53 protein-coding genes and 2 pseudogenes (2 of these 55 only partly in view) are annotated in these 56,409 nt (G+C 61.6%); 38 read left to right on the plus strand and 17 right to left on the minus strand.

Annotated features, from left to right (window positions below; translation table 11 throughout):
• The 3 genes from ASD63_RS26875 to hflX all read left to right on the plus strand — a co-directional run.
• On the plus strand, positions 1-758 hold the 3' portion of the coding sequence (locus tag ASD63_RS26875) for a D-amino-acid transaminase (RefSeq protein WP_034795762.1). It extends 106 nt beyond the left edge of the window; the window shows 758 of its 864 coding nt (coding positions 107-864); the start codon falls outside the window, past its left edge; it ends in the stop codon at positions 756-758.
• Between the two features lie 109 nt (positions 759-867).
• Complete coding sequence (gene hfq / locus ASD63_RS26880) at positions 868-1,110, plus strand: RNA chaperone Hfq (protein WP_003535434.1); 243 nt, start codon at positions 868-870, stop codon at positions 1,108-1,110.
• A 78-nt stretch (positions 1,111-1,188) separates the two neighbouring features.
• Positions 1,189-2,514: a GTPase HflX gene (hflX, locus tag ASD63_RS26885; protein WP_034796024.1), complete on the plus strand. Its 1,326-nt coding sequence runs from the start codon at positions 1,189-1,191 to the stop codon at positions 2,512-2,514.
• Between the two features lie 89 nt (positions 2,515-2,603).
• Here hflX and mazG read toward each other — a convergent pair whose 3' ends face one another.
• A complete protein-coding gene (gene mazG, locus ASD63_RS26890; protein ID WP_034795753.1) occupies positions 2,604-3,437 on the minus strand; it encodes a nucleoside triphosphate pyrophosphohydrolase in 834 nt (277 codons plus the stop codon).
• A gap of 5 nt (positions 3,438-3,442) precedes the next feature.
• Positions 3,443-4,030: a nucleoside deaminase gene (locus tag ASD63_RS26895; protein ID WP_034795738.1), complete on the minus strand. Its 588-nt coding sequence runs from the start codon at positions 4,028-4,030 to the stop codon at positions 3,443-3,445.
• Positions 4,031-4,260: 230 nt separating this feature from the next.
• Between ASD63_RS26895 and cysG the strand changes: the two genes are divergently transcribed.
• The 6 genes from cysG (at position 4,261) to ASD63_RS26925 (ending at position 10,988) form a co-directional block, all read left to right on the plus strand.
• Positions 4,261-5,721 carry a siroheme synthase CysG gene (gene cysG / locus ASD63_RS26900; RefSeq protein WP_034795735.1) on the plus strand — a complete coding sequence of 487 codons (1,461 nt, stop codon included), beginning with the start codon at positions 4,261-4,263 and terminating at the stop codon, positions 5,719-5,721.
• 10 nt (positions 5,722-5,731) lie between these two features.
• Positions 5,732-6,046 (plus strand): DUF2849 domain-containing protein, encoded by a 315-nt coding sequence (locus ASD63_RS26905; RefSeq protein ID WP_034795732.1) that lies wholly within the window; start codon positions 5,732-5,734, stop codon positions 6,044-6,046.
• Between the two features lie 14 nt (positions 6,047-6,060).
• Entirely contained in the window at positions 6,061-7,731 is a 1,671-nt protein-coding gene (locus tag ASD63_RS26910; RefSeq protein WP_034795728.1) for a nitrite/sulfite reductase, read from the plus strand.
• A gap of 17 nt (positions 7,732-7,748) precedes the next feature.
• A complete protein-coding gene (locus tag ASD63_RS26915) occupies positions 7,749-8,249 on the plus strand; it encodes a DUF934 domain-containing protein (RefSeq protein ID WP_034795725.1) in 501 nt (166 codons plus the stop codon).
• A gap of 147 nt (positions 8,250-8,396) precedes the next feature.
• On the plus strand, positions 8,397-9,209 hold the full coding sequence (locus ASD63_RS26920; protein ID WP_034795721.1) for a ferredoxin--NADP reductase: 813 nt from the start codon (positions 8,397-8,399) through the stop codon (positions 9,207-9,209).
• A gap of 258 nt (positions 9,210-9,467) precedes the next feature.
• On the plus strand, positions 9,468-10,988 hold the full coding sequence (locus tag ASD63_RS26925) for an acetyl-CoA hydrolase/transferase family protein (protein WP_034795713.1): 1,521 nt from the start codon (positions 9,468-9,470) through the stop codon (positions 10,986-10,988).
• 69 nt (positions 10,989-11,057) lie between these two features.
• Here the strand turns inward: ASD63_RS26925 and ASD63_RS26930 are convergent, their stop codons facing one another.
• Positions 11,058-11,675: a GntR family transcriptional regulator gene (locus tag ASD63_RS26930; protein ID WP_034795711.1), complete on the minus strand. Its 618-nt coding sequence runs from the start codon at positions 11,673-11,675 to the stop codon at positions 11,058-11,060.
• A 370-nt stretch (positions 11,676-12,045) separates the two neighbouring features.
• Here ASD63_RS26930 and ASD63_RS26935 point away from each other — a divergent pair, with 370 nt between their 5' ends.
• The 5 genes from ASD63_RS26935 to ASD63_RS26955 all read left to right on the plus strand — a co-directional run bounded on the left by ASD63_RS26935 (position 12,046) and on the right by ASD63_RS26955 (position 20,560).
• Positions 12,046-13,305 (plus strand): ferric reductase-like transmembrane domain-containing protein, encoded by a 1,260-nt coding sequence (locus ASD63_RS26935; RefSeq protein ID WP_034795708.1) that lies wholly within the window; start codon positions 12,046-12,048, stop codon positions 13,303-13,305.
• A gap of 47 nt (positions 13,306-13,352) precedes the next feature.
• Entirely contained in the window at positions 13,353-16,580 is a 3,228-nt protein-coding gene (locus tag ASD63_RS26940; RefSeq protein WP_060644189.1) for a c-type cytochrome, read from the plus strand.
• Positions 16,581-16,590: 10 nt separating this feature from the next.
• Positions 16,591-17,490 carry an OmpA family protein gene (locus tag ASD63_RS26945; protein WP_034795701.1) on the plus strand — a complete coding sequence of 300 codons (900 nt, stop codon included), beginning with the start codon at positions 16,591-16,593 and terminating at the stop codon, positions 17,488-17,490.
• On the plus strand, positions 17,487-19,040 hold the full coding sequence (locus tag ASD63_RS26950; protein WP_082572996.1) for a caspase family protein: 1,554 nt from the start codon (positions 17,487-17,489) through the stop codon (positions 19,038-19,040). The genes ASD63_RS26945 and ASD63_RS26950 overlap by 4 nt, the downstream gene beginning before the upstream one ends.
• An 89-nt stretch (positions 19,041-19,129) precedes the next feature.
• The gene (locus ASD63_RS26955; RefSeq protein WP_060530022.1) at positions 19,130-20,560 is read left to right on the plus strand and encodes a caspase family protein; all 1,431 of its coding nucleotides are present in this window, start codon (positions 19,130-19,132) and stop codon (positions 20,558-20,560) included.
• Positions 20,561-20,632: 72 nt separating this feature from the next.
• On the opposite strand, the gene ASD63_RS35325 is transcribed toward ASD63_RS26955, so the two are convergent.
• The 6 genes and pseudogenes from ASD63_RS35325 to ASD63_RS26975 all read right to left on the minus strand — a co-directional run.
• A partial coding sequence (locus tag ASD63_RS35325) for an ATP-binding cassette domain-containing protein (protein WP_156624156.1) occupies positions 20,633-20,938 on the minus strand: 306 nt, incomplete at its 5' end.
• A 1-nt stretch (position 20,939) separates the two neighbouring features.
• Positions 20,940-21,353: pseudogene (locus ASD63_RS36365) on the minus strand (ATP-binding cassette domain-containing protein); the annotation flags it as partial.
• 100 nt (positions 21,354-21,453) lie between these two features.
• A pseudogene (locus tag ASD63_RS36370) lies at positions 21,454-21,609 on the minus strand (amino acid ABC transporter ATP-binding protein); the annotation flags it as partial.
• 17 nt (positions 21,610-21,626) lie between these two features.
• Positions 21,627-22,784: an amino acid ABC transporter permease gene (locus ASD63_RS26965; protein WP_034796753.1), complete on the minus strand. Its 1,158-nt coding sequence runs from the start codon at positions 22,782-22,784 to the stop codon at positions 21,627-21,629.
• Between the two features lie 4 nt (positions 22,785-22,788).
• Positions 22,789-23,982 carry an amino acid ABC transporter permease gene (locus tag ASD63_RS26970; RefSeq protein WP_034796751.1) on the minus strand — a complete coding sequence of 398 codons (1,194 nt, stop codon included), beginning with the start codon at positions 23,980-23,982 and terminating at the stop codon, positions 22,789-22,791.
• Between the two features lie 93 nt (positions 23,983-24,075).
• The gene (locus ASD63_RS26975; RefSeq protein ID WP_034796750.1) at positions 24,076-25,101 is read right to left on the minus strand and encodes an amino acid ABC transporter substrate-binding protein; all 1,026 of its coding nucleotides are present in this window, start codon (positions 25,099-25,101) and stop codon (positions 24,076-24,078) included.
• A gap of 340 nt (positions 25,102-25,441) precedes the next feature.
• Here ASD63_RS26975 and ASD63_RS26980 point away from each other — a divergent pair, with 340 nt between their 5' ends.
• On the plus strand, positions 25,442-26,632 hold the full coding sequence (locus ASD63_RS26980) for a cystathionine beta-lyase (protein ID WP_034796748.1): 1,191 nt from the start codon (positions 25,442-25,444) through the stop codon (positions 26,630-26,632).
• Positions 26,633-26,742: 110 nt separating this feature from the next.
• Here ASD63_RS26980 and ASD63_RS26985 read toward each other — a convergent pair whose 3' ends face one another.
• Both ASD63_RS26985 and ASD63_RS26990 read right to left on the minus strand, forming a co-directional pair.
• Positions 26,743-27,909: an FAD-dependent monooxygenase gene (locus tag ASD63_RS26985; protein WP_034796747.1), complete on the minus strand. Its 1,167-nt coding sequence runs from the start codon at positions 27,907-27,909 to the stop codon at positions 26,743-26,745.
• Between the two features lie 9 nt (positions 27,910-27,918).
• Positions 27,919-28,164: a zinc-finger domain-containing protein gene (locus ASD63_RS26990; protein WP_034796744.1), complete on the minus strand. Its 246-nt coding sequence runs from the start codon at positions 28,162-28,164 to the stop codon at positions 27,919-27,921.
• A 174-nt stretch (positions 28,165-28,338) separates the two neighbouring features.
• Here ASD63_RS26990 and ASD63_RS26995 point away from each other — a divergent pair, with 174 nt between their 5' ends.
• From ASD63_RS26995 to ASD63_RS27030, 8 genes are all read left to right on the plus strand, one after another.
• Complete coding sequence (locus ASD63_RS26995; protein ID WP_034796743.1) at positions 28,339-29,124, plus strand: alpha/beta hydrolase; 786 nt, start codon at positions 28,339-28,341, stop codon at positions 29,122-29,124.
• An 88-nt stretch (positions 29,125-29,212) separates the two neighbouring features.
• The gene (gene cysE, locus ASD63_RS27000; protein ID WP_034796741.1) at positions 29,213-30,040 is read left to right on the plus strand and encodes a serine O-acetyltransferase; all 828 of its coding nucleotides are present in this window, start codon (positions 29,213-29,215) and stop codon (positions 30,038-30,040) included.
• A 99-nt stretch (positions 30,041-30,139) separates the two neighbouring features.
• Positions 30,140-30,343 (plus strand): DUF3126 family protein, encoded by a 204-nt coding sequence (locus ASD63_RS27005; RefSeq protein ID WP_034796738.1) that lies wholly within the window; start codon positions 30,140-30,142, stop codon positions 30,341-30,343.
• Positions 30,344-30,622: 279 nt separating this feature from the next.
• A complete protein-coding gene (locus tag ASD63_RS27010; RefSeq protein WP_034796735.1) occupies positions 30,623-30,979 on the plus strand; it encodes a phasin family protein in 357 nt (118 codons plus the stop codon).
• A gap of 240 nt (positions 30,980-31,219) precedes the next feature.
• Entirely contained in the window at positions 31,220-31,573 is a 354-nt protein-coding gene (gene clpS, locus ASD63_RS27015) for an ATP-dependent Clp protease adapter ClpS (protein WP_034796732.1), read from the plus strand.
• Between the two features lie 9 nt (positions 31,574-31,582).
• Positions 31,583-34,099, plus strand: a complete 2,517-nt coding sequence (clpA, locus tag ASD63_RS27020) for an ATP-dependent Clp protease ATP-binding subunit ClpA (protein ID WP_034796722.1) — start codon at positions 31,583-31,585, stop codon at positions 34,097-34,099.
• 195 nt (positions 34,100-34,294) lie between these two features.
• On the plus strand, positions 34,295-35,032 hold the full coding sequence (locus ASD63_RS27025) for an AzlC family ABC transporter permease (RefSeq protein ID WP_034796721.1): 738 nt from the start codon (positions 34,295-34,297) through the stop codon (positions 35,030-35,032).
• Complete coding sequence (locus ASD63_RS27030; protein WP_034796719.1) at positions 35,029-35,373, plus strand: AzlD domain-containing protein; 345 nt, start codon at positions 35,029-35,031, stop codon at positions 35,371-35,373. The genes ASD63_RS27025 and ASD63_RS27030 overlap by 4 nt, the downstream gene beginning before the upstream one ends.
• A gap of 88 nt (positions 35,374-35,461) precedes the next feature.
• Here ASD63_RS27030 and ASD63_RS27035 read toward each other — a convergent pair whose 3' ends face one another.
• From ASD63_RS27035 to ASD63_RS27050, 4 genes are read right to left on the minus strand one after another with little or no spacing between them, the layout of a single operon-like run.
• Complete coding sequence (locus ASD63_RS27035; RefSeq protein ID WP_034796718.1) at positions 35,462-35,878, minus strand: HIT family protein; 417 nt, start codon at positions 35,876-35,878, stop codon at positions 35,462-35,464.
• 43 nt (positions 35,879-35,921) lie between these two features.
• Positions 35,922-37,109 (minus strand): GNAT family N-acetyltransferase, encoded by a 1,188-nt coding sequence (locus ASD63_RS27040; RefSeq protein ID WP_034796717.1) that lies wholly within the window; start codon positions 37,107-37,109, stop codon positions 35,922-35,924.
• A 4-nt stretch (positions 37,110-37,113) separates the two neighbouring features.
• Positions 37,114-37,839, minus strand: a complete 726-nt coding sequence (locus ASD63_RS27045; protein WP_034796716.1) for a glycerophosphodiester phosphodiesterase — start codon at positions 37,837-37,839, stop codon at positions 37,114-37,116.
• Positions 37,840-37,852: 13 nt separating this feature from the next.
• Complete coding sequence (locus ASD63_RS27050; protein WP_034796713.1) at positions 37,853-38,320, minus strand: RidA family protein; 468 nt, start codon at positions 38,318-38,320, stop codon at positions 37,853-37,855.
• A gap of 145 nt (positions 38,321-38,465) precedes the next feature.
• On the opposite strand from ASD63_RS27050, the gene ASD63_RS27055 reads away from it, so the two are divergent.
• The 8 genes from ASD63_RS27055 to rseP all read left to right on the plus strand — a co-directional run bounded on the left by ASD63_RS27055 (position 38,466) and on the right by rseP (position 45,732).
• Positions 38,466-39,293: a cell envelope integrity EipB family protein gene (locus ASD63_RS27055; RefSeq protein WP_034796712.1), complete on the plus strand. Its 828-nt coding sequence runs from the start codon at positions 38,466-38,468 to the stop codon at positions 39,291-39,293.
• 182 nt (positions 39,294-39,475) lie between these two features.
• Positions 39,476-40,243: a 30S ribosomal protein S2 gene (gene rpsB, locus ASD63_RS27060; RefSeq protein WP_034796710.1), complete on the plus strand. Its 768-nt coding sequence runs from the start codon at positions 39,476-39,478 to the stop codon at positions 40,241-40,243.
• 252 nt (positions 40,244-40,495) lie between these two features.
• Entirely contained in the window at positions 40,496-41,419 is a 924-nt protein-coding gene (gene tsf / locus ASD63_RS27065; RefSeq protein WP_034796708.1) for a translation elongation factor Ts, read from the plus strand.
• A gap of 192 nt (positions 41,420-41,611) precedes the next feature.
• Positions 41,612-42,334, plus strand: coding sequence for a UMP kinase (gene pyrH / locus ASD63_RS27070; RefSeq protein ID WP_034796706.1), 723 nt, complete (start codon positions 41,612-41,614; stop codon positions 42,332-42,334).
• A gap of 53 nt (positions 42,335-42,387) precedes the next feature.
• Positions 42,388-42,948 carry a ribosome recycling factor gene (gene frr / locus ASD63_RS27075; protein WP_034796704.1) on the plus strand — a complete coding sequence of 187 codons (561 nt, stop codon included), beginning with the start codon at positions 42,388-42,390 and terminating at the stop codon, positions 42,946-42,948.
• Positions 42,949-42,990: 42 nt separating this feature from the next.
• Positions 42,991-43,734, plus strand: a complete 744-nt coding sequence (locus ASD63_RS27080) for an isoprenyl transferase (protein ID WP_034796702.1) — start codon at positions 42,991-42,993, stop codon at positions 43,732-43,734.
• Positions 43,734-44,567 carry a phosphatidate cytidylyltransferase gene (locus ASD63_RS27085; RefSeq protein ID WP_034796700.1) on the plus strand — a complete coding sequence of 278 codons (834 nt, stop codon included), beginning with the start codon at positions 43,734-43,736 and terminating at the stop codon, positions 44,565-44,567. Before ASD63_RS27080 ends, ASD63_RS27085 begins: the two co-directional genes overlap by 1 nt.
• A gap of 31 nt (positions 44,568-44,598) precedes the next feature.
• Positions 44,599-45,732 (plus strand): RIP metalloprotease RseP, encoded by a 1,134-nt coding sequence (rseP, locus tag ASD63_RS27090; protein WP_034796698.1) that lies wholly within the window; start codon positions 44,599-44,601, stop codon positions 45,730-45,732.
• An 84-nt stretch (positions 45,733-45,816) separates the two neighbouring features.
• Here rseP and ASD63_RS35525 read toward each other — a convergent pair whose 3' ends face one another.
• Positions 45,817-46,041: a hypothetical protein gene (locus tag ASD63_RS35525; RefSeq protein ID WP_162251000.1), complete on the minus strand. Its 225-nt coding sequence runs from the start codon at positions 46,039-46,041 to the stop codon at positions 45,817-45,819.
• On the opposite strand from ASD63_RS35525, the gene bamA reads away from it, so the two are divergent.
• Genes bamA through lpxB form a run of 6 tightly spaced genes read left to right on the plus strand, consistent with a single transcriptional unit; the run spans position 45,983 to position 52,764 of the window.
• Entirely contained in the window at positions 45,983-48,316 is a 2,334-nt protein-coding gene (gene bamA / locus ASD63_RS27095; protein ID WP_034796697.1) for an outer membrane protein assembly factor BamA, read from the plus strand. The genes ASD63_RS35525 and bamA overlap by 59 nt on opposite strands.
• A 46-nt stretch (positions 48,317-48,362) precedes the next feature.
• Entirely contained in the window at positions 48,363-49,430 is a 1,068-nt protein-coding gene (gene lpxD, locus ASD63_RS27100) for a UDP-3-O-(3-hydroxymyristoyl)glucosamine N-acyltransferase (RefSeq protein WP_034796696.1), read from the plus strand.
• Positions 49,423-49,887, plus strand: coding sequence for a 3-hydroxyacyl-ACP dehydratase FabZ (gene fabZ, locus ASD63_RS27105; RefSeq protein WP_034796695.1), 465 nt, complete (start codon positions 49,423-49,425; stop codon positions 49,885-49,887). The genes lpxD and fabZ overlap by 8 nt, the downstream gene beginning before the upstream one ends.
• Entirely contained in the window at positions 49,884-50,699 is an 816-nt protein-coding gene (lpxA, locus tag ASD63_RS27110; protein WP_034796694.1) for an acyl-ACP--UDP-N-acetylglucosamine O-acyltransferase, read from the plus strand. Before fabZ ends, lpxA begins: the two co-directional genes overlap by 4 nt.
• Positions 50,700-50,704: 5 nt before the next feature.
• Positions 50,705-51,592, plus strand: a complete 888-nt coding sequence (locus ASD63_RS27115) for an LpxI family protein (protein WP_034796693.1) — start codon at positions 50,705-50,707, stop codon at positions 51,590-51,592.
• Positions 51,589-52,764 (plus strand): lipid-A-disaccharide synthase, encoded by a 1,176-nt coding sequence (lpxB, locus tag ASD63_RS27120; RefSeq protein ID WP_060530023.1) that lies wholly within the window; start codon positions 51,589-51,591, stop codon positions 52,762-52,764. The genes ASD63_RS27115 and lpxB overlap by 4 nt, the downstream gene beginning before the upstream one ends.
• Positions 52,765-52,963: 199 nt before the next feature.
• On the opposite strand, the gene gltA is transcribed toward lpxB, so the two are convergent.
• On the minus strand, positions 52,964-54,253 hold the full coding sequence (gene gltA / locus ASD63_RS27125; protein WP_034796688.1) for a citrate synthase: 1,290 nt from the start codon (positions 54,251-54,253) through the stop codon (positions 52,964-52,966).
• 315 nt (positions 54,254-54,568) lie between these two features.
• Here gltA and ASD63_RS27130 point away from each other — a divergent pair, with 315 nt between their 5' ends.
• Positions 54,569-56,409: the 5' portion of a ComEC/Rec2 family competence protein gene (locus ASD63_RS27130; RefSeq protein ID WP_034796761.1), read on the plus strand. Its footprint extends 634 nt past the window's final position; 1,841 of the gene's 2,475 nt are visible here — the first part of the coding sequence; the start codon lies at positions 54,569-54,571; the stop codon falls past the right edge of the window.

The following is a 56,409-nucleotide window of genomic DNA, read 5'->3' on the forward strand; positions in this document are numbered from 1 at the left end:
GCGAGGTCCGTCACGGCTATATCGTCGATCTCACCCGTCATCTCGATCGCCTCGGCCGCTCGCTCAGCGGACTGCGCATCGACTGGCCGATGACAAGGGCCGCGCTCGTCCACGTGATCCGCGAAGTCATCCGGCGCAACCGGGTGAGAAACGGCCTGTTCTACATGCAGGTCACGCGCGGCGTGGCGCGCCGCGATCACGTCTTTCCCGTAGCGGAAACACGCCCGTCGATCGTGGTGACGGCGAAGCGCACCGACGCTGCAGCCATTGCCAGGAAGGCGACCCATGGCATTGCGGCGATCACGGTGCCGGAAAACCGTTGGGATCGTGTCGATATCAAGTCGGTCGGGCTTCTGCCCAACGTGCTGGCGCGCCAGAAAGCCAAGGAGGAAGGCGCACAGGAGGCGATCTTCGTCGATGCTGACGGCACGGTGAAGGAAGGCGCAGCGACCAATGTCTGGATTGTCGACCGCGACGGAAACCTGCGCACACGACCGGCAGAACACGGCATCCTCAAGGGAATCACCCGCACCACCTTGATGGATGTGGCGGTGCCGCTTGGGCTTAAAATCGAGGAGAGGGCGTTCTCGGTCGATGAGATGCTCGCGGCGCGCGAAGTCTTTATTACGGCCGCCACCAGCATCTGTTTTCCGGTCGTTTCGATCGACGGCAAGCCGATCGGCAACGGCCATCCAGGAAGCATAGCACAGAATATTCGCGAAGCCTTTTTCGGCGTTGCGGAAAAGACATTGATTTGATACCAACTCTGAAGAGGTGTCGGGGAAGGTACTTGTGGCGCCTCTGATTGCTGAATTTGACAAAAATGCACCGGCGCAAAACGCCGGCAAATAAGAAAGAAGCGGCGCGATGGCGGAACGTTCTCAAAACTTGCAGGATCTCTTTCTCAATACGGTCCGCAAGCAAAAGATTTCCTTGACAATTTTTCTCATCAACGGCGTCAAGCTTACCGGCGTTGTGACCTCGTTCGACAACTTCTGCGTCCTGCTGCGTCGCGACGGCCACTCGCAACTGGTCTACAAGCACGCGATCTCGACCATCATGCCCGGCCAGCCGCTGCAGATGTTCGAGAACGAAGAAGCCGCATCCTGACGGGACGTTAGGCACATTACCAAACGTGATTCAAAATTGTCGTCGATCATTCCGGAGCTCGAGAAGCTCCGCGACGACATGCGCGCGGTCGTCATCGTTCCAGTCTTGAAAAAGACCGGACGGCAGTCCGCAGATATGCTCTCGACCACCACGACGCGCTCGGACGAAAGTCGCCTCGAAGAGGCGACCGGTCTCGCCATGGCGATCGATCTTGAGGTCGTGCATGGCGCCATCGTTCCGGTGGCGCAGCCGAAGCCGGGCACCTTGCTTGGTACCGGCAAGATCGAAGAGATTGGCCACATCCTCGTCGAGCTCGATGCCGGTCTTGTCATCGTCGACCATCCGCTGACGCCGGTGCAACAGCGCAATCTCGAGAAGGAATGGAACGCCAAGGTCATTGACCGTACGGGCCTCATTCTCGAAATCTTCGGCCGCCGCGCCTCCACCAAGGAAGGCACGCTGCAGGTCGATCTCGCGCATCTCAACTATCAGAAGGGCCGCCTGGTCCGAAGCTGGACCCACCTTGAGCGCCAGCGCGGCGGTGGCGGCTTCATGGGCGGTCCGGGTGAAACCCAGATCGAAGCGGACCGGCGCTTGCTGCAGGATCGCATCGTCAAGCTCGAGCGCGAGTTGGAGCAGGTGCGCCGCACACGGCAGTTGCATCGCTCTAAGCGCAAGAAGGTACCGCACCCGATCGTCGCCCTCGTCGGCTACACCAATGCCGGCAAGTCGACGCTGTTCAACCGCATGACCGGGGCAGGCGTTCTGGCCGAGGATATGCTGTTTGCGACGCTCGACCCGACGCTTCGGCGGCTGAAGCTGCCGCATGGCCGGATGGTCATCCTCTCCGACACTGTCGGCTTCATTTCCGACCTGCCGACCCATCTCGTAGCCGCGTTTCGCGCGACGCTGGAAGAGGTGCTGGAGGCGGATCTGATCCTGCATGTCCGCGACCTCTCGGACCCGGACAACCAGGCACAAGCAAGCGACGTTCTCAGAATCCTGTCCGATCTCGGCATCGACGAGAAGGAAGCCTCCGAGCGCCTGATCGAGGTCTGGAACAAGATCGACCGGTTGGATGACGAATCACGCGAGGCATTGCGCGGCAAAGCGGCGACGTCCAACAACACGGTTGCCGTTTCCGCGATCACCGGTGACGGCGTCGACGAACTGCTCGGCGAAATCGGCCGTCGTCTTTCCGGCGTCCTGACGGAATGCACTGTCGTTCTCGGCATCGATCAGCTGCAGCTTCTGCCCTGGGTCTACCAGCACGCGATCGTCGACGGTCGCGAAGACCTGGAAGACGGGCGTGTGAGCCTTGATCTCAGGTTGACCGAGAACGAGGCCTCCGAGCTGGAGCGTCGCCTTGGAAACGGGCCGAAGCCCGTCGAGGAAGACTGGTAAGCCGTAGCTTTCCAGGGGTCGGCGGCTAGCGGGCTGTCGGCCTCAGCTTTGGGAAAGGGGACGTATGGCGGGCACGCGTCCCGCTCGTTCTAGCCCAGCTGTCGCTCGATCGCCTTGGCTGCCTGCCAGAGCTCTTCCATCCGCTCCAGCGTTGCCTCATCCAGCGTCTCGCCGGCCGCGCCGAGTTCCCGCTCGATATGGGCGAAGCGGCGGCGGAATTTGGTGTTGGTGCCGCGAAGCGCCATCTCCGGATCGGTGCCGACATGGCGCCCGATGTTCACCACGGCAAAGATCAGGTCGCCCAGTTCGTCGCTGACTTTGGCGCGGTCCTTTTCTCGCAGAGCCTGGCGCAACTCGCCGATTTCCTCCTCGATCTTGTCGAGGATCGGTTCCGGCTCCGACCAGTCGAAGCCGACTTTTGCGGCGCGCTCCTGCAGCTTCAGGGCTTCTACGAGCGCCGGAAATGAGCGCTGCACCGAGCCCAAATGGTTTGCGGCTGCATCAGGCGCGAGGCCGCGCTTGGCGCGCTTTTCTTGCCGCTCGGCCTTTTCGGCCTGCTTGATCTCATCCCATTGCAGCTTCACCGCCTCGGGCGTATCGGCGTCGGAGCGGGCAAAGACATGCGGGTGCCGGCGGATCATCTTGCGGGTCACCGCCTCAACGACGTCGCCGAAAGCGAAGTCGCCGGCCTCTTCGGCCATACGGGCGTGGAAGACCACCTGCAGCAGCAGGTCGCCGAGCTCGTCGCAGAGGTCGTGCATGTCACCGCGCTCAATGGCGTCGGCAACCTCATAGGCCTCTTCGATCGTATAGGGCTTGATGGTCTCGAAGGTCTGGACGATGTCCCAGGGGCAGCCGGTCTCGGGCTGGCGGAGCGCCGCCATGATGTCGAGCAGGCGCGTTATGTCGCGTGAAGGTTCCATGGATCTCAGTTCAGCGGAATGGCGTTGTCGTCCTTACCCGACTGGTAGCTGTCGGAAAGGCTCTGGTAGCGGGCGCGGATGCGGGCATCCTGGGCGGAAAGCCGATCGCGGGTTTCGGCATCGGCGTCTTTCGAGAGTGCAGCAATCGAGGCCGAGTGCCAGAAGGCGTTGTCTTGCGCGTAGCCACCCGGTTCCAGCCGGAAGACCTCCTTCAGAATTTTGAGGTCGTGCGGGATCGCGAACGCGTCGCGCGAATCCTCGTGGCTGAAGAAATAGTAGAAATTGTCGAAGCCGGCCCAGGTGATGGCAGAAAGGCACATGGAGCAGGGCTCGTGCGTCGAGAGGAAGATGAGGTCGCGCGTGTCCGGTTTCTCCGCCATCTCGTAGAAACGCTTCAGCGTGTGCACTTCGCCGTGCCAGAGCGGATTTTCCGTCTCGTTGTTGGTTTCGGCAAGCACCAGCGACAGATCGGACTTGCGCAGGATCGCTGCGCCGAAGACCTTGTTGCCGGCGGCAACACCCTTTTCGGTAAGCGGCAGGATATCCTGCTCGATGACGGTCAAAAGCCGTTCGGCGAGTTCGGGTTTTGTCATGTCTTGGGCCTCCGGCAGGTCGTTGACGGCATTTAACGGAGGTTACCCATGCGGCGCAATGGCCGCGCCAAGGTCGGCGATTGAACAGGCTCGGAGATATTTGCTCAAAATGGTGCACCGCCGAGCAAAACAATACGTGCCTGGAAAGGCATTGAAATTTCTGTTCCTTCAATTGTCGTGCGCCATAAGGGATATTCGCCGCAGCCTGTAGAAGGAACGACCGCCAGACCATGTCGCAGCAGCTCGCCGTTTTCCCCGCATTCTTTCGCGTCGCGCAAAAGCGCGTGGCGGTTTTCGGCAATGGCGACGAAGCCTTTGCCAAGGTGCGGCTGCTGCTGAACACCGAAGCGTCGATCGTCGTCTTCGCCGACGCGCCGGAAGCGGAGTTCGCACAATACCTTCGTGACCGTGGGATCGAACATGTCGCGGCCGCCTTCGCACCCGAGCAGCTCGACGGCGCTATTCTCGTTTTTGCCGCCACCGGCAATGCCGTCGAGGATCAGCGCATCGTCCTTGCAGCGCGTGAACGCAAGATCCCGGCAAATGCCGTCGACCAGCCCGACTTCTGCGACTTCTTCACGCCGGCGCTCGTGAACCGTGCCCCCGTTGCAGTCGCCATCGGGACCGAAGGGGCAGGACCCGTTCTGGCGCAGATGATCCGTGCGCAGATAGATCAGCTGCTGTCCCCCTCGCTCGGCGTCGTTGCTTCGCTTGCCGCGAGCTATCGCGAGGCCGTCGATCGCCTGGTGCCGCGCGGCGTTGCCCGCCGCATGTTCTGGCGCCGGTTTTTCCAGGGGCCGGTGGCAGACAAGGTCGCCGGCGGCGATCTGGCTGCTGCCCGCCGTGAGGCTTCGCGTCTGCTCGATGCGCCCGAGAAGGCGAGGGGCCATGTCTGGCTCGTCGGTGCCGGTCCAGGCGCTGAAGACCTGCTGACGCTCCGCGCCCAGCGCGTGATGATGGAAGCCGATGCGATCGTTTATGATGCGCTGGTGCCGCAGACGATCGTTGATATGGGTCGTCGTGACGCCGAGCGCCTGTCGGTCGGCAAGCGCAAGGGCTGCCACACCAAGTCCCAAGACGAGATCAACCAGCTGCTGGTGACGCTGGCTGCCGAAGGCAAGCGCGTCGTCCGTCTGAAGTCCGGAGATCCTTTGGTTTATGGCCGCGCCGGCGAAGAGATGGCGGCGATGCGCGAAGCCGGTATCAGCTATGAGATCGTCCCGGGTATCACTTCGGCCTTCGCCGCGGCGGCCGATTTTGAACTGCCGCTGACGCTTCGCGGTGTTGCCTCCTCGCTGGTCTTCACGACCGGCCACGATCTGACCGGCGAAGTCCTGCCCGATTGGGCGCGGCTTGCCGTCTCGGGCGCAACGATCGCCGTCTACATGGGGCGCACTGTTGCGGCGTCGGTCGCCGGTCGTCTGATGCAGGCAGGTCTTCCGCCGGAAACGACGGTTGCCGTCATCGAGAATGCCAGCCGCGCCGATCGCCGCCTGCTGCACGGCACGCTGAAGGACCTTCCGGATCTCGAAAACCGCAGCGAGCTTGCAGGTCCGGTCATGGTCATCATCGGCGATGCCGTCGCCGGCGCCAATTTCGAGCGGTCCGAACCGCTTGTCGCAGGCAAGGCACGTGGCGAGAAGAAAAACATTGAAGCCGCTTTCGGGCGCGACGAACAGATTTTGAACTGAGGAAGAGGTCATGGTGAGTAAGGTTTTGACGGCAAATCGACTTTCGGACGGCATTTCCGTCTGGCTGGATGCCGCGGGCAACTGGGTCGAGCAGCTTCAGGATGCCTTCATCGCTCGCCATGCCGAGGCCGTGACGGCGCTCGAAGCCACCGGTAAGCAGGCGTTCGATGACAACAAGGTCGTCGATGCCAACGTCGTCGACGTCGAAGAGATCAACGGCACACTTCGCCCGCTGCGCATGCGCGAGCGCATCCGCGCTGAAGGCCCCTCGATCCCCTACGCTGCCGGCTACAATGGCCTTTCCGGCCCGAAACACGCTGCCTGAGGAACCGATACCCGATGTACCGTTACGATGAATTCGACCACGCCTTCGTTTCCTCCCGCGTCGAACAGTTCCGCGATCAGGTCGAGCGGCGACTGAGTGGCGAGCTTGCCGAAGACGCCTTCAAGCCGCTGCGCCTGATGAACGGCGTCTACCTGCAGCTTCACGCCTATATGCTGCGCGTCGCCATTCCCTATGGCACGCTGTCGAGCCGCCAGATGCGCATGCTCGCCCATATCGCGCGCAAATATGACCGCGGCTACGGCCACTTCACCACGCGCCAGAACATCCAGTACAACTGGCCGCGTCTGTCCGACACGCCGGATATCTTGCAAGAGCTCGCAAGCGTCGAGATGCATGCGCTCCAGACCTCGGGCAACTGCATTCGCAATGTGACCGCCGATCACTTTGCCGGCGCGGCCGCCGATGAGGTCGCAGACCCAAGGCCTTACGCCGAGATCTTGAGACAGTGGTCGAGCGTACATCCGGAATTCTCGTTCCTGCCGCGCAAGTTCAAGATCGCCGTCACTGGCGCTGAGCGCGACCGCGCCGCAATCCAGGTCCATGATATCGGTCTGCACCTGAAGAAGGACGAAAACGGCCGCATCGGCTTTGCCGTCTATGTCGGCGGTGGTCAGGGCCGCACGCCGATGATCGCCAAGAAGATCCGCGACTTCCTGCCGGAGGAGGACCTGTTGTCCTACACGACGGCGATCATGCGCGTGTACAACCTGCACGGCCGCCGCGACAACAAGTACAAGGCCCGCATCAAGATCCTCGTACACGAGACCGGCGCCGAAGAATTGTCGCGTCAGGTCGAAGTCGAGTTCGCGGCCCTCAAGGACACCGAGCTGAAGCTGCCGGAGACCGACATCCAGGCGATCTCCACCTATTTCGCACCACCGGCCCTCGAAAACCGTGCTGAAGGCTGGGAGAGCCTCGCGCGCTGGAAGAAGACCGATCCCGAGTTTGCCCGTTGGGTGCAGCAGAATGTGCAGCCGCACAAGCACCCGGACTACGGCATGGTGACGATCTCGCTGAAGCCGATCGGCGGCATTCCGGGCGACGCCAGCGACGCGCAGATGGATGCCGTTGCCGATATCGCCGAGGAATACGCCTTCGACGAAATCCGAGTCAGCCACGAACAGAACCTGATCCTGCCGCATGTGGCGCTGGCCGATCTCGAGCCGGTCTACCGCGCGCTGGTCGCCTCAGGTCTTGCCACTGCCAATGCCGGCCTGATCACGGATATCATCGCCTGTCCTGGGCTGGACTACTGCGCGCTTGCCAATGCGCGCTCCATCCCCGTGGCGCAGGAAATTTCGACCCGCTTCGGTTCGCCCGAGCGTCAGGCCGAGATCGGTGAGTTGAAGATCAAGATCTCCGGCTGCATCAATGCCTGCGGTCATCACCATGTCGGCCATATCGGGCTGCTTGGCGTTGAAAAGAAGGGTGCGGAACTCTATCAGATTACGCTTGGTGGCTCCGGCGACGAAAACACCTCGATTGGCGAGATCATCGGCCGCGGCTTCGAACCGGAGAAGGTGACCGACGCCGTCGAGACCATCGTCGACACCTACTTGGGACTGCGCCGCGACGGTCAAGAGACCTTCCTCGAAGCCTATCGCCGCGTCGGCCCACAACCCTTCAAGGATGCGCTCTACGGCAGCGCGCAGGAAGCTGCCTGAGGCGCTGAGGAACGGAAATGACGAAAATCTGGAAGGAAACCGGTTTCGTGGGCGATGATCCCTGGGTCATCGAGACGGAGGAAACCAAGGCAGGCTCGAACGAGAAGGCGATCGTCGGTCTCGACGCATTCCTGGCCAAGGTTGCAGACAGCGACGAAACCGGTCTTGGCGTGGTCATCGCGCCGGCAGACGACGTGACGAAGCTCGCACCGCACCTTGATCGCCTTGCGCTGGTCGCCGTCGCGTTCCCGGCGTTCAATGACGGCCGCGCCTTCAGCCATGCGTCGCTGCTGCGCGCGCGCCTTGGCTTTACCGGCGAGGTGAGGGCGGTCGGCGACGTGCTGATCGACCAGATCCCGCTGATGCTGCGCTGTGGCGTCGAAAGCTTCGCTGTCAGCAATGCGACGGCGCTGAAGCGTTTGTCCGAAGGACGCCTGCCGGGCATTGCTGTGCACTACCAGCCGACCGCCAAGCCCTCGACCGATGCTAAATCCTATAGCTGGCGCCGGGTGTCATAGGGTAGGGTTGGCCGCGACAGTGTGAAGCACGCCGAAATCCCCAAAAGCGACTATATTTGGAAGAGATTTCCTTTCAACAAGGCGCAGCTTGGAATATCGGCTTATTGTTGATAGACAGGGTCATCATTTACAGGACTTGTAGCTAAGATGAATGCTCCGGCAAAAACGGAAGATTTCGCGATCCAGGCACCGGCAGGCGTCTACGTCGAGACGGTGACCAGCGTTGAACACTATACGGATCGGCTCTTCCGCTTCCGCATGACCCGCCCTGCCGAATTCCGCTTCCGCTCGGGCGAATTCGCGATGATCGGCCTAATGGTCGGCGACAAGCCGGTCTATCGCGCCTATTCGATCGCTAGCCCCGCCTGGGACGAAGAACTCGAGTTCTTCTCGATCAAGGTGCCGGATGGCCCGCTGACCTCGCACCTGCAGGGGATCAAGCCGGGCGACAAGGTGCTGATGCGCAAGAAGCCGACCGGTACGCTGGTGCTCGACGCGCTCGTTCCCGGGCGCCGTCTCTACATGTTCTCGACCGGCACCGGCATTGCGCCCTTTGCAAGCCTGATCCGCGATCCCGAGACCTATGAAAAATTCGAGGAAGTGATCCTCACCCATACCTGCCGCGATGTTGCCGAACTGAAATACGGCTTCGATCTGGTCGAGGAAATCCGGAACCATGAGTTCCTGAACGAGATTGTCGGCGACAAGCTGCGCCACTACGCGACGGTGACCCGCGAAGACTTCCCGTTCAAGGGCCGCATTACCGACCTGATGGTAAACGGCAAGTTCTTCTCCGATCTCGGTCTGCCGCCGCTCGATCCGGCTGTCGATCGCGGCATGATCTGCGGCTCGACCGCGATGCTGAAGGACACCAAGGAAATCCTCGAGGCCGCTGGTCTCACCGAAGGTGCCAACAACAAGCCGGCCGAATTCGTGATCGAACGCGCCTTCGTCGGCTGACCCTTTTTTGTGCAGTTTATCGTTAGAGGGGCGCGCCAAGGGTGCGCCCCGCGTCGTTTAAGGCGAAATGCCATCGAGCTATGCGTCGGCGGTAGTTCCGCCTTGCCCATTCTGCGTACCGCCCTGCGGTCCGAGCGGCTATCGTGCTCCTGCAAATCTTCATAGCGTGCGCACGCAGACATGCGAAAATAAGCGCACGACGAACCAAGCCCGCGCCGTCCTGATATGAGCCTCGTGGGCCATTTCTGGGAGTGCCCGATGAGTCATGTTCCGCCAACCGACCTGGAAGCCAGGATCCGCTGCAAATCGCTGCGTGATCGCATCGCTACGCCGGAAGAGGCGGCCGCGCTGATCAAGGACGGCATGACCATCGGCATGAGCGGCTTCACCAAGGCCGGTGACGCGAAGGCCGTGCCGCTTGCCATGGCCGAACGGGCCGCACGGGAGAAGTTTCGCATCACGCTGATGACGGGCGCCTCGCTCGGTCATGACATCGACAAGACGCTGACAGAGGCGGGTGTTCTTGCCCGGCGCCTGCCGTTCCAGTCGGACCCGGTTCTGCGAGCGGCGATCAACCGCGGCGAGGTGATGTTCATCGATCAGCATCTCTCGGAAACCGTCGAGCAGTTGCGGTCCGGCCAGATCAGCCCGATCGACTATGCAGTGGTCGAGGCGGTGGCGATCACCGAAGACGGCGGCATCGTTCCGTCGACATCGGTCGGCAATTCGGCAAGCTTCGCGATCCTGGCGAAGAAGGTGATCGTCGAGCTCAATCTCAGCCACAGTCCCGAACTCGAAGGCCTGCACGATATCTTCATTCCGGCGAAGCGACCGAGCCGCACGCCGATCCCGGTCGTTGCCTGCGATAGCCGTGCGGGCTCGCCCTACATTCCTGTCGATCCGGAAAAGATCGTCGCAATCGTCGTCACCGAGAAAGAGGACAGCGCCGCACGGATCTCTCCGCCGGATGCGGAGACGACGGCGATCGCCGGCCATCTGATCGCCTTCTTGCAGGAGGAGGTGCGCAAGGGCCGCCTCGACATGACGCTCAACCCGCTGCAGGCGGGCATCGGCGTCATCGCCAATTCGGTGCTGAGCGGCCTGGTCGACAGTCCGTTCCATGATCTGCGTATGTATAGCGAGGTGCTGCAAGACAGCACGTTCGAGCTTTTCGAGGCCGGCAAGCTGAGCTTCGCCTCGGCCTCGTCGATGACGCTTTCCAGCGCCTGGGCTGATCGCGTGTTCCGCAACATCCGCGCCTACAAGGACAAGCTGGTGCTGCGGCCGCAGGAGGTGAGCAATCATCCGGAGATCATTCGGCGCCTCGGTGTCATCGGCATCAACACGGCGCTCGAATTCGATATCTACGGCAACGTCAACTCGACCCATGTCGGCGGTACCGACATGATGAACGGTATCGGCGGCTCCGGCGATTTCGCCCGCAACGCCTTCCTGTCGATCTTCGTCGCCAAGTCGGTTGCCAAGGGCGGGGCGATATCGTCTGTCGTGCCGATGGTGTCCCATGTCGACCACACGGAGCACGACGTCGATATTCTGGTGACCGAGCATGGTCTTGCAGATCTGCGCGGCCTGGCGCCGCGGGAGCGCGCACCCGTCATCATCGAAAACTGCTGCCACCCGGCCTATCGGGAGCTTTTGTCGGATTACTTCAATCGTGCGGTCGCCACCCGTGGCGGACAGACCCCGCATATTCTGGAAGAGGCTTTCGACTGGCATGTGCGCCGGCTGAAGACCGGCAGCATGATGCCGACGGCCTGAAGTGTGTTGAAGAAACAACCGTGAAAGCAATCGCTTGCCGTTGTTTCTTCTCGTGCAGGCAAGGTTTCTTCAGGCGTCTGATAGATAGCTCATCAGGTCCGCCATCGCGGCCGACGCGCCTTCAGCGTCGGCCCGCTCGATCGCATCGATCACCGTGACATGGCGGCGGACCGATCCGGCCATCTTTTCAGGCGAGGACGAAGCAAACCAGATGCGGCGCGCATGTGTCTGCAGCGGGGCAAGTGCTGCGGTCAGGAACCGGTTGGGGCAGGCTTCTTCCATCAGTTCGTCGAACACCTTGTCGGCGACGAGAAAGCCCTCCATTTCGCCCGCATCAAGACAGGTGGCCATCTCCGCACCGCAAGCTTTCATCGCGCTTCGCTCCTCGGCGCTTGCGTGCGTTGCGACGAGGGCGGCGGCAAGCGGCTCCAGTTTCTGGCGCGTCTGCATGACATGCACCTGGTCGTCCGGCCGGATCGTGGTGATTTGCAAGCCGACACGGGGACGGATATCCATGAGACCCTGCCAGGCCAGCTTCTGGATCGCCTCGCGAACCGGTGTTCGCCCAAGCCCGGCAAGTTCGATCAACTGCCTCTCGGTGACCAGGGCGCCGGGCTCGAGCTTCAGAGTGACGATCAGGCGTTCGAGCGCGAGATAGGCGAGGTGAGCCTGAGATTGCGGTGACATGCCGTTCCTTTGGTTCTGATATATCAGTAGCTTGCACGATTTCATACAACCAGGCAAGCGCGCCGGTTGCCTGGCTTTGTGCAGGTCAAAGGGGGTGGTTTGCCTATGTGATCAATAAAATAAGCGAATGCTTAAAAAATACGAATTTCAAAGGCATGAATAAACGAACCTCATAGGACGTTTCCAATAGGAATCGTGTTGACGAACCGAGAGGTGCTTGCCACTCTCCCAACAAAGGCCCGGCGTGAAAGAGGCGCGTGGGTCGTTGCGGCAAGAAGCTGGTTGCATGTTTCCTTGGTCGCTAGGGATCGAAGGCAACAGGCACAAGGCAAGGCAACAACCGTCAGCCATCGGCGTTGAGGGGCGCAAGATGCAAGTGGGCGCGTTTCTGGTCTGGTCCTTGATGGCATTTGCGGCGCTGCTGGCCGTACCCGCAGTCAGTCACACCAATGCATTGACGACATTTTCGCTGATGGCGTCGTCGGCGGCCTTTGTCGGCATGGCCGTCGCGCAGTTCATGGCCGCGCGCCCGCCGTTCGTCGAGGCTCTCTTCGGGGGGCTCGACCGTGTCTATCATTTTCATCGCAGGATAGGCATCTCGGTGCTGTGCCTCATCCTCGTGCACTATTTCCTGAAACCAGACTTCAAGGGCCTGGCGCTGACGAGCGGTCTGAACCAGCTTGCTGCATCCGCCGGCAAATATGCCTTTTACGGTTTCGTCGTGCTGCTCGTTCTCAGTATCGTCAAGATCATACCGCGGACGAAGATCGAGATCCCCTACCATCTGTGGCGCTACACGCACCGCTTCATCGGCCTGCTCTTCGTGATGGTCGCCTTCCACCAGATGTTCATCAAGCGCCCCTATGACGGTACCGCGCTTCTGGCGGTCTACCTCAACGCCTTCGCAGCACTTGGCATCCTGAGCTACACCTATACCCAGCTGCTGCCCTGGCTCCGAACCCGCGGCTACGAAGTCTTCGATGTCGCCCGGGAGGACGGGGCGACGGTGATTGCGGCGCGGCCGCTGCGCCGTGCCTTGCGCGCCAAGCCCGGGCAATTCGGTTTTCTGCGGGTGCTGAAGCCTGGGCTGCGCGAGCCGCATCCGTTTACGATCGCTGGTATCGAGCCCGACGGGGTCGTGCGCTTCGCGATCAAGCCGCTTGGCGACTACACCCAGGCCCTGCGCGACGGAATCGCTGTCGGCGACCGGTTGAAGCTCGAGGGTGGCTATGGCCGCTTCAACCACCGCCGTGGCGGCAAGAAGCAGATCTGGCTCGCCGGCGGCATCGGCGTTACACCGTTCCTGGCGATGGCGCGGCATCTCAATGGCGACGAGGGGCAGGACATCCACATGGTCTATTGCGTGCGCGACCGGCGCGAGGCGATCGGGCTGGAGACCTTCGAGGGGCAGGCCGGAAAGCTCGGCAACTTCACTTTTGTCCTGCACGATTCCTCCGTGGACGGGCGCCTGGATGCGGCCAAGCTCGCGAACGGTAGCGCGATCGATCCGGCGGAAGCCGATCTGTGGTTTTGCGGCCCGCCACCTCTCAGGGAGGCGATCGTCAAAGGTCTGAAAGATCTCGGCAAGCGGCCGAAGCGGGTTGAATTCGAGCGATTTCAGTTTCGATAGTGCAGCGGATTTCAGTAGCGATTCTATTGTTTTAGGGAGTGGGTTTCATGCGCGGTCTGCAGAGAAAGCGAGAAGGCGCCTCGTCATTGTCCGGTCTTGGCCGCGGATATTGGGCCGTTTCATTTGCGGCGCTGGTCGCAGTCTCGCTCTGTCCCGCTGGTGCCTCGGCGCGCGATGCCTTCGCTGAGGATGCCTTCTCCACCTACAAGGCCAACGTCGACAACGGCAAATACATGTTCAACGCCGCAGGCTGCGGCGCCTGCCACGGCTCCGGCGACAACACCGAACTGCTCTCCGGCGGCATGGAGATGAAGACGGCGATCGGCACCTTCTATGCGCCGAACATTTCGCCGCACGCCAATGGCATCGGCGGCTGGACCAATGCGCAGTTTCTGAATGCGGTTCTGGTCGGTCTCGATCGCGAGGGCAACAACCTCTATCCGGTTATGCCCTACACCTCCTATGGCGGCATGAAGCCGGAGGATGCGCTCGACATCAAAGCCTATATCGAGACGTTACCCCAGGCGGATGCAGTGTCGAAAGAGGATGAGATTGCTTTTCCGTTCAGTCGTCAGACGACGATCACGCTCTGGAAGCGCAGCCACTTCACGGTGCCGGCCTACCAGCCGCGCGAGGAGACGCAAGCCGAGCGCGGCCGCTATCTGGTCGAGAATGTCGGCGGCTGCGGCGATTGCCACACACCGCGCACCACGACCTATGGGCTCGACCTGGAGCGCGCCTATGAGGGCGAAAAGGATTTGAGCGGCGCGGTCGCGCCCGACATCAGCAAGACGAAGATGGCCGGTCTTGCCTCGCCCGACGTTTTCACCAGGGGCCTGATCGAGGAAGGCAAGAAGCTCTCGGGCGCGCCGATCAGCGATCCGGTGATGCGGCGTATAGCCAAGGGGCTGAGCGTTCTTTCTGACGACGATCGCCGCGCGATCTATGCCTTCCTTGCCGATCGTGAAGTGAAGGCCCCCGCGCCGGTGGCGCAGTCGGTCACGGCCGTCTGCAAGGAGAATACGGCGACCGAAGCGCTGGGCGGCGGCAATGCGGCGCTGGCGCAGCAGGCCGATGCCTTCATCGGCAGATACTGCCGCAACTGTCACGGGCCGGGCGAAAGTTCGCAGGGGAGCTACCCGGCGGGCGAACTCGCCTCGATTGCCGCCGACGCAAACTTCGTGACCCCCGGAGATGCCTCGAAGTCACGGCTCTACGCGACTGTGGTCAGCGGCCGCATGCCGCTTGGCAAGCGCCCCTCTGCCGAAGAGATCAAGGTGCTGGAGGACTGGATCAACGCACTGAACGAAAAGAGCCTGCCGCAGACGGTGGCCGCAAAACCGGCGCGCGCCCGCCCGATGTTGGGTTATGGCCAGTTCGTCGATGCGGCGCTGAAGGACATCGAGACGGTCAGTGCCCTCGACCGCCCCTACATGCGCTACTTTTCCTATCGCGACCAGTACAACGGCATGATGGGCTGCGAGGACGACCAGACCTTCATGAAGCGCATGGACGTGCTTGCCGGCGGCTTTAAGAAGTTGCTGAATTCGCTGTCCTACGGGCCAAAGCTGGTGCTTCCGACAGAGGTCGACGGCACCAATGGCTTGCTGGTGCGCGTTGATCTGCGCGAACTGCAATGGGACGCGGCGGACTATGACTTCCTGATCAAACGCTATTTCTATGGGATTGATCCCGAGAGCGATGCGTCGCTTTCGGCCCTTTCGAAGGAAACGGCGACGCAACTGCCGATCATGCGGGTCGACTGGTTCATGAGCAACGGCGCGCGCCCGGAGATCTACAACCGGCTGATGAAGTTGCCGACCGAGATCGCCGAACTCGAAAAGCGCTTCAAGATCGACGTGGCCGGCAACATTCGCAGGCGCGATGTGTTGCGGGCCGGTTTCGCCGACGGCTCGTCCGGGGTTTCCGACCACAACCGCATGCTCGAACGGCACGACATGCCGTTCGGCGGCTACTACTGGAAGTCCTATGATTTCGGCGGCGACATCGGCAAGCAGGTGCTGAAGCGCTTCCCGCACGGGCCTCGGGAATTGGCACCGCTCGACGCGGGCCTCGTGCCCTTCGAGCACGACGGCGGCGAAATGATCTTCTCGTTGCCGAACGGCCTGCAGGGCTACTACCTCTCGACGTCAGCAGGAAAGCAGCTTGATGTCGGGCCGACCACCATCGTGTCCTTCCGCAAGCGCCCGATCGGCAAGGGCGTCGAGATCATCAACGCGCGGTCCTGTGTCGATTGCCACGCCGATGGCATCCTTTCGAAACGCGATCAGCTGCGCGAGCAGATCGAGACGTCGACGCTGTTCAGCAAGGACCAACAGGACGTGCTGCTTGCCATGTATGTGAAGCAGGAGGAACTGGACGAAACCTATCGCAAGGACCGCGAGCGCTTCGTCAACGCGTTGAAGGTGCTGGGCATCACGGAGCCGACGCCCGATGGGGGCCTCCAGAGCAAGCATGCGCCGGGCGAGGCGGAGCTCATCACCTACTTTGCCGACAAGTACGAAGACGAGCTCGACTTCGATGCCCTGGCGGCCGAGTTTGACATGACGCCCAAGCAATTCTCAGAAACGATCAAGCGGGTGACAAACACCGATGTCCTGCGCCTCGGGCTCGACTGGGTGACGACGCTGGAAGCGGGCGGAACCATTCCGCGCAACGAGGTCGAGCAACAATATGCATTGCTGATGGCGCCGCTAACCCAGCGCCGTCCGCTCGACACGACGGCGATCGTCATTGCCGGTTCCGAGCCGATGGTGGACGACAGGCCGCAGTCGGTCGCGGCCGCCGTGCCGGACTATCGCAAGGAGGATGCGGGGACTGGCCACAAGCTCGAGCTGGCCCTGAACGTGAAGTCGACGACGGCGAAGGTTGGCGACGAGCTTTCCTTCGAACTCAGCGCCAACCAGGCCTGCGAGCTGCAAATCCTCTATGTCGAGGAGAACGGCAACGTCGAGGTCATCCCGGACGTGATGATCGGCAACACCACGCTTAAGCCGGGCGAGAGACGCCTGATCCCGCAGCCGGGCACGGGCACGCTCACCTTCGACACACCTGCGCCCGCCGAAACGATGCTGGCCTTCTGCCGTGCCGGCGGGCTCGGTGACCAGAAGCTGACGGTGGAGAAGGCACGCCAATATGTCGCGACGTCGCGGTTGCCGCCGACACGGGGACTCGCGATCAACCTGGCCAAGCGGGCGCAGGGTGACGCGGGTGCCAGCAGTGTTCAGATGGTGACGTTCGAGATCAAGGATTGATGGTCGAGTCATGGTTCAGCTACGAGCATTTCTCCTCGCTTCGGCGGTTCTGGCGGTCTTCACCGCGCCGGTCATGGCCTGCGACGGTCTTCGCCTGGCCTCCGAGGCGCTGAACCGCGCCGACGAGGCCGGCACTAAGGTGGCGGCCGACCCCGTAAACATGAAGGGTTGCTCGGCGACCGAGATCGCGCTCACCCGGCGCATCGCGGCGCTCGCAACCTTCAACCGGGTTGCAGCGGCAGTGGGGCAAGGCGCGAAGCTTGAAACCTTCGAAGCGGAACTGACGGCCGCAAGCCGCGACGCCGGCGGCCCCTGGCAGATCCTCGATGCGCTCGGCGATATCAAGCGTGAGCGCAAGGATTACGACGCCGCGGCGACCTCCTATCAGCAAGCGCTGGAAGATGCGGCAAACGAGGAACTGACACCGGATTGGATGGCGCCGGACAAGGCCTACATCGAGCGGCTGGACCGCCTGGCTTCGGAAATGCGGCTCGCTGCAACCAAGCCGGTCAAGCTCGTCGCGCGCGGCGCCTGCAAGTTCTCCTATCGCGGTGTTTCGATCCGGAAAAAGGCGACGCCGGTGCGCTACGTCTTCGGCACGGCCGAGTTTACGCCCGAAGGCCTCGAGTCGGCCAGGGACCTGTTCGAGTGCCTGAAGTCGGCAAAGCCGGCCGCGATCACCCTGATCGGTCACACCGATCCGGTAGGTACCCCCGAGGCGAACATGGCGCTCTCGCTCGCCCGTGCAAAAGCGTTGGCTCAATACCTCGTCGACGCCGGTTATCCCGGCACCTGCACGGTTGTCGGCAGGGGCGAGGACGAACCGTTCAAACCCGATGATCCGACCGCCTATAGCGAGGAGATGTTGCACCAGCTCGACCGGCGCGTGGATGTGGATGTGGGGAAATGACAGTGCTGTGCAGAACCCTGCTTGCGATGAGCTTGCTCGCATTGCCGGCGGCCCCGGCGATGGCCTCGACCTCGGCGCTGGTCGTCGGGGTGGACAAGTATCCGCACGAAGTAAGCCTCGATGGTGCCGTCCGCGATGCGCAAGACGTCACGCAGGCGCTGAAGGCGGCGGATGTCGCCCCGATCCGCCAATTCATCAACGAACAGGCGACCAAGGATGCAATCCGTGCGGCCTGGGGCGAGCTTGTGGCGGCCGCTGAGCGCGGCGATACGATCGTCTTCACCTATGCCGGGCACGGTGCGCAGATGCCGGAGCTGGTCGCCGGCAGTGAGGAGGACGGGCTCGACGAATTCCTGGAGTTGCCGGGCTTCGACCGGGCGCGTGCTGAGGAGACGGCGAGCGAAATCATCGTCGACAACGAGCTCAGCGCCTGGTTCGCGGAGGCGGAAGCCAAGGGCATTCATGTCCTGTTCGTCTCCGACAGCTGTTATTCAGGCGGCATGAACCGCTCGATCTCCGGCAAGACGCGGCTGGCGCCGATGGTGCGCGCCAAGCTGCCGCCGCCATCCAAGGAGGCGCTGTCCGGCGCCAAGGTGAGGGACGTGGAGCTGTCGCAGGTGACGATCCTCGCCGCATCGCTCGAAAGCCAGCCGACCCCGGAAGTGGTTATCGGCGGCGAGCCCCGCGGCGCCCTGAGCTGGAGTTTTGCCCGTGCGTTGGAAGGCGCCGCCGATCGCGATGGCGACGGGCGGATTTCGCGGGTCGAACTCGAAGACTACGTGTTTTCCAACGTCAAGCTGCAGTCGGAAGCCCTGCAGGTGCCGAACTTCACGCCGCAACTGGCGCGCTCCGACAAGGAAATCGTGCTGTCCCTGCCGCGTAGCGCCAAGGTCGGCGTGGCGCCAACAGTGAGCGGCACGAAGCATGCACTGAAGTCGCCGCGCGAAACCGGATGGACGGGCAATTTGCCATTGAGCGTCGTCGGTGACATGCCTGATCTTGCCAATATCGGTGGCGACGGCGTGCCCTACCGGTGGGAGGCGACATCCGGTGTCTTCTATACGCCGAACGGGGACGTCGCCGCGGAACATGTCGCGCCCAAAAGGCTCCAGGGCGTGGTCGACAAATTCATCCTGGTGGATTTTCTGAAAGCACTTGCGGCGCAGAGCCCGGGAGCCGTTTCGCTGAAGCCCGTCAAGGACATCTACTTTGCCGGCGACCGCCTGAACGTCGAGGCGCCGCAGGGCGGCTATGCCAACATGCTGGTCTTCAACCTCGCCAATACCGGCGAAGCACAACTGCTCGACGTGCAGATTGCCGGCAGCGAAAGCCATGCCTTCAAGCTGCGTGACCTGGAGGTGGTCAAGCCCTTCGGTGCGGACCATCTGGTCGTCATCGCGACCAATGCGCCTGTCGACGCGATCGCGGCCGCCTTTGCCAATTCGGACCTCGACGCAGCGGCCTTGCTGCGCTTGCTCGAAACGCGCCTGGAAGGGAGTGAGAGTACGATCGCGGTTCAACCGCTTTACACGAGAGGTCAGGGCCAATGAGCATGGGCGCCAGATCGCGAGTGCCGTTCCTTCACGCCCTTGCGTGTTTCATGCTGCTGGCTGCTCCTGCGGTCGCCGGAGATCGGGCTTTGCTGATCGGGGTCGGCAACTATCAGAATCTGCCGACCGAGTTTTCCCTGCCCGGACCGGCGAACGATCTGGTCGCGATGCAAAGGCTGCTCACGGAACGGCTCGGCTTCGACAGTGCCTCGATCCGCGTGCTGAAGGACGGGCAGGCGACCAGAGCTGAAATCCTGTCATCCATGAACGGCTGGCTTGTCGATGCGACGAAGCCCGGCGATCGCGTCTATCTCTATTTTTCAGGCCACGGCCTGCAGGTGAAGGATGCGGATGGCGACGAAGCGGATGGGCTGGATGAAGCGATTGCGCCTGCCGACATTGCCGCCGGTGAAACGGACTGGCAAGGCGCTGTCCTCGACGACGAGATCGATGCGGTGCTGGAGCGCCTGAAGGGGCGCGCTGTGACGGTCGTGATCGACGCCTGTCACTCCGGCACGATCTCCCGGTCGCTGTCCGAGGACATCAAAAAGCCCATCGACGGCGCCCGCTTTCTCCCGCGTCCCGATGCCAAGCCGGTCGAGCAAGCGCTGACCCGCGGCCTTAGGATTGATCTTGCCCTCGTCGACAAGCCGAAGCTCGTCGATGCCGGGGTGACCGCCTGGAGTGCGGCGGCGCCCTATCAGGTCGCCTGGGACGATGTCCGGCTACCGACAGCGGATCGGCACGGGGTTTTCACCGCAGCCTTCGTCGCCGGCCAGACCGGCGACGCTGCCGATGGCAATGGCAACGGATTGACGAGCAACGCCGAGCTTCTTGGATATGTAAAGGCGCAATCTGCCTCCTACTGCGCCTTGCAGGAGCAATGCGGCAATCTCGACCCGCAGTTGGAAGGCAGACCCGAGGCGCTCGGCGACAGCGCGATGGTGCCGGAAAAGCGCGATGCGGATGGCAGCGGGCAGGGTGCGTATACCATTACTCCGAATGCAGCGGTGCCGAGCTATCAGGCGGCCAACCCCATCGATGCCGTCGGTGATATCATCGGCAAGAGCGAAGCCGGCGATGTCATGCTCTCTATCGACAAGCCGACCACCATGAAGGCCGGCGAAGTCTTCAAACTGACGGTCAACAGCCACACGGCCGGCAATCTCCTGATTTTCGACGTCAACAGCCAGGGCAATGCAACACAGATTTTCCCGAACGAGTTCGCGCAAAAGATCACGACGTTGGCGCCGGACGTGCCGCTGACCTTGCCGGATGAATATTACGGCTTCGATTTCGAGGCCTCGGGCGAGGGGGACGGCATTTTCGTGGCGCTTGTCGTCAGCGATGCTGTCGACTTGAGCGATCTTGCGCCGATATCGCGGGGCCTCAAGGTGGAGGTCGATGCGCGCGAGCCCTTGAGCGAGATCATCGCGCGGCTGCAGAAGAACTGGACCGAAGATCTCGACACGCGCGGAATCCATTGGTCAGTCGGCACCCTGCGCTATCGCGTCGAGTAGGATCGATAACGGACAGAACGAAAAAACCCGCCTCGATGAGGCGGGCTTCTTTTTGTGTCGTCTCGTCCGGTTCTAGTGCAGGATCTGGCTGAGGAAGAGCTTGGTGCGCTCGTGCTGCGGATTGTCGAAGAACTCAGCCGGCGAGTTCTGCTCGACGATCTGGCCCTGGTCCATGAAGATCACGCGGTTGGCGACCTGGCGGGCGAAGCCCATTTCGTGGGTCACGCACAGCATGGTCATGCCTTCTTCGGCGAGCGACACCATGGTGTCGAGCACTTCCTTGACCATTTCCGGGTCGAGCGCCGAGGTCGGCTCATCGAAGAGCAGGATCTTCGGCTTCATGCACAGCGAGCGGGCGATCGCCACGCGCTGCTGCTGNCTTGACCATTTCCGGGTCGAGCGCCGAGGTCGGCTCATCGAAGAGCAGGATCTTCGGCTTCATGCACAGCGAGCGGGCGATCGCCACGCGCTGCTGCTGGCCGCCCGAAAGCTGGCCCGGATACTTGTTCGCCTGCTCGGGGATCTTGACGCGCTTCAGGAAGTGCATCGCGATTTCTTCGGCCTGCTTCTTCGGCATCTTGCGCACCCAGATCGGGGCAAGCGTGCAGTTTTCGAGGATCGTCAGGTGCGGGAAGAGGTTGAAGTGCTGGAACACCATGCCGACTTCGCGGCGCACTTCGTCGATCTTCTTCAGATCGTTGGTGAGCTCGATGCCGTCGACGACGATCTTGCCCTTCTGGTGCTCTTCGAGCCGATTGATGCAGCGGATCATCGTCGACTTGCCGGAGCCCGANGTCGTTGGTGAGCTCGATGCCGTCGACGACGATCTTGCCCTTCTGGTGCTCTTCGAGCCGATTGATGCAGCGGATCATCGTCGACTTGCCGGAGCCCGACGGGCCGGCAATGACGATGCGCTCGCCCTTCATAACCTTCAGGTTGATGTCACGAAGGACGTGGAAGTCCCCGTACCACTTGTTCATTCCAGTGATTTCGACTGCGACATCCGTTGCGGAAACAGTCATTTTGGAAGCAGTGGCTGCGTTTGCCATGCGATCCTCCCCTCATTTTATCGTTTATGGGCCGTGTCGAGCACGCGTTCCATGAAACCTGAATAGCGCGACATACCAAAGCAGAAAAGCCAGAATATGAAGCCAGCGAAAATTAGCCCTGAGATCGGCGTCACCGAAGAGGCCCAGTTGGCGTCCGTGAAGTTGAAGCGGACGATGCCGAGCAGGTCGAACATGCCGATGATCGACACCAGTGACGTGTCCTTGAAGAGGCCGATGAAGGTGTTGACGATGCCCGGAATCACGAGCTTCAGCGCCTGTGGCAGCACGATGAGGTTCATCTTCTGCCAGAAGCTGAGGCCGAGGGAATCCGCGCCCTCATACTGCCCCTTCGGGATAGCCTGGAGGCCGCCGCGCACCACTTCGGCCATGTAGGCCGAGGCAAAGAACGACACGCCGATCAGTGCACGCAGGAACTTGTCGAAGGTGACGCCCTGCGGCAGGAACAGTGGCAGCATGACGCTCGCCATGAAGAGCACGGTAATCAGAGGGATGCCGCGCACCAGTTCGATGAAGGCGGTGCAGAGCATCTTGATCACAGGCATATGCGATCGCCGCCCCAGTGCCAGAAGAATGCCGAGTGGCAACGACACGGCAATGCCGACGAACGAAAGGATGAGCGTCACCATCAGACCGCCCCAGAGCGGCGTCTCGACGTAGGTCAGTCCGAACCAGCCGCCGGGAAGCAGGATCAAGGAAATGATCGGCAGCACGGCGAAGAGCAGGATGGCGTTGATGCCCTTGAAGGGAGCCTTCGGGATCAACATCGGAATGAGGAAAAGCACGAAGAGGATGCCGACCAGCGTCGGTCTCCAACGCTCATCGAGCGGGTAGCGGCCGTAGGCGAATTGGTCGAGTTTTGCGTTGACGAAGGCCCAGCACGCACCGCTCCAGCCATCCGGCTGCGAGCCTCCTTGAGCAACCGTGGCGCAAACGCCACGGCCGCCGCCGGTCCAGGCGGCGTCGATGAAGAGCCACTGGATGGCCGGAGGCACGAGCCACGCAAGCGCAAGCAGGCTGACGATGGTGAGCACCGCATCCTTTGGCGTCGCGAACAGGTTTTCGCGCAGCCAATGGACGATGCCACCTTCGGCGACCGGCGGGGCGGACCCTTCGATCATTGAGGTACGGACAAAAGTTGCCTGGTGTGTGTTCATGATCTTATCTCTCCACCAGGGCCATGCGGGCATTGAACCAGTTCATGAACAGCGACGTCGCAAGGCTCAGCGACAGGTAGACGACGATCCAGATCGTGACGATCTCGATCGATTGTCCTGTCTGGTTGAGGATGGTGCCACCGACGGCGACAAGATCCGCGTAACCGATCGCAACGGCGAGCGACGAGTTCTTGGTAAGGTTCAGATACTGGCTGGTGAGCGGCGGAATGATGATCCGGAGCGCTTGCGGAACCACCACCAGTCGTGTCGTCAGGCCGGGGCGTACACCGAGCGCGTGCGCGGCTTCCGTCTGCCCCTTGGATACGCCGCGGATGCCGGCACGCACGATCTCGGCTATGAAGGCGGCCGTGTAGAACGAGAGCGCCAGGAACAGCGACAGGAATTCCGGTCCGATGACCGAGCCGCCGGTGAGGTTGAATTTGCCGGCGACGGGGACGTCGAAGGTGATAGGCGATCCCGTGGCAAGGAAGACCAGCAACGGCAGACCGATGATCAGGCCGAGCGACGCCCAAAGAACCGGGAAACGCTGTCCGGTGGCCTCCTGCTTCTTGCGCGCATAGCGTGACAGGAGGAAGCTGGCGACGATCGCGAGGACAAAGGCTAGAACCGTGTACAGCGAACCGTCACCAAAGATCGGCTTGGGAAAGGCAAGGCCGCGGTTGTTGAGGAACATGTTGAGCGGCAGTGCTGCCGATTCACGCGGCTGCGGCAGGATCGCCAGGACGCCGCTGTACCAGAAGAAGATGACCAGCAGTGGCGGGATGTTGCGGAAGATCTCGACATAGGCGAGCGACAGCTTGGCGATCAGCCAGTTGTGCGACAGGCGGCCGATCCCGACTGCAAAGCCGATGATGGTGGCGGTGAAAATACCGCAGACGGCGACCAGCAATGTGTTGAGCAGGCCGACGACAAGTGCGCGCTGATAGGTGGAATCGCTGGTATAGGCGATCAGCGATTGCCCGACGTCAAAACCAGCGCGTCCATTGAGGAAGCCGTAACCGGAAGCGATGTTCGCCCGTTTGAGATTCTCGATCGTGTTGTCGGCCACCCAATAGACGAAGGCCCCGAGTAGGACGACGGTAATAACCTGATAAAAGATGCCGCGGACCTGCGGGTCGTTGATGATCGACCCCGACGGTTTCGATTTCTCAGGCGTAGTTGTGACGCCAATCGCCATGCAATGCCTCTTTCCCCTTTTTCACCCTTTTGGGTGTTTTTATCGTTGGGACGGGGAAGCGGTTGTCCGCTTCCCCGGTATTTTCGGTTCGCTTTAGCGGACCGGCGGAGCGTACTGGATGCCGCCCTTGTTCCACAGCGCGTTGAGGCCGCGCTCGATCTTGAGCGGGCTGCCGGCGCCGATGTTGCGGTCGAAGACTTCGCCGTAGTTTCCGACGGCCTTGATCACGTTCACGGCCCATTCGTTGGTGAGGCCGAGGTCGGTGCCGATCTTCGAGTCAGCTTCGACGCCGAGGAAGCGCTGAACGTCCGGGTTGGTGGACTTCTTCATTTCTTCGACGTTGGCCTGGGTGACGCCGAACTCTTCAGCCTGGATCAGCGCGTAGTGAACCCAGCTGACGATATCGAACCACTGGTCGTCACCCTGGCGCACGGCCGGGCCGAGCGGCTCCTTCGAGATGATTTCCGGCAGGATCATGTGATCGTCCGGCTTCGACAGCGTCAGACGCAGCGAATAAAGGCCGGACTGGTCGGTCGTGTAGACGTCGCAACGGCCGGCGTCATAGGCGGCGTTGACTTCTTCAAGCTTTTCGAAAACGACCGGATTGTACTGCAGGTTGTTCGACTTGAAGTAGTCGGCGAGGTTGAGCTCGGTGGTGGTGCCCGTCTGCACGCAGACAGCGGCGCCCGAAAGCTCCAGCGCGGATTTGACGTTCAGGCCCTTGCGAACCATGAAGCCCTGGCCGTCATAGTAGTTGACCGGGCGGAAGTTGAAGCCGAGCGCGGTGTCGCGGTTGATCGTCCAGGTGGTGTTACGGGCAAGCACGTCGACTTCGCCCGACTGCAGCGCCGGGAAGCGTTCCTTGGCGGAGGTCGGGGTGTACTTCACCTTGCTGCCATCCGCGAAGATCGCGGCGGCGATTGCCTTGCAGTAGTCTACGTCGAATCCGCTCCAGTTGCCCGAAGCATCCGGCGCTGCGAAGCCGGCGAGACCGGTGTTCACGCCGCACTGGACAAAGCCCTTGGCTTTGACGTCATCAAGAGTAGCGCCCGAAGCCGCCTGTGTGCCAATCCCCATGACAGCAGCGCCAACGAGAGCTGTCAGAATTCTTTTTGCCATTTTTAGAACCTTTTTCTGTTGTCGTTAGTTCCAGTCTGCACCGTCGCGTCTCCTAGCGCGGTGAGCCTCCGCCACCCTCCTGGCGCGAGTGTCGGCTATCTCATGCTCAATTTCCATGAGGGTCAAGAGAGGCCGCCGATTTTCTGGTTTTGCATGTGAAAAACTCGAAACAAGCCAGAAAGTTAGGCAGATCTTGGGGGTGTGAATCACGCTCTGGCGGAAAATTCGCCAGAAGTGGCCTCGCGACGGTCAAAACGACGCTTCATGATTTTTGCCACTTGACCGCGATTGTGGCTCGTTCGAAGAGTTTTGCATTCGAAATCTAGAAGCGGAATGAGCAATGGCAGACAGTGGCAATGTGAACGGCAAGGCAGGCATCAACACGCGTCTCGCCCATAGCGGCAACAACCCCTCCGATTACTTCGGCTTCGTCAATCCGCCGGTCGTGCACGCCTCCACGGTGCTGTTCCCGAACGCCAAGACCATGGAGACGCGGGCGCAGAAGTACACCTACGGCACCCGCGGAACGCCGACCACGGACGCGCTCTGCGACGCGATCAACGAACTCGAAGGGTCCGCCGGAACGATCCTCGTGCCTTCGGGGCTGGCGGCGGTCACGGTGCCGTTCCTCGCCTATCTCTCGGCCGGCGACCACGCCTTGATCGTCGATTCGGTCTACTTCCCGACGCGCCATTTCTGCGACACGATGCTGAAGCGACTTGGCGTCACGGTCGAATACTACGATCCGATGATCGGCGCTGCGATCGAGAGCCTGATCCGCCCGAACACGCGCCTGGTACACACCGAAGCACCGGGATCGAACACCTTCGAAATGCAGGACATCCGCGCGATTGCCGATGCCGCCCATCGCCATGGCTGCATCGTCACCATGGACAATACCTGGGCGACGCCCGTCTACTTCAAGCCGCTCGACCATGGCGTCGATGTGTCGATCCATGCGGCCACCAAGTATCCGTCCGGCCATTCGGACGTGCTCTTCGGTACCGTTTCGGCCAATGCCGAGCACTGGCCGGCCCTGACAGAGGCCATGGTGACGCTCGGCGTCTGCGTCTCGCCCGATGACAGCTACCAGATCCTGCGTGGCCTTCGCACCATGGGCATCCGTCTCGAGCGGCACCAGGAAAGCGCCCTGACGCTGGCGAAATGGCTGGAAACACGCGACGAAGTGGCCCGCGTGCTGCATCCGGCGCTGCCGAGCTTCCCCGGCCACGAGCTCTGGAAGCGCGATTTCACCGGCGCGAGCGGCATCTTCTCCTTCGTGCTGAAGGCGGAGAGCCCTGACCGCTTCAGGGCCAAGGCGCACGCCTTCCTCGATGCGCTGAGATTGTTCGGGCTCGGCTATTCCTGGGGCGGTTTCGAAAGCCTCGCGCTCCATGTCGGTCTCGGAGATCGCAAGGTGGCGCTGGCGCCGACCGAAGGTCCGGTTCTGCGCCTGCAGATCGGCCTTGAGGACGTGCCGGATATCCGGCGCGACATCGAAGCGGGCCTGGCTGCGGCAAACGCCGTTTGACGAAGGCAATGACGGACGCCGCGGTCATCCGCGGCGTTCTGCTTTTCTGGACTAGATCTTTCGCGCGCCGGCAGTTTATCGAACGGATCGCGGTGAATGGCCGTCGCTTCTTAGCGCTCCGGCGCCCCGTAGCCGTAGAGCCAGTCGAGGTCGGCTGCGAGCGCGTCGGGCCCCTTGAGCTTCAACACCATGTCGCGGCCGATACGCACCGGGCCGCGGGCGTGATAGGCGAAATGGTTGAAGGCCGCACGGCGGCGGACGCGCGCGATGCGTGGCCTGCGAAGCGCCTCGAATTTCCGCAAGGAATCCGCGACGCTGAGGTTTTCAGACAGGCAAGCCGCAAGCGCGGATGCGTCCTCGATGGCCATGGCCGCACCTTGCGCCGCAAAGGGCGTCATCGCATGGGCCGCGTCGCCGATCAGCACTGTTTTTTGACCATCATGCCAGGCGCCGTCGTCGACGGTGCAGAGCGGCCAGTAGGTGGGCGCCACGGCCTTATCGAGAAGCGAGCGGATGCCTGGGCTCCAATCGGAAAAGGCGTTGAGGCAATCCTGGCGCCGCGCGTCCGAATCCTTGCCGACCCAGATCGCGTCGGTCTCCTTGCCCTCGATGATGGCGACGAGATTGAAACCGCCGACTTCCCGCAGAGGATAGGCAACGAGGTGGGCGCGCGGGCCGAGGAAGGCGGTGACCTCACCGCGCTTGAGCACGCCTGCAGCAAGGTCGCCTGCAAGCGTCATGCGCCAGGCGATATTGCCGGAGAACCGGACACGGCCGGCGGCGGGCACGGTTTCGCGCAGCCGCGACCAGATGCCGTCGGCGCCGATGACGACGTCCGGCATGCGCCCCGTCACTGCCGCGATCGCCTGGTCCCCGGGCTTGTCGATCTGGCATCCAAGGTGGAGACGGCAGCGCGGTTCGGATTGAACAGCCTGAAACAGCATTTTCTGAAGGCTGGCTCGGTGGAGAACGGCATAGGGCGCATGCCAGCGGCGGCGCGCGAAGGTCCCGGCCGGCACGCTGGCAAGCGCGCGCAGAGAGCGGCCGTCAACGAGCCCGATGCGCTCGGGCTCCGTCCATACACTCTCAAGCTGCGCCAGCAGGCCGAGCTCGATGAGGATACGGGAGGCGTTCGGTGAAAGCTGCAGGCCGGCTCCAACCTCGGTCAGTGCCGTCGCCCGCTCGATGATATCGACGTCGAAGCCGCGCCGGGCAAGGCATAGGGCAGCCGTGAGGCCGCCGATGCCGGCACCGATGATCGCGACGGGGCGCGACATCGTCGCTTATCAGGCGGCTTTATGGGCGAAGAGGCAGCCGGGGGGATTGGTTTCGGTCGCCTTCAGCTTCGGATTGTAGCGATAGAGCGTAGAGCAGTAGGAGCAGACCTTCTCGTCGTCGTCACCCATGTCGATGAAGATGTGCGGGTGATCGTAGGGAATGGATGCGCCGGTGCACATGAATTCCTTGACGCCGATTTCGATTGCCTGATGTCCGCCGTCGTTCTGGAAATGCGGGATGCTGTGGCCGGCCATGTCATGCTCCGATGAATGCAAGTCTGAAGGTCAAATTTGGCGGCACCATAGTCAGCTTTGCCGGAAATGTGTAGCGGCAAAGCTGCCGCAGTTGTGGTTTTTGCCGGTGCGGGGTTTCGCCCGCCAAGGCGACGAACTAGGTTGCGCCGGATCGATATGCCCAAGGATGAATAGATGGATCTCACCCCGCCGCCGTTTTCCCGTTTCAATCATGACGGTCTGGAGATCGCCTTCTTCGACGAGGGCGACCCGTCCGGCGCGCCCGTTCTGCTCATTCACGGCTTTGCATCCAGCGCCAACGTCAACTGGGTTTTCCCGGGCTGGCTGAAGACGCTGGGTGACGCCGGCTACCGCGTCATCGCGCTCGACAACCGAGGTCATGGCAAGAGCAGCAAGCCCTACGACCCGGAACTCTACCACCCTCAGCAGATGGCGGGTGACGCCGCCGCATTGCTTGGGCATCTCGGGATCGCCGAGGCTCATGTCATGGGCTATTCGATGGGCGCTCGCATCTCGGCCTTCCTGGCGCTCGCGCATCCCGACCGCGTGCGCTCGCTGGTCTTCGGCGGGCTCGGCATCGGCATGGTGTCGGGGGTCGGGGATTGGGATCCGATTGCCGACGCTCTGGTGGCGCCGTCGCTTGACGACGTGACCCATGCGCGCGGGCGCATGTTCCGCGCCTTTGCCGACCAGACCAAGAGCGACCGGCAGGCGCTTGCGGCATGTATCTCGACCTCGCGGGATCTGCTGACGGCACAGGATATGGCGCGCATCGAGCAGCCGACGCTGATTGGCGTCGGGACGACCGATGACATCGCCGGATCGGCGCAGGAACTGGCAGCGCTGATGCCGCGTGCGCGTGCGCTCGACATTCCGGGTCGCGACCATATGCTCGCCGTCGGCGACCGGGTTTTCAAGAAAGCGGTGCTCGAATTTTTGGCAGAGATCGATCGCATCTAGCGTATCGTCATTGCCGCCAGACGCCATTTAAGTCACGCCTGATTTCCCCTATAGTGATAGCAGGCACGGACAAGGAAGGAGAGCGACGATGGTCGCCAAGACCGAACTTCGCCAGGCAGAAGCGCTGCAAGTGATGGACCCGATTTGGAATAGCCTGCGCGAAGAAGCCCGGATTGCCGCCGAGCAAGACCCAATGCTCGCGGCCTTCCTCTATTCCACCGTGGTCAATCAGCACTCTCTCGAAGAAAGCGTGATCTACCGCATCTGCGAACGGTTGGATCACCCGGATCTGCAGGCAAACCTTTTGCGCCAGACCTTCTCGGAGATGCTGGAGGACTGGCCGGAATGGGGCACCATTCTGCGTGTCGACATCCAGGCCGTCTACGACCGTGACCCAGCCTGCACCCGCTTCATCGAGCCGGTGCTCTATTTCAAGGGCTTCCATGCGATCCAGACGCATCGCCTGGCGCATTGGCTATTGAAGCGCGGCCGCAAGGATTTCGCCTTCTACCTGCAGAGCCGGGCGTCGAGCGTCTTCCAGACGGACATCAACCCCGCCGCCCGCATCGGCCGCGGCATCTTCCTTGATCATGCCACCGGCCTTGTCGTCGGCGAGACCGCGGTCATTGGTGACAACGTCTCGATCCTGCACGGCGTGACGCTCGGCGGCACGGGCAAGGAAGGCAGCGATCGCCACCCGAAGATCGCCGACGGTGTGCTGATTGGCGCCGGCGCCAAGATCCTCGGCAATATCCATATCGGACACTGCTCGCGCGTCGCTGCGGGTTCGGTCGTGCTGAAACCGGTGCCGCCGAAGTCGACGGTCGCCGGCGTACCGGCAAAGGTCGTGGGCGAGGCCGGCTGTTCCGAGCCGTCGCGCCAGATGGACCAGATCCTTGCCAGCTTCGATATCTGACATGCGGGAACCGGTGTGTAGCCTCTTTCGAGGGGTTTACACCCGCCGATGCAGCGTGCGAGAAGCGCCGCACAGTTTAAACGGCTACGGAGACGTGTTTTGAAGCCCGAAGAAATCCGCAAGCTTGAAGCCTACTTCAAGCGCACCTTCAATCAGCAGATGGTCGTCAAGGCTCGCCCGAAGAAGGACGAGTCCGCTGAAGTCTATCTCGGTGACGAGTTCCTCGGTGTGGTCTTCCGCGATGAGGAAGACGGCGAGCTTTCCTACAACTTCTCCATGGCGATCCTCGACATCGACCTCTAAGTCGCGACGCCGGACGCTTTCAGTATAAACCCCGAAAATCCATGGGATTTTCGGGGTTTATTGTTTTGTGCGGGATGTTGATGTCTTGCTGGGCAATTGCTCGCTAGTGCTTATCTTGCGGCTGTAGCGAGCGCAGCAAGAAATTTCATGCCGAACCGCGATATTTCATCAAGTTGTTGCATCTGTTGTATTTTATTGCATCGCACACTCGTCTTGACTTTTTGTGCAGTGCACATAGACTGAAGCCTCCAGATCAGGCCGTCACCAAGGAGACACCGGATGTTCAACTTCGACGATGCAAACAAGAAGAGCAAGGAAGCCATTGATGTGGCTGTGAAGAGCTATTCCGCTTGGACCAAGGGTCTCCAGGCTATCGCGACCGAAGCTGCCGACTTTTCGAAGAAGTCCTTCGAGGACAGCGTCGCGCATGTCGAAAAGCTGACGAGCGTCAAGAGCGTCGAGGCTGCTTTCGAACTGCAGACCAACTTCGTGAAGTCGAGCTACGAAGGCTTTGTCGCCGAAGCAACGAAGATCGGCGAAATGTATGCCGACCTCGCCAAGGACGCCTACAAGCCCTACGAAGCGCCGGTTGCCAAGGCAACGGCAGCAGTCAAGGCCGCCGCTGCAGCAGCCTGATCACCGGCTAAAACAATTTCTCAATAAAAAGGCCGGTCGCAGCGCTTGCGACCGGCCTTTTTGTTTTTCGCATAAGCTGTGCGCAGCCCAAAGAAAGTTGATCAATCTTGCCGGTCAACGTGCGATTATGATTGCAGTGTGTTGGTTCGGTCTTAAAATCTGAAAACGAACCATTAGATAAAGGGCAAGCAGGCTGCGGCCGAGTTCGATGGGTCGCTACTGTACAAGGAACTGACAAGAATGATCGCCATGCCGGTCCGGATGCAGCAAGGTAGCGATGATGAGGGGAACGGCAACAACCGCATCACGTCCGTCATCACGCGTACCAAGCCGAAGACCAAAAAGCCGAGTTTGTATCGCGTTCTGCTTTTGAATGACGATTACACGCCGATGGAATTTGTCATCCATATTCTGGAGCGCTTCTTTCAAAAGAACCCGGAAGAGGCGACCCGCATCATGCTCCACGTCCACAATCACGGTGTGGGAGAGTGCGGCGTCTTCACCTATGAGGTCGCCGAAACCAAGGTGACGCAGGTGATGGACTTCGCCCGGCAGCATCAGCATCCGTTGCAATGCGTCATGGAAAAGAAATGAGGAACTAACGTGCCAACATTTTCGCCCAGCCTCGAAAAGGCGCTGCACCAGGCACTGACTTTTGCCAACGAGCGCCACCACGAATACGCTACGCTCGAGCATCTGCTTCTGGCATTGATCGACGATGCCGACGCGGCGGCCGTGATGGGCGCCTGCAACGTCAATCTTGAGACGCTGCGCAAGACCGTAACCGATTACGTCGACAACGAACTGTCGAACCTGGTGACCGGCTACGACGAAGATTCCAAGCCGACGGCCGGGTTCCAGCGCGTGATCCAGCGGGCGGTGATCCACGTGCAATCGTCCGGCCGCGAGGAAGTGACCGGCGCCAACGTGCTGGTCGCGATCTTCGCCGAGCGCGAAAGTCACGCAGCCTATTTCCTGCAGGAGCAGGAGATGACCCGCTACGACGCGGTCAACTTCATTTCGCACGGCATCGGCAAGCGGCCCGGCAGCTCTGAGTCCCGTCCTGTGCGTGGCTCTGACGATCATGAGAGCGAGCAGAAGCCCGCGCGCGACAACGAAGAGGCCAGCGCCAAGAAGCAGCAGGACGCGCTGACCGCCTATTGCGTCAACCTCAATGAGAAGGCGAAATCCGGCAAGATCGACCCGCTGATCGGCCGTCACGCCGAGGTGAACCGCACCATCCAGGTGCTGTGCCGCCGCTCGAAGAACAATCCGCTCTATGTCGGGGACCCCGGCGTCGGCAAGACGGCGATCGCCGAAGGCCTTGCCAAGCGCATCATCGAAAAGAAGGTGCCGGAAGCGTTGCAGGATGCGACGATCTTCTCGCTCGACATGGGCACGCTTCTTGCTGGCACGCGCTACCGTGGCGATTTCGAAGAACGGTTGAAGCAGGTCGTCAAGGAGCTCGAGGACTATCCGGGCGCCGTGCTCTTCATCGACGAGATCCATACGGTCATCGGCGCCGGAGCTACGTCCGGCGGCGCGATGGATGCATCCAACCTTTTGAAGCCGGCGCTTTCCTCCGGCGCGATCCGCTGCATCGGTTCGACCACCTACAAGGAATACCGCCAGTTCTTCGAGAAGGATCGGGCGCTGGTCCGCCGTTTCCAGAAGATCGACGTGAACGAGCCGACGATTGCCGACGCGATCGAGATCATGAAGGGGCTGAAGCCTTATTACGAGGAATATCATCACCTGAAATACTCGAACGAGGCGATCAAGGCCGCGGTCGAGCTTTCGGCCCGCTACATCAACGACCGCAAGCTGCCGGACAAGGCGATCGACGTGATCGATGAATCCGGTGCCGCACAGATGCTTCTGCCCGCCAGCAAGCGCCGCAAGCTGATCACCGAGAAGGAGATCGAGGCGACGATCGCGACGATGGCGCGCATCCCGCCGAAGACCGTCTCCAAGGACGACGAGGCCGTGCTTGCCAATCTCGAGCGAGAGCTGCGCTCGGTCGTCTACGGCCAGGACCTGGCGATCGAGGCGCTCGCTTCGTCGATCAAGCTGGCGCGTGCCGGCCTGCGCGAACCGAACAAGCCGATCGGCTGCTACGTCTTCTCCGGCCCGACCGGCGTCGGCAAGACGGAAGTCGCCAAGCAGCTTGCGACCTCGCTCGGCGTCGAGCTCCTGCGCTTCGACATGTCGGAATACATGGAGCGGCATACGGTTTCGCGCCTGCTCGGTGCACCTCCCGGCTATGTCGGCTTCGACCAGGGCGGCCTCTTGACCGATGGCGTCGATCAGCACCCGCATTGCGTGCTGCTGCTCGACGAGATCGAGAAGGCGCATCCGGACCTGTTCAACATCCTGCTGCAGGTCATGGACCATGGCTCGCTGACGGATCACAACGGCAAGAAGATCGACTTCCGCAACGTCATCCTGATCATGACGACCAATGCCGGCGCATCGGAAATGGCCCGGGCCGCCATCGGCTTCGGTTCTTCCAAGCGTACGGGCGAAGACGAAGAGGCGCTGAACCGCCTGTTCACGCCGGAATTCCGCAACCGTCTGGATGCGGTCATTCCGTTTGCTTCGCTGCCGACACCGGTTATCCACCAGGTGGTTCAGAAGTTCGTCATGCAGCTTGAAACCCAGCTTGCCGAGCGCAACGTCACCTTCGACCTCGCGCCGGAGGCGATCGCCTGGCTTGCCGAAAAGGGCTACGACGAGAAGATGGGCGCGCGACCGCTGTCGCGTGTCATCCAGGAAAACATCAAGAAGCCGCTCGCCGATGAAATCCTCTTCGGCAAGCTGAAGAAGGGCGGTGTCGTCAAGGTGACGATCGGCACGAAGGCCGATGGCACCAAGGGCCTGCTGCTCGATGCCGTTCCTGAGACGACGCCAATCAAGCCGAAGGCGGAAGTATCCCGCCCGGCGATGAAGGCCGCCAAGCCGAAAAAGGCCGAGGACAAGGAAGAGGTGGGCGCCGAGCCTGCGCCGAAGTCCAAGCCGAAGAAGGCTGCCGCCAAGGCGTCAACGGATGACGAGGCCGGGGCGGGCGACGCGGCTCCAAGAAAGGGCCGCACGGTGCCGAAGGTGCCGCGCAAGAAGTAGCTCCCCCCGCAAGACACGTTCGACGGTGCTGGATGCAAACCATCCGGCACCGTTTTTCTTTAAAAACGAAATGAGAAGAGCCTGCGTGGTTTTTCGTCCGCGTGCCGGTCTGATAGCCTATATTCGGTCATGCTTATCCCGGACGATTCGATCCGGGGTGGTCGTAGTCGAGTTGAAAACAATCCGGAATCGCCGATGAAGAGAGAAGAAGACGAGCAATCTTCGCTCGCCTGGTTCGGGAAAGGCATGCGCGGCATTTTCAGCCTGCCGGCCTTCATTCTGATGTTGTCCTTTGTCGGCTTCTGTTCGCTGACGGCTCAGGCCGGCATCCCGGTCGAGCAGGTGGTCTTCATGGTCGGCATGGTCTGGGCGCTTCCGGCCAAGGTCATTCTCGTCAGTTCGATGATGAGCGGAGCCGGGCTCGCGACCGCGTTCCTCGCGGTCTCGCTGTCGTCCGTACGGCTGATGCCGATGGTCGCCGCGCTGATACCGGAGCTGCGCGGGTCGCGCACGCCGACTTGGCTTCTGCTCTTCCTGTCGCATTTCGTCGCGATCACCGCCTGGGTTTTCGCGATGGAGAAGGTGCCGCACGTGCCGCGCGAGCGGCGCGTCGCCTTTTTCGCGGGCTTCGGCATCACGCTGGTGGCGGCAAACATGCTGCTCGTCGCTGTCGTCTACCACTTCGTCGCCGATTTCCCGCCGATCGTTGCCGGCTGCCTTTTCTTCCTGACGCCGGTCTACTTTCTCGCCTCGATCTGGCATTCGGCGCGCCATCCCGTCGTCTATGTGGCGTTGCTCTTCGGTCTTGCAGGCGGGCCGCTGTTCTACTGGCTGTTTCCGGAATTCGACATCCTGCTCGCCGGCCTCGTCGGCGGTACGCTTGCCTGGCTCATCGAGCGCCTCTGGCGCCGTCGCAAGGAGGTGAGAGGATGACCTGGCAGGATGGTTGGTGGGCCTATGTCTTCATCGCGATTGCCGGCTGGCTGGCGACCGACATCTGGCGCTGGTTGGGCGTCATCACAGGCAACAGGCTGCGCGATGATTCCGAGGCGCTGAACTGGGTGAGGGCGGTTGCCACCGCGCTGGTCGCAGCGGTCATCGCAAAGCTTATCCTCTATCCGACCGGCGTACTCGAACAATCTCCGCTCTGGCTGCGCGCAGGTGCCGTCGCGCTCGGGGCGGCCGCCTTCTTCCTGTTCGGAAGAAAGCCGGCGATCGGGATCGCGTCAGCGATTGCCGCGTTGGCGCTGGGCCTGTGGTGGTTGGGTTTTTAGGCCGGGTGAGGTGCTTTCACCTGACCGTCGGTTAAAGAGCCGGCGCGTCGCCGGCTCCCTGGCTCCTGCGCGGATAGTATGAGCGCGATCAGAGCGCCTGCCGAACCTTTTCGGCATTGGCAGCCAGAACGGCGCCGTCTTCCATCGTGCCGGAATGCGGCTTCAGCGGCACGCCTGCTTGCCGCGGAATGACGTGGAAGTGCAGGTGGAAGACCGATTGTCCGGCCGGTGCTTCGTTGAACTGCATGATCGTCACACCATCGGCGTCGAAAGCTTCCTTGGCGGCAACGGCCAGCTTCTGTACGGTGGCAATCAGCGCCGGCAGCGTTGCTGCATCGGCGTCGAGCAGGTTGCGCGAAGGGGATTTCGGCACCACGAGCAGATGGCCTTCTGCCTGCGGCATGACATCCATGAAGGCGATCGTCGCGTCGTCCTCGTAGACGCGGTGCGAGGGAATTTCGCCGCGCAGGATCTTGGCGAAAATGTTGTTGTCGTCGTAGCTCATTGTTCTTCCTCGTGTAATGAAGCCGGCCTTCACGAAAAGGGGGTCAGTCGTCCTGCCGTTCACCCTTTCGGAAAGGTCCGTGCTCGGCAAGAAACTCGCCCGTTTCCTCCACATCCCTGCGCTCGCGCTGAAGATAGTCGCCGACGGCGCGGGCAAGTCCCGGATGTGTGATGAAATGGGCGGAATGGGTGGTGACGGGCATGTAGCCGCGCGCAAGCTTGTGTTCGCCCTGGGCGCCAGCCTCGACCCGTTTCAGCCCCTTGGCGATCGCGAAATCGATCGCCTGGTGATAGCAGACTTCGAAATGCAGGAACGGGTGATCCTCGATGCAGCCCCAGTGGCGACCGTAGAGCGCATCGCCGCCGATGAAGTTGATCGCGCCGGCGATGTAGCGGCCGTTGCGGCGTGCCATCACCAGCAGGATATCGTCGGCCATGCGCTCGCCAATGAGCGAATAGAACGCGCGCGTCAGATAGGGGCGGCCCCATTTGCGTCCGCCGGTGTCCATGTAGAAGGCGAAGAACTCGTCCCAGATCGATTCCGTCAGGTCGCTGCCGGTCAGCCAGTCGATCGAAATGCCGTTTTCGAGCGCAGCCCTGCGCTCCTTCTTCAGCGCCTTGCGTTTGCGTGAGGCAAGGGTCTCCAGAAAATCGGCGTGGGAGCCATAGCCTTCATTGGTGAAGTGGAACTGCTGGTCTGTGCGGTGCAGGAACCCGGCGCGCTCAAGCGCAGGGATCTCGGCTTCGGGCGCGAAAGTCACATGTGCCGAAGAGACATCGTGTCTGCGGGCAAGCTCTTTCAGGCCCGCGGCAAGCGCATCCTGAACGGCGTTCGTATTTTCGTCCGGTGCCGAAAGCAGCCGTGGTCCGGTCGCAGGCGTGAAGGGGATGGAACTTTGCAGTTTCGGATAGTAGCGGCCGCCGGCGCGCTCGAAGGCGTCTGCCCAGCCGTGGTCGAAAACGTATTCGCCCTGGCTGTGGCTCTTCAGGTAGCAGACGAGGCCGCCGCGCAATTGCCCGTCGCCGCCTTCAAGCAACAGATGCTGGCCGAGCCAGCCGGTCTTGGCCGTCGCCGACCCGGACTCTTCGAGCGCCGAGAGATAGGCATGCGAGAGGAAGGGATTGTAGACGCCGCCAGGAAACGCCTTCGATGCACCGGACAGCACATTCCAGCGTGCCGCCGGTATATCGGTGAAGGATTGCGCGATGCGGAGGGTGACGGCGTCTGACATTACTTTAGGAAACCAGGGCCTCCCGCGGGTCGAAACCCTCGAAGGTCATCTGATCCGCATGGGCAAACGTGTAGGCTTCGGCCTGCCGGTCGCGCACGGTCCAGGTGATGATCGTCTTGCCGAGCGTCCGTTCCTTGGTGATGAACGAGTTCGGCAGGTGGCCGTAGTGGTAGGAGATGAAATCGAGCCCGAGCTGCATCGCTTCCTCATGCACGAAGAAGGTCTCCGGATTGGCACCTTCCGCGGTGAGGCCCAGCGGGTAGGGCGCGTCGAGCGCCTTCAGGTCCTTGAGCAGCCAGTGATCGAAGCTCATCAGCGCAACGTGGCCCTTGTAGCCTTCGAGCGTTTCGAGCACGGCGGCGGCAAAGCCCTCGTCGTCGCCCTTGCGGCCCTTGAGCTCGATGACGAGCGGCACCTTGCCGGCAACCAAGCGCAGCATCTGCGTCAACGTCGGCACCTTGTCCTTCGTGCCGCCGATCGCCATCAGGCCGAGTTCGCCGGCGGTGCGCGAGCGAACGTCGCCCTTGATCCCGCACAGGCGCTGGGTGTCGTCATCGTGGAAGACGACCGGAATGCTGTCGGCGGTATACTGCAGATCGCATTCGATCGCGAAACCGGCGTCGACGGCGCGGGAGAAGGCCGAAAGCGTATTCTCCCACACCTGCTTGTTCATGTCGTGATAGCCGCGATGGGCAATCGGTTGGGCCTTCAGCCAGGAAATATCAGCCATGCCGGGCACTCTGTCAGGCGACTTCGATGACGGCGTCGATCTCGACGGCGGCATTGAAGGGAAGGGAAGCCATGCCGACGGCGGCACGCGCATGCTTGCCGGCTTCACCGAGCACGGTCGCAAGCAGATTGGATGCGCCGTTGATGACCAGATGCTGCTCGACGAATTCCGGTGTCGAGGCGACGAAGCCGTTGATCTTCACCAGGCGTCGGATGCGACCGAGATCGCCGCCGAGTGCTGCCTTGGCCTGGGCGAGGATGTTGATCGAGCAGAGTTCGGCGGCGCGTTGTGCGCGGGCCACGTCCACATCCTTGCCGACGATGCCGGTCACAGCGACCTTGCCGTCTTCCATCGGAAGCTGTCCGGAGATGTAGAGCATCGAGCCGCTGATGACGTAGGGCACGTAGTTTGCAACCGGGGTCGCAGCCTGGGGAAGTGTGACGCCGAGGTCCTTGAGGCGCGCTTCGATCTCTGCCGACATGGAAAGCTCCATTGTTGTCTTTTGTGTTAAAATCCTGCATTCAGGCCGGATCGCGGCGGGCACCGGCTTTTTCCTGCGAACGCCGCCTCGCTTCTGCCGAACGCTTGTTTATAGCATTGCCGGCGAGTCCAACAGGAGGAAACGGATGTTTCATAAAGGCTTCGGTCTCGTCACTTTGGGCAGCGCCTGTTTCGCCGTCATGACAGTATCGGGCGCCACGGCGGCACACGCAAACGCCCTTGTGCCGCACCGCGCCGTCTATGATCTCGAACTCAAGGATGCATCGGATCGTTCGGGCATTGCCGGAATGTATGGTCGCATGGTCTACGAGTTCAATGGCTCGGCCTGCGCGGGCTATACCGTCAGCTTCCGTTTCGTCACCCAGGTCGATACCGGCGAGGAAGTGCGCCTGACCGATCAGCAGACGACCACCTATGAAGATCTAAAGAATGGCAATTTCCGCTTCCTGACCCGCTCCTTCACCGATGAGAAGCTGGACAAGGAAGTGCGCGGTACGGCGCATGAGGAAAAAGCGGGCGTTAAGGTCGAGCTGACCGCGCCGGACAAGCGCGAAATCGAGCTTGCGGCGAGCCGGTTTCCGACGGCGCACATGATGGAGGTGATCTCGCGAGCGAAGAAAGGCGAGAGCCTCTTTGAGGCGCGCATCTTCGACGGCTCCGACTCGGGTGACAAGACCTTGATCACCTCGACCTTCGTCGGCAAATCGCGCAAACCCACGGCGGATGAGCCGGATGCCGGCAAGGCGGGCAAGCTCAGCGGCGACAATTACTGGCCGGTGACCATCTCCTATTTCAACGATGACAAGAGCGGCGACGCGCTGCCGATCTACCGTATGTCGTTCAAGCTCTACGAGAACGGGATTACCCGCGACCTGACGATGGACTACGGCGATTTCGTCCTGAGCGGCAAGCTTGCGGACCTCGAAGTGTTCAAATCCGAGGACTGCAAATAGCCGATTGCGGTAAAAAGCGGCGTTTGCGGCTTGATTTCTCGGGCGGTTGCCGTTAAGGGGCTGCCCATTCCACACGTGAAGCTTGGGATGTTCCGGGAGAAATCCGGATCGTTCCGCCGGTGGGCCGGTCGAAAGACATGCTCGACGCTTCGCGGAGGTTCAACCGGAAAAGGAGAAAAGGCATGGCATTGCCTGATTTTAGCATGCGTCAGCTTCTGGAAGCTGGCGTTCACTTCGGCCACCAGACGCACCGCTGGAACCCGAAGATGAAGCCGTACATTTTCGGCGATCGCAACAACGTTCACATCATCGACCTCGCACAGACCGTGCCAATGCTGTCGCGCGCCCTGCAGATCGTCAGCGACACCGTTGCCAATGGCGGCCGCGTTCTGTTCGTCGGCACCAAGCGCCAGGCGTCCGAAATCATCGCTGACGCTGCCAAGCGTTCGGCCCAGTACTACGTCAACGCTCGCTGGCTCGGCGGCATGATGACCAACTGGAAGACGATTTCGAACTCGATCCAGCGCCTGCGCAAGCTCGACGAAATCCTCTCTTCGGAAGCTTCGGGCTTCACCAAGAAGGAACGCCTGAACCTCGAGCGCGAACGCGAAAAGCTGAACCGCGCTCTCGGCGGTATCCGCGACATGGGCGGCACGCCGGACCTGATGTTCATCATCGACACCAACAAGGAATCGATCGCGATCGACGAAGCCAAGCGCCTCGGCATCCCGGTTGTCGCAGTCATCGACTCGAACTGCGATCCGGACCAGATCGACTATCCGATCCCGGGCAACGACGACGCTTCGCGCGCCATCGCTCTCTACTGCGACCTCATTGCACGCGCTGCCATCGACGGCATCGCACGTCAGCAGGGCGCATCGGGCCGTGACCTCGGTGCATCTGCCGAAGCTCCGGTCGAGCCGGCGCTCGACGAGGCCTCCGACGCCTGATCGGGCCTTGGCGGCAGGTGAGCCTGCCGCCCCCAATGAAATGTCGGGACAAGGCCGTTTGTGATGAAAATCTGAACGGCCTTGTTCTTTTCAGCCGGGGATGGCGCTGATCCGTTCGGATCTTTGGAGCCGAGCAACCCCGTGATGGTTCAGTCATCACGGTGTCACATTGAAAAGCCATTCCCTGCCACACCTCCTGGTACCGCGCCCTTAAGGGCAGCGCGCCAACCAAACAGACAAAGAGGCAATAAGATGAGTGTAACTGCAGCAATGGTGAAGGAACTGCGCGAAAAGACCGGCGCAGGCATGATGGACTGCAAGAAGGCGCTCGCCGAAACCAACGGCGACATGGAAGCTGCGATCGACTGGCTGCGCGCCAAGGGCATCGCCAAGGCCGACAAGAAGTCGGGCCGCACGGCTGCTGAAGGCCTCATCGGTATTGTCAGCGGTGGCGTCAAGGCTGTCGTCGTCGAAATCAACTCCGAGACCGATTTCGTTGCCCGCAACGAAGCCTTCCAGGAACTCGTCCGCGGCGTTGCCAACGTAGCGCTGACCACCGACGGCTCGGTTGAAGCCATCGCGGCTGCAAACTACCCGGCAACCGGCAAGTCGGTCGACGAGACCATCAAGGACGCGATCGCCACCATCGGCGAGAACATGACGCTTCGCCGCGCAGCCCTGCTCAAGGTCGAAGACGGTGTTGTCGCCACCTACATCCACAACGCTGCCGGCGACGGCATCGGCAAGCTCGGTGTTCTCGTCGCCCTGAAGTCGATCGGCGACAAGGAAGTTCTCTTCTCGGTTGGCCGTCAGATCGCCATGCACATCGCTGCGACCAACCCGCTCGCGATCCGTGCGGACGAAGTCGACGCCGCTGTTGCCGAGCGCGAACGCAACGTCTTCATCGAACAGTCGCGCGCTTCGGGCAAGCCGGACAACATCATCGAAAAGATGGTCGAAGGCCGCATGCGCAAGTTCTTCGAAGAAGTCGCTCTGCTGTCGCAGGCCTTCGTCATGAACCCGGAAATCACCGTCGGTCAGGCCGTCAAGGACGCTGAAAAGCTCGCTGGCGCACCGATCGAAGTCACCGGCATGGCTCGCCTGCTGCTCGGCGAAGGTGTCGAGAAGGAAGAGTCCGACTTCGCTGCAGAAGTTGCAGCCGTCGCCAAGGGCTGATTTCTTCACCCATATTGGGAAAACCTTGGGGCATCGCGTGACAACGCGGTGCCCTTCGTGTATCCGGCTTCGTCAATGCGCTGGACCCGCCGGAAAATACGCCGTTGCGGTTGAAACCATGGTGCGCAATGTGTCCTTATGCGCTGTGCGCCGCCATCGTGCGCACGCGCGCCGATCTGTTCAGGAGCGATGATGCCGGCCGAGCCACTCTACAAACGCGTTCTACTCAAAGCCTCCGGTGAAGCTCTCATGGGCAGCCAGGGCTTCGGCATCGATGTGGCGGTCGCTGACCGGATCGCCGCAGATATCGCCGAAGCGCGCGCCATGGGCGTCGAAGTGGGCGTGGTTGTCGGCGGCGGCAACATCTTCCGCGGCGTGGCCGTCGCTTCCAAGGGCGGCGACCGGGTAACCGGCGACCACATGGGCATGCTGGCAACCGTCATCAACGCGCTGGCGCTCGCAACGTCGCTGCGCAAGCTCGACATCGATACGGTCGTGCTTTCGGCAATCGCGATGCCGGAAATCTGCGAGAGCTTCTCGCAGCGCGCAACGCTCTACCATCTTTCCCTCGGCCGCGTCGTGATCTTCGCCGGCGGCACGGGCAATCCCTTCTTCACGACCGACTCTGCCGCCGCCCTTCGCGCCGCCGAAATGGGCGCGCAGGCGATCTTCAAGGGCACCCAGGTCGATGGCATCTATTCCGCCGACCCGAAGAAGGATCCGGACGCGACCCGCTTCGACCGCCTGACGCACAGCGAAGTCCTCGAGAAGGGGCTTGCCGTCATGGATGTTGCCGCCGTCGCGCTTGCACGCGAAAATGCCATTCCGATCGTTGTCTTCTCCATTCATGAGAAGGGTGGCTTTGCGGAAATATTGACCGGCGGCGGTCGCGCGACCATCGTCACAGACAATTAAGAAGCTGCAGAACGGCCCTCGGGCCGGCGAATGATAGAACGGGAGTTTCGACCATGAGTGAAGGTGTTGACCTGAAGGAACTGAAGCGTCGCATGGATGGCGCCATTTCCGCATTCAAGAGCGATATCGCGTCGCTCCGTACCGGCCGCGCGTCGGCGAACGTTCTCGATCCGGTGACCGTCGAAGCCTATGGCTCACGCGTGCCGCTCAACCAGGTGGCGAACATCACGGTTCCCGAGCCGCGCATGCTGTCCGTCTCGGTCTGGGACAAGCAGATGGTCGGCGCTGTGGATCGCGGCATTCGCGAATCGAACCTCGGCCTCAATCCGATCATCGACGGCCAGAACCTGCGCATTCCGCTGCCGGAACTCAACGAAGAGCGCCGCAAGTCGCTCGTCAAAGTGGCACATGACTACGCCGAAAAGGCGAAGGTCGCCGTGCGCCACGTGCGCCGTGACGGCATGGACGACCTGAAAAAAGCCGAAAAGGATGGCGACATCGGTCAGGATATCAGCCGTTCTCAGTCCGAGCGCGTGCAAAAGATGACCGACGAAACGATTTCCGATATCGACCGCTTGCTCGTCGAGAAGGAAAAGGAAATCATGCAGGTCTGATCTGCTCTGCTCGTGATCTGAGTCTCCTTTCGCGGACGCCTTATGCAAAACCTCACTTCCACGACCGTTCCGGAACATGTTGCCATCATCATGGATGGCAACGGGCGTTGGGCGAACGCGCGTGGTCTGCCGCGCACGATGGGGCACCGCAAGGGTGTCGAGACCGTTCGCGCCGCCGTCAAGACGGCGGGCGACTTGGGGATCCGCTACCTCACGCTTTTTGCCTTTTCCTCGGAAAACTGGAGCAGGCCGGCGGCGGAAGTCAGCGATCTGATGGGGCTGCTCAAGACCTTTATCCGCCGGGATCTTGCCGATCTGCACCGCGAGAATGTCCGCATCCGAGTCATCGGTGACCGCTCCAACCTCAGAGGCGACATTCTACCGTTGCTGGTGGAGGCGGAGGAAACGACGCGGGCAAATACCGGGATTACGCTCGTCATTGCCTTCAATTACGGCGCCCGGGACGAAATGACACGAGCCATGCGGCGGCTGGCGACGGAAGTCGCCGAAGGACGCTTGCGGCCGGAAGACATCAACCCCGAGCGTATCGCGGCGATGCTGGACACGTGGGACATTCCCGATCCGGACCTGATCATCCGCACCAGCGGCGAAGAGCGTCTCTCGAATTTCCTTCTTTGGCAGGGCGCCTATTCGGAACTGATCTTCGTTCCGGAGTTGTGGCCGGACTTTACGCGCGAAACGTTCCTGGCGGCGCTTGAAAAATACGCCTGCCGCGAGCGCCGCTTCGGCGGCGTCGCCGAGCCTACGTTGGCGGTCGGTTCCTGATGCAGACTGAACTTAAGCTTCGTATCGCTTCGGGCGTGGTCCTCGCAGCGGTGACACTGGCGGCGACCTGGTTCGGCGGTTTGGCGTTTCAGTTGCTGTCGGCGCTGATTGCGCTGCTCGTCTATTATGAGTGGTCGACGATCACGGACCTCCAGGAGCGGGATTTCCAAGGCAATGCCGTTGGCTGGCTGGGCGTCGTGATCATCGCCGGCCTGATCGTGACCGGCTATATCGGCTACAGCCTGCCGGTCCTGGCCGCTTTTGTAGTTCTCACTGTCCTTTGGGTATTTCTGCAGAAGACCAGTTGGTGGCTGCCGGGCGGCATCGCCTATGCCGGGCTGACCGGCATTTCGCTTGCGGCCCTTCGCGGCGCCGACGATCTTGGCTTGATGGCGACGCTGTTCGTCTTTGCCGTCGTCTGGGCGACCGACATCTTCGCCTATTTTACCGGCCGCGCGATCGGTGGACCGAAGCTCGCGCCACGCATATCGCCCGGCAAGACATGGTCGGGTGCCATCGGTGGTACAATTTGCGGCATCGTTGCCGGTGTTGCCGTCTTTATGGCTTATTTTTCACTGCAAGATCTCCGCATTCCGATCATTGCGCTGGTGCTTTCCGTCGCCAGCCAAGTGGGAGACTTGTTCGAATCCTTCATCAAGCGCCGTTTTGGGGTGAAGGATTCCAGCCGTCTCATTCCGGGGCATGGCGGCGTTATGGATCGGGTCGACGGGTTGATTTTCGCGTGTGTCGCGGCGTTGATTCTGGTCATGATTCAGTATTTCGTCAGCGATGGGCGCCAGATCGCTTTCGGATCCGTCCTGTATAGCCTTTGAGCTTAGGCCCGCGGGTGCTTGAGGAACGTTCATGACATATCTGCTTGATGCCCTTCAGATTCTGACCGGCTACGTCGTCCCATTTCTTCTGGTGCTGACGCTGCTGGTCTTTGTGCACGAGATGGGCCACTACCTCGTCGGCCGCTGGTCGGGCATCCGCATTCTGGCTTTTTCGATCGGCTTTGGCCCTGAGCTCGTCGGCTGGACCGATCGGCACGGAACGCGGTGGAAACTGGCGGCGATTCCCCTTGGCGGTTACGTCAAGTTCTACGGCGACGAGGATGCGGCGAGCGTGCCGGACTACAAGCGCCTGGAGGCGCTGGCGCCGGAAGAGCGCAGTCAGACCTTCCTCGGCGCCAAATTGTGGAAGCGTGCGGCAACCGTCGCCGCCGGACCGATCGCAAACTTCATTCTCGCCATCGCCATCTTTGCCGTGCTGTTTTCCGTCTACGGGCGTCAGGTCGCCGATCCGGTGGTTGCGCGGGTGAATGAGAACAGTGCTGCTGCGCAAGCAGGTGTCGTGCCGGGAGACCGTCTGATTTCGATCGACGGCACTCCGGTCGTCACCTTCGACGACGTTCGCCGCTACGTCAGTGTTCGCCCGGAAATGCCGATTTCGATCCGAATCGAACGCAACGGCGCGATGCTCGATCTGTCCATGGTGCCGCAGCGTACCGAGCTCACGGATCAGTTTGGCAACAAGATGGAAATCGGCGTCATCGGTATCCTGACCGATCAGGAAGCCGGCAATTTCCGCACGGTCAACTATGGTCCGATTGAGGCCGTCGGGCAGGGCGTCCTGCAAAGCTGGCACGTTGTCACCGGTACTTTCGACTATCTCTCCAATGTCGTGACCGGGCGGATGAAGGCGGATCAGATCGGCGGACCGATCCGCGTCGCCAAGGTCTCGGGACAGATGGCGACGCTTGGAATTCCGTTTTTGCTGAATATTGCCGCGATCCTGTCTGTTTCCATAGGATTGCTTAACCTCATGCCCGTTCCGGTGCTTGATGGCGGCCACTTGATGTTCTATGCGGTTGAGGCCTTGCGCGGAAGGCCGGTGGGCCCGGCCGCGCAGGATGTCGCCTACCGGATCGGTTTTGCCATGGTGCTGATGCTCATGGTCTTTGCCACCTGGAACGACATATCGATGTTCTTCGGCTAGCGTTCGGCCGGGGAAACGGCGAGGGGGATTTCGACGGATACTGTGAACGATTGGTTTTCAACGGCTTGCGACGAAAGGTTTTGTTTACGATAAATCGAAGCTGTAGTGGCCGTTAAGCCACGGTTCGAATTGAAGTAAACAGAAATTAACGAGCTGGCTTGCTTGTATGGGAAAAGCGGTTAAAACGGCAACCGTGACCGGAGTCGGCACGAAACTGCCGCGCGACGTTTGGAAAAGGTAAGATTTGAACATGAAAGCTGGTTCAAGGTTTTTGAACGCGGTGTCGGCGGCTGCGCTGTCAACAAGCATTGTTGTTTCCGGCGCTGGTGTTGGGTTGCTCGCAGGCACGTCCGTTGCAGAAGCTGCGGTCATCAATCGTGTCGAAGTGCGCGGCGCCACGCGCGTCAGCGCTGAGACGGTTCGCGCCAACATCACGATCGTTCCGGGCAAGAGCTTCAACAACACCGACATCGACGCTTCCGTGAAGCGCCTGTATGCGACCGGCTACTTCTCCGACGTCAGCATCAACGTTTCCGGCGGCACGCTGGTCGTCAGCGTCAGCGAGAATCAGCTCGTCAACCAGGTCGTCTTCAACGGCAACCGCAAGATCAAGGACGACAAGCTGCAGGGCGTTGTGCGCACGCAGCCGCTCGGTCCTTATAGCGAAGCGACGGTTGAGACGGACATTCAGTCGATCAAGGACGCCTATGCGGCGATCGGTCGTGGCGATGTCACGGTGACGACGCAGGTCGTTCCTGTGGCCGAAGGTCGCGTCAACCTCGCGTTCGTCATCAACGAAGGCGAGCGCACCAAGATTTCTCAGATCAACTTCGTCGGCAACGAAGCGTACAGCGACGGTCGCCTGCAGTCGGTCATCGCGACGAAGGAATCGGGCATCTTCTCCTTCATTACGCGGAAGGACGTCTACAATCCCGACAAGCTGCGCGCGGACGAAGAACTGTTGCGTCAGTTCTACTACAACCGCGGCTACGCCGACTTCCAGGTCGTTACCTCGGATGCGACCCTGAATGAAGCGACCAACGAATACACGGTGACGATCACCGTCGAAGAAGGTCCGCGCTACGACTTTGGTTCCGTCAACGTCGAATCGACCGTTGAGGGCATCAACGCCGAAGAACTGAAGGGGCTTATCGTCAGCCGTCAGGGTTCGGTCTACAAGGCCAAGGACGTTCAGGCGACGATGACCGAGATCTCGAAGCGCGTCGCTTCGGCTGGCTACCCGTTCGCTCGCGTCACGCCTCGCGGCAACCGCGATCTCGGCAACCACACGATCGCCGTCGACTACCTCGTCGACCAGGGCGAGCGCGCCTATGTCGAGCGAATCGAAATCCGCGGCAACACCCGTACCCGCGACTACGTTATCCGTCGCGAGTTCGACATGGGTGAAGGCGACGCCTTCAACCAGGAAATGGTAGCGCGCGCCAAGCGTCGTCTCGAGGCTCTCGGTTACTTCTCGACTGTCAACGTTTCGACCGCTCCGGGCAGCGCCGCTGACCGTGTTGTTGTGATCGTCGACGTACAGGATCAGTCGACCGGTTCGTTCGGTATCGGTGCAGGTTACTCCGCCGGTAGCGGTGGTGGCTTCCTCGTCGAAGCTTCGATCGAAGAGAAGAACTTCCTCGGTCGCGGTCAGTACATCCGCGTCGCCGCTGGTCGTGGCGACGAAAGCCGGACGTACAACGTTTCGTTCACCGAGCCGTATTTCCTTGGCTACCGTCTGGCTGCAGGCTTCGACGTCTTCAAGAACGAAAACGACTTCGATGACGACAACTATAGCTACGAAGATCAGGGCTTCAGCCTGCGCGTGACCGCGCCGATCACCGAGAACCTGTCGACGACGCTGCGTTACAATTTCACGCAGTTCGACTATAGCGGTAACGTCGCGAAGCTTTCTTCGCCGTACGTTCGCGCGGTCGAGGGTGGCAATTGGGTTCGTTCGTCGGTCTCGCAGTCGATCACCTACAACACGCTCGACGATGCGCAGCTGCCGCATGACGGCATTCTCGCGACCTTCACGCATGAATTCGCCGGCCTCGGTGGTGACTCCGACTTCTACAAGATGACCGGTAAGGCCAAGTGGTACTACACCGTTAACGACGAAGCCGACATCATCGCTTCGCTCGGCGGTAGCGCCGGCCATATCTTCGAAACCGGTAGCGATCTGCAGGTCTTCGACCAGTTCCAGCTCGGCACCAGCGACATCCGTGGCTTCGAGCGTAACGGTGTTGGTCCTCGGGACAAGGCAACGGGCGATGCGCTCGGCGGTACGACCTACTTCACGGCTTCGGCCGAGGCGACGTTCCCGCTTCCGGGTATCCCGCGTGACAGCGGCTTCCGCGGTGCGGTCTTCGCTGATGCCGGCACGCTTTACAGCAACCAGGTCCAGATGGCCCCGGGCGAGACCGTGCAGGGCAACAACTCGTCGCTGCGTGCATCGGTCGGTGTTGGTCTGATCTGGGCTTCACCCTTCGGTCCGCTGCGCGTCGACTACGCATGGCCGATCGCCAAGGAAGATTTCGACAAGGTTCAGAACTTGAAGTTCGGTATTTCCTCGTCGTTCTGATAAGAAGCAGTCCAGAACTGCCAGAAAAGATCGTTCTGGAGTGTACATGGAACAGAACTGGTTTTTTCCGCCCCACGATGGGATCCGCCTGGGCGACCTGGCGGATCGAATTGGGGCGGAATTGGTGGATGTCGCGGTCGCTGACCGTGCTGTCCGCTCCGTAGCGCCGGTCTATCGGGCAAAGCCCGGGGACGTCTGCTATATGTTGTCTCGCAAGAGCCGTGCCGAACTCGAAACGTGTGAGGCATCGGCGATCATTTGCGATAAGACGATTTCGTCTCTCGTCCCTGCACATATTCCCGTCCTTTTGACAGCGCGCCCGCACACGGCCTTTGCGCTTGCTGGCACGTTGTTGCACGAGATTGCGATGCGTCCGGCTCGCAATACGAGCCTGCGCGGCATCGCGCCTGGCGCGTTCGTGGATCCGACCGCGCGGCTTGAAGACGATGTCGAGGTCGAACCGACGGCTGTGGTTGGTGCTGGCGCCGAGATCGGCCGCGGCACGCGGATCGCGGCCGGCGCGGTCATCGGCCCAGGCGTGCGCATCGGTCGCGAGTGCACGATTGCCGCAGGTGCAAGCGTGCTTTGCGCTCTCGTCGGCAACAGCGTGATCATTCACCCCGGCGCTCGCATCGGTCAGGACGGCTTCGGCTATGCGCCGGGTCCGAAAGGCGGGATGATCAAGATCGTTCAGGTCGGACGGGTGATCATTCAGGATCATGTCGAGATCGGCGCGAATACGACCATCGACCGTGGCACGATGGATGACACAGTGATCGGCGAGGGTACGAAGATCGACAATCTCGTTCAGATCGGTCACAACGTGCGCATTGGTCGCTATTGCGGCATCGTCAGCGGGGTCGGCATCGCCGGCAGCACAAAGATCGGCGATGGCGTCATGATCGGCGGCGGCAGCGGCGTCAATGGCCATATCACGGTTGGTGATGGCGTCCAGATCGCCGCCATGAGCGGCGTGGCGGCTGATGTTCCCGCCGGCGAACGGTACGGCGGTATTCCAGCGCGCCCGATGCGTGATTTCCTGCGCGACGTTGCGGAAATGGCCATGCGGGCAGAGGAAAGACAGAAAAAGAAGAAGGGCGGCGCGAATGAGTGAAGCAGCAACGGTTCTCGGCACGGCGGATATTCAGGAAATCCTGAAACTGCTTCCCCATCGCTACCCATTTCTGCTCGTCGATCGCATCATCGAGATCGACGGCGACAATTCGGCGATCGGCATCAAGAACGTTTCGGCGAACGAGCCGCATTTCACCGGCCACTTCCCGGAGCAGCCGATCATGCCGGGCGTCCTGCTGGTCGAGGGCATGGCGCAGACCGCCGGCGCGATCTGCGCCCGCAAGGTGGGAACCGGCACGAACCTGGTCTATTTCATGACCATCGACAATGCCCGTTTCCGCAAGCCGGTCGTGCCCGGAGATCGCGTCGAATTCCATGTCGTGAAGCAGAAGCAGCGCGGCAATATCTGGAAATTTCACTGTGACGCAAAAGTTGACGGGCAACTTGTCGCAGAAGCTGATATCGGCGCGATGATAGTCAGCAAGGAAGACGCCTGAACATGATTGCAGCATCTGCGAAGATCCACCCGTCCTCGATCGTCGAGAGCGGTGCTGTGATCGGCGAGAACGTCAAGATCGGCCCGTTTTGCTACATCGGGCCGAAAGTCGTTCTGGGCGACGATATCGAGCTTCTCAGCCATGTCGTGGTGATCGGCCGGACGACCGTCGGCAAGGGAACGAAGATTTTCCCGAACGCCGTGGTCGGCGGTGATTCCCAGAGCGTTCACCACAGCGCCGTCGATACCGAGCTTCTGATCGGCACCAATTGCACGATCCGTGAAGGCGTGACGATGAACACCGGAACCGTCGAGCATGGCGGTAAGACGGTCGTCGGCGATAACAATCTCTTTCTCGCCAACTCGCACGTGGCGCATGATTGCCGCCTCGGCAGCAACATCATCCTGTCCAACAATGTGATGCTGGCGGGCCATGTCACGGTCGAAGATCGCGTCATTCTCGGCGGCGGCTGTGCGGTCCACCAGTTCACCCGCGTCGGCCGTCAGGCCTTTGTCGGCGGTCTGTCAGCTGTCAGCTACGACGTCATTCCCTATGGCATGCTCAACGGCAATCCCGGCCTGCTGAGCGGTCTGAATGTCGTCGGCATGAGCCGGGCTGGCATCGATCGTGCAACGATCCATGTGGTTCGCCGCGCCTACAAGCAGATCTTCGAAGGGCCGGAATCGATCCGCGCCAATGCCGCAGCGATTCGCGAAGACTATATGGATTGCGCGCCGGTCATGGAAATCCTCGATTTCATCGGCGCCGAGAGCGACCGCGCGCTATCTTCGCCGCAACGCGGCAAGGCCTGACCGTGATGTCTTCTGCTGCGAGCCGCGCGGCGACCAGCGGCCGGCTCGCAATCATCGCTGGTGGCGGCGCGCTGCCTCATCACGTCGCCGAAGCGGTTCGTGCACGCGGCGAAGATCCCTACATCATCGCGCTCACGCGTGAAGCGGAAGAATCCGATTGGGTCGATTTTGACCATTCGGTTCTGGCGATCGGCGATTTCGCCAATATCAGCCGCACATTCAAAGAAGAGGGCATCGACCGCGTCGTCTTGTCCGGGTGGGTTCGGCGTCGGCCGGAGTGGCGCGATATCCGCCCGACGTTGCGGACCCTCGCAAAGATACCGTCAGTGCTGAAGACCTTGGTCTCGGGCGGGGACGATGCGGTTCTGCGCATGGCGATGCAGCTGATCGAGGCAAGCGGCGCGCACGTCATCGGCGTGCACGAGGTGGTACCCAATCTCCTGGCCGAATCGGGCCCCATCGGTGCTGTGAACCCTGACGGTGACGACCAACGCGACATAGAAGCGGGCATCGCTGCGGCCAACGCGCTCGGCGCGCTCGACGTGGGGCAGGGGGCGGTTGCGGTCGGCGGGCGTGTCGTAGCGCTCGAGGGCGCCGAGGGCACGGACGCCATGCTGGAGCGCGTCGCCGTCTTGAAGGCGGAGGGCCGCGTCTCTTCGCGCCGGCGCGGCGTTCTCGTCAAACTTTGCAAGCCGGGACAGGATCTGCGCGCGGATCTGCCGTCGATCGGCCCGTCCACCATCGCGCTTGCCGAGCGGGCCGGTCTTGCCGGTGTTGCCGTCGAAGCCGGACGGGCGCTGGTGCTGGAACGTAGCGAAGTGGTCAAGGTCGCCGATCAAGCGGGGCTTTTTGTCGCCGGAGTGGAGCGCACGTCCGGAGGTATCAGACGATGAACGCGCCACGTTACAAGCTCGCAGTGATCGCGGGTGAAGTTTCCGGCGACCTTCTGGGTGCCGATCTCGTCCGCGCGCTTCGGGCGCAAAGCCATTCCGACGTCGAACTCGTCGGGGTCGGCGGCGAGGCGCTGGAGGCCGAGGGCCTTCGCTCGTTGTTCGACTATTCCGAACTGTCGATCATGGGCTTCACCCAGGTGCTCGCCCGTCTGCCGAAGCTGATCATGCGTATTCGCCAAACGGCAAAGGCGATCATCGCAGCCCGACCCGACGCGCTTCTGATCATTGATAGCCCGGATTTCACCCACCGCGTGGCGCGAAAAGTGCGCGCCGCATTGCCGGATCTGCCCGTCATCAACTACGTCTGCCCGAGCGTCTGGGCCTGGAAGCCGGAGCGAGCACCGCGCATGCGCGGCTACGTCGATCACGTGCTCGCCGTCTTGCCGTTCGAGCCGGAGGCGATGGAGCGGCTGCAAGGCCCCCCGACCACTTATGTCGGCCATCGCCTTGCAAGCGACGCCAATGTGCTCGCCGTTCGCGCAAGCCGCCAGCCGCGCCTTGCGGGCGCCAAGGACGGGCGTGTTGAGACATGCCTTCTATTGCCGGGCTCGCGCTCCAGCGAGGTCGGTCGCCTGCTGCCGATCTTCCGCGCGACAGTCGAGGAACTCGAAGCCCGCCATCCGGGAATTCGCTTCCTGCTCCCGACCGTCCCGCGCCAGGAGAAGCTGGTGCGGGAAATTACCGCATCCTGGACGATCCAGCCGGAAATTTCCGTCGGTGCGGCCGACAAATGGGCGGCCTTCGATCGAGCCGACGCGGCGATTGCTGCTTCGGGTACGGTCATTCTGGAACTCGCTTTGGCTGGCGTGCCCGTGGTTTCAACCTATGCGCCGGATTTCCTGGTGAAGTTCCTGCACAAGCGCATCCGCATCTGGAGTGGCGCACTGCCGAACCTGATCGCGGATTTCCCGATCGTCCCGGAATATTTCGGCGAATCGATCCGCCCCGGGGCCTTGACGCGCTGGATGGAGCGGCTTTCGGGCGCAACGGCGCAGCGGGCCTCGATGCTCGACGGTTACGCGCTGGTGCAGCAGCGCATGACGACCGATCATCCGCCGGGCGAGATGGCAGCCAAGATCGTTCTTGGCTATCTCAACAAGAGCAAGCCGTAAGACTTAGCGCCGCCCGAGCGCGCGATTGCCGCAATACTTCTGAAGATGGTGCCTGGTGCAAAGTGTGCGCTAGGGTGGCGTTGTGTTGCCGCCATTGCGAGACCGGCCACAACTGGTCAGAAACGTCGATCCTAGCCTGCAAAAACAAAAGCCCGGTCATCGCTGACCGGGCTTTGTTGTCTCTGCTGATTTGTCAGTCTTAGCGCTTGGAAACCGGCACGTAGTCGCGCTGCGGAGCGCCGACATAGAGCTGGCGCGGACGGCCGATGCGCTGTTCCGGATCCTCGATCATCTCGTTCCACTGCGCGATCCAGCCGACGGTACGGGCAAGCGCGAAGAGAACGGTGAACATGGTGGTGGGGAAGCCGAGAGCCTTCAGCGTGATGCCCGAGTAGAAGTCGATGTTCGGGTAGAGCTTCTTCTCGATGAAGTACTCGTCGGTGAGCGCGATGCGTTCGAGTTCCATCGCCACTTCGAGAAGCGGATCGTCCTTGTGGCCGAGTTCGGCGAGCACTTCATGCGTGGTCTTCTGCATGATCTTGGCGCGCGGATCGTAGTTCTTGTAGACGCGGTGACCGAAGCCCATCAGGCGGAACGGATCGTTCTTGTCCTTGGCGCGGGCGATGAATTCCGGAATACGGTCGGCCGTGCCGATTTCGGCAAGCATGTTGAGCGCCGCTTCGTTGGCGCCGCCGTGAGCCGGGCCCCAGAGGCAGGCGATGCCGGCCGCGATGCAGGCGAACGGGTTGGCACCCGACGAGCCGGCGAGGCGAACCGTCGAGGTCGAAGCGTTCTGTTCGTGGTCGGCGTGCAGGATGAAGATACGGTCCATGGCGCGCGACAGAACCGGGTTGACGACATATTCTTCGCAGGGAACGGCAAAGCACATGCGCAGGAAGTTCGAGGCGTAGTCGAGGTCGTTCTTCGGGTAAACGAAGGGCTGGCCGATGTGGTACTTGTAGGCCATGGCCGCAATCGTCGGCATCTTGGCGATCATGCGCAGCGACGCAACCATGCGCTGGTGCGGATCGGTGATGTCGGTCGAGTCGTGGTAGAAGGCAGAAAGCGCGCCGACGCAGCCGCACATGACGGCCATCGGGTGTGCGTCGCGGCGGAAGCCGGTGAAGAAGCGCGACATCTGCTCATGCACCATGGTGTGGTGCGTGACGCGATAGTCGAAGTCAGCCTTTTGCGCCTTCGTCGGCAGTTCGCCGTAAAGCAGCAGGTAGCAGACTTCCAGGAAGTCGCCGTGCTCGGCGAGCTGTTCGATCGGATAGCCGCGGTGGAGCAGCACGCCTTCGTCGCCGTCGATATAGGTGATCTTGGATTCGCACGACGCCGTCGACGTGAAGCCCGGGTCGTAGGTGAACATCTTTGTCTGCTTGTAGAGCGAGCCGATGTCCACGACGTCAGGGCCGATGGACCCAGATCGCACCGGAAGATCCGCCGACTTTCCATCGAGTGTTACAACCGCGGTTTTATCAGTCATCGGACCCTCCGTCTTATGGCAACGTGGCACACAGACGTGCCACGACAATGAACGTTGCGAATTTGCTATATGATTTATTTTCGACTGCCAAGCTGTACGAAAGGCAAATTGTGCGATGCGAAAATGTGCATATGGCGACGCAATAATGGCATGTTACGGCAATAAGTCCAAAGAGATCAATAAGCTCGTCCGATGATGGTGCGGTACCATTCTATATAGGTTTGCCGCTTTTTTCGGCAGATAGCGCCTCGGTTGCAGTTGCGCTGCGTTGGTTGCATGATCGACCGCGAAGTCAGGGTCCAAAGTGCGGGCGCAATGAGCGAAACGGAAATTCGGCAAGCGTCGCTCGACGTCGAACGCGGAAGCTTCAGGCTTCCCGAATCCGATGCCGCCGTTGTCGCCGCGACATTACCTACGCGAGGCCGGTTCTTCCTGTTTCTCCGGCCATCGTGGCAAGCAATTGCGGGCCGCGCAGCTCGTTTCCGGCCTGCCGCGCTTAAACCGGCATTCCTCGCCGCGATCGAAGAGGAACGGGCATTCGGTCACGGTTTCGTGTTGATCCCGGTGTTCTTGATCTTCGGCGTGCTCGCCTGGCTGGCGCTGCCCTTCGATATCCGGATTGCCAATCTTGCAGTGCTGCTGTGCATTTTCGGAATAGCAGCGCTGGCCTGTCGGTGGCGGCTGGCGCCTTTGAGGGCTCCGTTGATTGCGGTTACGCTCTTCATCTGCGGCATGCTGCTGGTCGCGATCGAGACGTGGTGCATCGACACGGTTGTTCTCGACGCTCCGGTGACCACGAACCTGCGGGGCGTGGTCTTTTCGCGCGAGCAGGACGATCGCGGCCGCTGGCGCTACGGGCTGGAGATCGAGGAAACGAGCCGGCCAAAGCTGCGCCGCCAGCCGCTGAAGGCGACGCTGGTGACGCGGGGCTCCGGAGAGCCGTTTCCGCTCGGCGCGATGGTCGAGGGCAGGGCGCGGCTGTCTCCGCCCTCGGGTCCGGCGCTGCCCGGCCTGAACGATTTCGCCTTCGACAGCTATTTCAAGGGAATCGGCGCCGTCGGGTTTTTCTACGGCGCGCCCAAACTATCCGAGAAGGTGGCGACCGAAGAGCCCGAGGCGGCTTTCTCGCTGCGTTCGGCAGCGGCGAAAACGATGGCCGCAATGCGGGAAACGGTTGGCGAGAGGATCCGCGCCTCGATCGGCGGCGATACCGGCGCGCTTGCGGCGGCTCTGGTGACCGCAGAGGAAAGGGCCATCAGCCGGGAGACGGTCGAGGTGCTGCGACAGGCGGGGCTAGCGCATGTGCTGGCGATCTCCGGCCTCAACATGGCGCTGGCAGCCGGCACGTTTCTGATCGGCGCACGCACTGCTCTCAGCATGGTTCCGGGGCTGGCGCACCGTGTGCCGATCAAGAAGGTTGCCGCTGCCGGTGCGCTGCTGATGGTCTGCCTCTACATCCTCATTTCCGGCGGCGCCGTATCGGCACTTCGCGCCTGGATCATGATCTCGATCATGCTGGTCGCGGTGTTTTTCGACCGCATGTCGATCAGCCTGCGCAACGTCGCGCTCGCCGCAATCGTCATCGTGGTTCTCATGCCTTCGGCTGTGGCCGGGCCAGGCTTCCAGATGTCCTTCGCCGCCACCCTGGCGCTGGTTGCCGGCTACGGGCGCTGGCGCGAACGGCGCACCGGCAAGGCCGAAGCGGCTGGCGGCCGCAGCAAGGGGCGCCTCATCACCGGCGTCGCCGCAGGCATCCTCATCACCTCGCTCATCGGCGGCCTGGCAACGTCGGTCTATTCGATCGCCTACTTCCACAGGCTGCCGGCCTATGGCCTGCTCGCAAACATTCTCACCATGCCGCTGATCAGCATCGTGATCATGCCCTTCGGTCTGTTCGCCATGCTGCTAATGCCGTTCGGGCTTGAGCATCTGCCTTTGATGGCGATGGCGTGGGGTCTCGATCGGATGCTCGACGTCGCCCGGTTCGTGACGTCGCTCGATGGCGAGGTCGTGACCGGCCGCATCGGACCCATCGGCTTCGTGCTGATCGCGATCGGCGGTGTTTTTCTCTGCGTGCTGCGCAGTTGGCTGGCAATCTCTGGCATCGTGCTGATCTGTGCAGGCTTCTTCAGCCTGGCATTGGAAGATGGGAGCCG

Origin of the sequence: Ensifer sp. Root558 (assembly GCF_001427045.1) — a bacterium.
Taxonomy (GTDB): Bacteria; Pseudomonadota; Alphaproteobacteria; order Rhizobiales; family Rhizobiaceae; genus Ensifer; species Ensifer adhaerens.

What these genes read in the sequence shown, in the direction of transcription:
- hfq (WP_003535434.1), top strand. Translation starts at nt 868, where the DNA reads ATGGCGGAACGTTCTCAAAACTTGCAGGATCTCTTTCTCAATACGGTC.
- hflX (WP_034796024.1), top strand. Translation starts at nt 1,189, where the DNA reads ATGCGCGCGGTCGTCATCGTTCCAGTCTTGAAAAAGACCGGACGGCAG.
- mazG (WP_034795753.1), bottom strand. Translation starts at nt 3,437, where the DNA reads ATGGAACCTTCACGCGACATAACGCGCCTGCTCGACATCATGGCGGCG.
- ASD63_RS26895 (WP_034795738.1), bottom strand. Translation starts at nt 4,030, where the DNA reads ATGACAAAACCCGAACTCGCCGAACGGCTTTTGACCGTCATCGAGCAG.
- cysG (WP_034795735.1), top strand. Translation starts at nt 4,261, where the DNA reads ATGTCGCAGCAGCTCGCCGTTTTCCCCGCATTCTTTCGCGTCGCGCAA.
- ASD63_RS26905 (WP_034795732.1), top strand. Translation starts at nt 5,732, where the DNA reads ATGGTGAGTAAGGTTTTGACGGCAAATCGACTTTCGGACGGCATTTCC.
- ASD63_RS26910 (WP_034795728.1), top strand. Translation starts at nt 6,061, where the DNA reads ATGTACCGTTACGATGAATTCGACCACGCCTTCGTTTCCTCCCGCGTC.
- ASD63_RS26915 (WP_034795725.1), top strand. Translation starts at nt 7,749, where the DNA reads ATGACGAAAATCTGGAAGGAAACCGGTTTCGTGGGCGATGATCCCTGG.
- ASD63_RS26920 (WP_034795721.1), top strand. Translation starts at nt 8,397, where the DNA reads ATGAATGCTCCGGCAAAAACGGAAGATTTCGCGATCCAGGCACCGGCA.
- ASD63_RS26925 (WP_034795713.1), top strand. Translation starts at nt 9,468, where the DNA reads ATGAGTCATGTTCCGCCAACCGACCTGGAAGCCAGGATCCGCTGCAAA.
- ASD63_RS26930 (WP_034795711.1), bottom strand. Translation starts at nt 11,675, where the DNA reads ATGTCACCGCAATCTCAGGCTCACCTCGCCTATCTCGCGCTCGAACGC.
- ASD63_RS26935 (WP_034795708.1), top strand. Translation starts at nt 12,046, where the DNA reads ATGCAAGTGGGCGCGTTTCTGGTCTGGTCCTTGATGGCATTTGCGGCG.
- ASD63_RS26940 (WP_060644189.1), top strand. Translation starts at nt 13,353, where the DNA reads ATGCGCGGTCTGCAGAGAAAGCGAGAAGGCGCCTCGTCATTGTCCGGT.
- ASD63_RS26945 (WP_034795701.1), top strand. Translation starts at nt 16,591, where the DNA reads ATGGTTCAGCTACGAGCATTTCTCCTCGCTTCGGCGGTTCTGGCGGTC.
- ASD63_RS26950 (WP_082572996.1), top strand. Translation starts at nt 17,487, where the DNA reads ATGACAGTGCTGTGCAGAACCCTGCTTGCGATGAGCTTGCTCGCATTG.
- ASD63_RS26965 (WP_034796753.1), bottom strand. Translation starts at nt 22,784, where the DNA reads ATGAACACACACCAGGCAACTTTTGTCCGTACCTCAATGATCGAAGGG.
- ASD63_RS26970 (WP_034796751.1), bottom strand. Translation starts at nt 23,982, where the DNA reads ATGGCGATTGGCGTCACAACTACGCCTGAGAAATCGAAACCGTCGGGG.
- ASD63_RS26975 (WP_034796750.1), bottom strand. Translation starts at nt 25,101, where the DNA reads ATGGCAAAAAGAATTCTGACAGCTCTCGTTGGCGCTGCTGTCATGGGG.
- ASD63_RS26980 (WP_034796748.1), top strand. Translation starts at nt 25,442, where the DNA reads ATGGCAGACAGTGGCAATGTGAACGGCAAGGCAGGCATCAACACGCGT.
- ASD63_RS26985 (WP_034796747.1), bottom strand. Translation starts at nt 27,909, where the DNA reads ATGTCGCGCCCCGTCGCGATCATCGGTGCCGGCATCGGCGGCCTCACG.
- ASD63_RS26990 (WP_034796744.1), bottom strand. Translation starts at nt 28,164, where the DNA reads ATGGCCGGCCACAGCATCCCGCATTTCCAGAACGACGGCGGACATCAG.
- ASD63_RS26995 (WP_034796743.1), top strand. Translation starts at nt 28,339, where the DNA reads ATGGATCTCACCCCGCCGCCGTTTTCCCGTTTCAATCATGACGGTCTG.
- cysE (WP_034796741.1), top strand. Translation starts at nt 29,213, where the DNA reads ATGGTCGCCAAGACCGAACTTCGCCAGGCAGAAGCGCTGCAAGTGATG.
- ASD63_RS27010 (WP_034796735.1), top strand. Translation starts at nt 30,623, where the DNA reads ATGTTCAACTTCGACGATGCAAACAAGAAGAGCAAGGAAGCCATTGAT.
- clpS (WP_034796732.1), top strand. Translation starts at nt 31,220, where the DNA reads ATGATCGCCATGCCGGTCCGGATGCAGCAAGGTAGCGATGATGAGGGG.
- ASD63_RS27025 (WP_034796721.1), top strand. Translation starts at nt 34,295, where the DNA reads ATGAAGAGAGAAGAAGACGAGCAATCTTCGCTCGCCTGGTTCGGGAAA.
- ASD63_RS27030 (WP_034796719.1), top strand. Translation starts at nt 35,029, where the DNA reads ATGACCTGGCAGGATGGTTGGTGGGCCTATGTCTTCATCGCGATTGCC.
- ASD63_RS27035 (WP_034796718.1), bottom strand. Translation starts at nt 35,878, where the DNA reads ATGAGCTACGACGACAACAACATTTTCGCCAAGATCCTGCGCGGCGAA.
- ASD63_RS27040 (WP_034796717.1), bottom strand. Translation starts at nt 37,109, where the DNA reads ATGTCAGACGCCGTCACCCTCCGCATCGCGCAATCCTTCACCGATATA.
- ASD63_RS27045 (WP_034796716.1), bottom strand. Translation starts at nt 37,839, where the DNA reads ATGGCTGATATTTCCTGGCTGAAGGCCCAACCGATTGCCCATCGCGGC.
- ASD63_RS27050 (WP_034796713.1), bottom strand. Translation starts at nt 38,320, where the DNA reads ATGTCGGCAGAGATCGAAGCGCGCCTCAAGGACCTCGGCGTCACACTT.
- ASD63_RS27055 (WP_034796712.1), top strand. Translation starts at nt 38,466, where the DNA reads ATGTTTCATAAAGGCTTCGGTCTCGTCACTTTGGGCAGCGCCTGTTTC.
- rpsB (WP_034796710.1), top strand. Translation starts at nt 39,476, where the DNA reads ATGGCATTGCCTGATTTTAGCATGCGTCAGCTTCTGGAAGCTGGCGTT.
- tsf (WP_034796708.1), top strand. Translation starts at nt 40,496, where the DNA reads ATGAGTGTAACTGCAGCAATGGTGAAGGAACTGCGCGAAAAGACCGGC.
- pyrH (WP_034796706.1), top strand. Translation starts at nt 41,612, where the DNA reads ATGCCGGCCGAGCCACTCTACAAACGCGTTCTACTCAAAGCCTCCGGT.
- frr (WP_034796704.1), top strand. Translation starts at nt 42,388, where the DNA reads ATGAGTGAAGGTGTTGACCTGAAGGAACTGAAGCGTCGCATGGATGGC.
- ASD63_RS27080 (WP_034796702.1), top strand. Translation starts at nt 42,991, where the DNA reads ATGCAAAACCTCACTTCCACGACCGTTCCGGAACATGTTGCCATCATC.
- ASD63_RS27085 (WP_034796700.1), top strand. Translation starts at nt 43,734, where the DNA reads ATGCAGACTGAACTTAAGCTTCGTATCGCTTCGGGCGTGGTCCTCGCA.
- rseP (WP_034796698.1), top strand. Translation starts at nt 44,599, where the DNA reads ATGACATATCTGCTTGATGCCCTTCAGATTCTGACCGGCTACGTCGTC.
- bamA (WP_034796697.1), top strand. Translation starts at nt 45,983, where the DNA reads ATGAAAGCTGGTTCAAGGTTTTTGAACGCGGTGTCGGCGGCTGCGCTG.
- ASD63_RS35525 (WP_162251000.1), bottom strand. Translation starts at nt 46,041, where the DNA reads ATGCTTGTTGACAGCGCAGCCGCCGACACCGCGTTCAAAAACCTTGAA.
- lpxD (WP_034796696.1), top strand. Translation starts at nt 48,363, where the DNA reads ATGGAACAGAACTGGTTTTTTCCGCCCCACGATGGGATCCGCCTGGGC.
- fabZ (WP_034796695.1), top strand. Translation starts at nt 49,423, where the DNA reads ATGAGTGAAGCAGCAACGGTTCTCGGCACGGCGGATATTCAGGAAATC.
- ASD63_RS27115 (WP_034796693.1), top strand. Translation starts at nt 50,705, where the DNA reads ATGTCTTCTGCTGCGAGCCGCGCGGCGACCAGCGGCCGGCTCGCAATC.
- lpxB (WP_060530023.1), top strand. Translation starts at nt 51,589, where the DNA reads ATGAACGCGCCACGTTACAAGCTCGCAGTGATCGCGGGTGAAGTTTCC.
- gltA (WP_034796688.1), bottom strand. Translation starts at nt 54,253, where the DNA reads ATGACTGATAAAACCGCGGTTGTAACACTCGATGGAAAGTCGGCGGAT.